Annotated in this window: 55 protein-coding genes and 4 pseudogenes (1 of these 59 running past the window's edge); 24 read left to right on the forward strand and 35 right to left on the reverse strand. The window is 58.2% G+C overall.

Annotated elements, in window-relative coordinates; genetic code table 11:
- Positions 1-441: 441 nt before the first annotated feature.
- The gene (locus H7847_RS15355; RefSeq protein WP_227270366.1) at positions 442-609 is read right to left on the reverse strand and encodes a hypothetical protein; all 168 of its coding nucleotides are present in this window, start codon (positions 607-609) and stop codon (positions 442-444) included.
- 173 nt (positions 610-782) lie between these two features.
- Here H7847_RS15355 and H7847_RS15360 point away from each other — a divergent pair.
- A pseudogene (locus H7847_RS15360) lies at positions 783-908 on the forward strand (transposase); the annotation flags it as partial.
- 581 nt (positions 909-1,489) lie between these two features.
- Positions 1,490-2,719, forward strand: coding sequence for an alpha/beta hydrolase family protein (locus tag H7847_RS15365; RefSeq protein WP_227270367.1), 1,230 nt, complete (start codon positions 1,490-1,492; stop codon positions 2,717-2,719).
- Between the two features lie 398 nt (positions 2,720-3,117).
- On the opposite strand, the gene H7847_RS15370 is transcribed toward H7847_RS15365, so the two are convergent.
- The 10 genes from H7847_RS15370 to H7847_RS15415 form a co-directional block, all read right to left on the reverse strand.
- Positions 3,118-4,737 carry an FGGY-family carbohydrate kinase gene (locus tag H7847_RS15370; RefSeq protein WP_227270368.1) on the reverse strand — a complete coding sequence of 540 codons (1,620 nt, stop codon included), beginning with the start codon at positions 4,735-4,737 and terminating at the stop codon, positions 3,118-3,120.
- Entirely contained in the window at positions 4,734-5,459 is a 726-nt protein-coding gene (locus tag H7847_RS15375; RefSeq protein WP_227270369.1) for an SDR family oxidoreductase, read from the reverse strand. Before H7847_RS15375 ends, H7847_RS15370 begins: the two co-directional genes overlap by 4 nt.
- A 13-nt stretch (positions 5,460-5,472) precedes the next feature.
- Positions 5,473-5,952, reverse strand: a complete 480-nt coding sequence (locus H7847_RS15380; RefSeq protein ID WP_227270370.1) for a hypothetical protein — start codon at positions 5,950-5,952, stop codon at positions 5,473-5,475.
- A gap of 5 nt (positions 5,953-5,957) precedes the next feature.
- A complete protein-coding gene (locus tag H7847_RS15385; RefSeq protein ID WP_227270371.1) occupies positions 5,958-6,725 on the reverse strand; it encodes an SDR family NAD(P)-dependent oxidoreductase in 768 nt (255 codons plus the stop codon).
- Between the two features lie 3 nt (positions 6,726-6,728).
- Positions 6,729-7,295, reverse strand: coding sequence for an SIS domain-containing protein (locus H7847_RS15390; protein WP_227270372.1), 567 nt, complete (start codon positions 7,293-7,295; stop codon positions 6,729-6,731).
- Positions 7,292-8,335: an NAD(P)-dependent alcohol dehydrogenase gene (locus H7847_RS15395; RefSeq protein ID WP_227270373.1), complete on the reverse strand. Its 1,044-nt coding sequence runs from the start codon at positions 8,333-8,335 to the stop codon at positions 7,292-7,294. The genes H7847_RS15390 and H7847_RS15395 overlap by 4 nt, the downstream gene beginning before the upstream one ends.
- Before the next feature lie 25 nt (positions 8,336-8,360).
- Entirely contained in the window at positions 8,361-9,332 is a 972-nt protein-coding gene (locus tag H7847_RS15400) for a sugar-binding transcriptional regulator (RefSeq protein WP_227270374.1), read from the reverse strand.
- 63 nt (positions 9,333-9,395) lie between these two features.
- Positions 9,396-10,214 (reverse strand): carbohydrate ABC transporter permease, encoded by an 819-nt coding sequence (locus H7847_RS15405; RefSeq protein WP_227270375.1) that lies wholly within the window; start codon positions 10,212-10,214, stop codon positions 9,396-9,398.
- A gap of 3 nt (positions 10,215-10,217) precedes the next feature.
- Positions 10,218-11,084 carry a carbohydrate ABC transporter permease gene (locus H7847_RS15410; protein ID WP_227270376.1) on the reverse strand — a complete coding sequence of 289 codons (867 nt, stop codon included), beginning with the start codon at positions 11,082-11,084 and terminating at the stop codon, positions 10,218-10,220.
- Between the two features lie 81 nt (positions 11,085-11,165).
- Positions 11,166-12,509, reverse strand: coding sequence for an ABC transporter substrate-binding protein (locus H7847_RS15415; protein ID WP_227270377.1), 1,344 nt, complete (start codon positions 12,507-12,509; stop codon positions 11,166-11,168).
- 171 nt (positions 12,510-12,680) lie between these two features.
- Here H7847_RS15415 and H7847_RS15420 point away from each other — a divergent pair, with 171 nt between their 5' ends.
- Both H7847_RS15420 and H7847_RS15425 read left to right on the forward strand, forming a co-directional pair.
- Positions 12,681-13,700, forward strand: coding sequence for an ABC transporter ATP-binding protein (locus H7847_RS15420; protein ID WP_227270378.1), 1,020 nt, complete (start codon positions 12,681-12,683; stop codon positions 13,698-13,700).
- A 7-nt stretch (positions 13,701-13,707) separates the two neighbouring features.
- Entirely contained in the window at positions 13,708-14,481 is a 774-nt protein-coding gene (locus H7847_RS15425) for an HAD family hydrolase (RefSeq protein ID WP_227270379.1), read from the forward strand.
- Positions 14,482-14,927: 446 nt separating this feature from the next.
- Here H7847_RS15425 and H7847_RS15430 read toward each other — a convergent pair whose 3' ends face one another.
- Positions 14,928-15,707 (reverse strand): LytTR family DNA-binding domain-containing protein, encoded by a 780-nt coding sequence (locus tag H7847_RS15430; protein ID WP_227270380.1) that lies wholly within the window; start codon positions 15,705-15,707, stop codon positions 14,928-14,930.
- 236 nt (positions 15,708-15,943) lie between these two features.
- Here H7847_RS15430 and H7847_RS15435 point away from each other — a divergent pair, with 236 nt between their 5' ends.
- Positions 15,944-16,279: a DMT family transporter gene (locus H7847_RS15435; RefSeq protein WP_227270381.1), complete on the forward strand. Its 336-nt coding sequence runs from the start codon at positions 15,944-15,946 to the stop codon at positions 16,277-16,279.
- A 222-nt stretch (positions 16,280-16,501) separates the two neighbouring features.
- On the opposite strand, the gene H7847_RS15440 is transcribed toward H7847_RS15435, so the two are convergent.
- Complete coding sequence (locus tag H7847_RS15440; protein WP_227270382.1) at positions 16,502-17,149, reverse strand: GntR family transcriptional regulator; 648 nt, start codon at positions 17,147-17,149, stop codon at positions 16,502-16,504.
- A 141-nt stretch (positions 17,150-17,290) separates the two neighbouring features.
- Between H7847_RS15440 and dctP the strand changes: the two genes are divergently transcribed.
- The 5 genes from dctP to H7847_RS15465 all read left to right on the forward strand — a co-directional run bounded on the left by dctP (position 17,291) and on the right by H7847_RS15465 (position 22,984).
- Positions 17,291-18,280 (forward strand): TRAP transporter substrate-binding protein DctP, encoded by a 990-nt coding sequence (gene dctP, locus H7847_RS15445; protein WP_227270480.1) that lies wholly within the window; start codon positions 17,291-17,293, stop codon positions 18,278-18,280.
- Positions 18,281-18,356: 76 nt separating this feature from the next.
- On the forward strand, positions 18,357-18,905 hold the full coding sequence (locus H7847_RS15450) for a TRAP transporter small permease (protein WP_227270383.1): 549 nt from the start codon (positions 18,357-18,359) through the stop codon (positions 18,903-18,905).
- Positions 18,905-20,221: a TRAP transporter large permease gene (locus H7847_RS15455; RefSeq protein WP_227270384.1), complete on the forward strand. Its 1,317-nt coding sequence runs from the start codon at positions 18,905-18,907 to the stop codon at positions 20,219-20,221. Before H7847_RS15450 ends, H7847_RS15455 begins: the two co-directional genes overlap by 1 nt.
- Positions 20,218-21,456, forward strand: coding sequence for a malonyl-CoA decarboxylase (locus H7847_RS15460; protein ID WP_227270385.1), 1,239 nt, complete (start codon positions 20,218-20,220; stop codon positions 21,454-21,456). Before H7847_RS15455 ends, H7847_RS15460 begins: the two co-directional genes overlap by 4 nt.
- A gap of 10 nt (positions 21,457-21,466) precedes the next feature.
- Complete coding sequence (locus H7847_RS15465) at positions 21,467-22,984, forward strand: malonate--CoA ligase (RefSeq protein ID WP_227270386.1); 1,518 nt, start codon at positions 21,467-21,469, stop codon at positions 22,982-22,984.
- 415 nt (positions 22,985-23,399) lie between these two features.
- Here H7847_RS15465 and H7847_RS27185 read toward each other — a convergent pair whose 3' ends face one another.
- The 5 genes from H7847_RS27185 to H7847_RS15490 form a co-directional block, all read right to left on the reverse strand.
- Positions 23,400-23,681: a hypothetical protein gene (locus H7847_RS27185; RefSeq protein WP_227270481.1), complete on the reverse strand. Its 282-nt coding sequence runs from the start codon at positions 23,679-23,681 to the stop codon at positions 23,400-23,402.
- 246 nt (positions 23,682-23,927) lie between these two features.
- A complete protein-coding gene (locus H7847_RS15475) occupies positions 23,928-24,869 on the reverse strand; it encodes a hypothetical protein (RefSeq protein WP_227270387.1) in 942 nt (313 codons plus the stop codon).
- 621 nt (positions 24,870-25,490) lie between these two features.
- A complete protein-coding gene (locus H7847_RS15480; RefSeq protein ID WP_227270388.1) occupies positions 25,491-26,135 on the reverse strand; it encodes a CDP-alcohol phosphatidyltransferase family protein in 645 nt (214 codons plus the stop codon).
- Between the two features lie 359 nt (positions 26,136-26,494).
- Complete coding sequence (locus tag H7847_RS15485) at positions 26,495-27,430, reverse strand: phosphatidate cytidylyltransferase (protein ID WP_227270389.1); 936 nt, start codon at positions 27,428-27,430, stop codon at positions 26,495-26,497.
- Positions 27,427-28,077, reverse strand: a complete 651-nt coding sequence (locus H7847_RS15490) for a lysophospholipid acyltransferase family protein (protein WP_227270390.1) — start codon at positions 28,075-28,077, stop codon at positions 27,427-27,429. Before H7847_RS15490 ends, H7847_RS15485 begins: the two co-directional genes overlap by 4 nt.
- Positions 28,078-28,123: 46 nt before the next feature.
- Here H7847_RS15490 and H7847_RS15495 point away from each other — a divergent pair.
- The 7 genes and pseudogenes from H7847_RS15495 to H7847_RS15525 form a co-directional block, all read left to right on the forward strand.
- Positions 28,124-28,390: pseudogene (locus tag H7847_RS15495) on the forward strand (IS110 family transposase); the annotation flags it as partial.
- 519 nt (positions 28,391-28,909) lie between these two features.
- A complete protein-coding gene (locus H7847_RS15500; RefSeq protein WP_227270391.1) occupies positions 28,910-29,977 on the forward strand; it encodes a LacI family DNA-binding transcriptional regulator in 1,068 nt (355 codons plus the stop codon).
- 34 nt (positions 29,978-30,011) lie between these two features.
- Positions 30,012-31,364: an ABC transporter substrate-binding protein gene (locus H7847_RS15505; protein ID WP_227270392.1), complete on the forward strand. Its 1,353-nt coding sequence runs from the start codon at positions 30,012-30,014 to the stop codon at positions 31,362-31,364.
- A gap of 86 nt (positions 31,365-31,450) precedes the next feature.
- Positions 31,451-32,695, forward strand: a complete 1,245-nt coding sequence (locus H7847_RS15510) for a carbohydrate ABC transporter permease (RefSeq protein ID WP_227270393.1) — start codon at positions 31,451-31,453, stop codon at positions 32,693-32,695.
- Positions 32,692-33,900: a carbohydrate ABC transporter permease gene (locus H7847_RS15515; RefSeq protein WP_227270394.1), complete on the forward strand. Its 1,209-nt coding sequence runs from the start codon at positions 32,692-32,694 to the stop codon at positions 33,898-33,900. Before H7847_RS15510 ends, H7847_RS15515 begins: the two co-directional genes overlap by 4 nt.
- Before the next feature lie 2 nt (positions 33,901-33,902).
- Positions 33,903-35,159: an MGH1-like glycoside hydrolase domain-containing protein gene (locus tag H7847_RS15520; RefSeq protein ID WP_319799774.1), complete on the forward strand. Its 1,257-nt coding sequence runs from the start codon at positions 33,903-33,905 to the stop codon at positions 35,157-35,159.
- Positions 35,159-36,187 carry an ABC transporter ATP-binding protein gene (locus H7847_RS15525; RefSeq protein WP_227270396.1) on the forward strand — a complete coding sequence of 343 codons (1,029 nt, stop codon included), beginning with the start codon at positions 35,159-35,161 and terminating at the stop codon, positions 36,185-36,187. The genes H7847_RS15520 and H7847_RS15525 overlap by 1 nt, the downstream gene beginning before the upstream one ends.
- Before the next feature lie 524 nt (positions 36,188-36,711).
- Here the strand turns inward: H7847_RS15525 and H7847_RS15530 are convergent.
- The 7 genes and pseudogenes from H7847_RS15530 to H7847_RS15560 form a co-directional block, all read right to left on the reverse strand.
- Entirely contained in the window at positions 36,712-38,946 is a 2,235-nt protein-coding gene (locus H7847_RS15530) for a methyl-accepting chemotaxis protein (protein WP_227270397.1), read from the reverse strand.
- Positions 38,947-39,019: 73 nt separating this feature from the next.
- Positions 39,020-39,559, reverse strand: a pseudogene (locus H7847_RS15535) (MBL fold metallo-hydrolase); the annotation flags it as partial.
- Positions 39,560-39,589: 30 nt separating this feature from the next.
- Positions 39,590-40,021 carry a DUF6691 family protein gene (locus H7847_RS15540; RefSeq protein WP_227270398.1) on the reverse strand — a complete coding sequence of 144 codons (432 nt, stop codon included), beginning with the start codon at positions 40,019-40,021 and terminating at the stop codon, positions 39,590-39,592.
- A gap of 3 nt (positions 40,022-40,024) precedes the next feature.
- Complete coding sequence (locus H7847_RS15545) at positions 40,025-40,456, reverse strand: YeeE/YedE family protein (protein ID WP_227270399.1); 432 nt, start codon at positions 40,454-40,456, stop codon at positions 40,025-40,027.
- A gap of 3 nt (positions 40,457-40,459) precedes the next feature.
- The gene (locus H7847_RS15550) at positions 40,460-40,672 is read right to left on the reverse strand and encodes a YgaP family membrane protein (protein ID WP_227270400.1); all 213 of its coding nucleotides are present in this window, start codon (positions 40,670-40,672) and stop codon (positions 40,460-40,462) included.
- Between the two features lie 97 nt (positions 40,673-40,769).
- Positions 40,770-41,435, reverse strand: a complete 666-nt coding sequence (locus tag H7847_RS15555; RefSeq protein WP_227270401.1) for a Crp/Fnr family transcriptional regulator — start codon at positions 41,433-41,435, stop codon at positions 40,770-40,772.
- On the reverse strand, positions 41,432-41,902 hold the full coding sequence (locus H7847_RS15560) for an Rrf2 family transcriptional regulator (RefSeq protein WP_227270402.1): 471 nt from the start codon (positions 41,900-41,902) through the stop codon (positions 41,432-41,434). Before H7847_RS15560 ends, H7847_RS15555 begins: the two co-directional genes overlap by 4 nt.
- Positions 41,903-42,026: 124 nt before the next feature.
- On the opposite strand from H7847_RS15560, the gene H7847_RS15565 reads away from it, so the two are divergent.
- From H7847_RS15565 to H7847_RS15580, 4 genes are all read left to right on the forward strand, one after another.
- Positions 42,027-42,662 (forward strand): peroxiredoxin, encoded by a 636-nt coding sequence (locus tag H7847_RS15565; RefSeq protein ID WP_227270403.1) that lies wholly within the window; start codon positions 42,027-42,029, stop codon positions 42,660-42,662.
- A 69-nt stretch (positions 42,663-42,731) separates the two neighbouring features.
- Positions 42,732-44,141: a cytochrome ubiquinol oxidase subunit I gene (locus H7847_RS15570; protein WP_227270404.1), complete on the forward strand. Its 1,410-nt coding sequence runs from the start codon at positions 42,732-42,734 to the stop codon at positions 44,139-44,141.
- A 12-nt stretch (positions 44,142-44,153) separates the two neighbouring features.
- Positions 44,154-45,158, forward strand: a complete 1,005-nt coding sequence (gene cydB / locus H7847_RS15575; RefSeq protein WP_227270405.1) for a cytochrome d ubiquinol oxidase subunit II — start codon at positions 44,154-44,156, stop codon at positions 45,156-45,158.
- Positions 45,159-45,281: 123 nt separating this feature from the next.
- Positions 45,282-45,713, forward strand: a complete 432-nt coding sequence (locus H7847_RS15580) for a hypothetical protein (protein ID WP_227270406.1) — start codon at positions 45,282-45,284, stop codon at positions 45,711-45,713.
- 218 nt (positions 45,714-45,931) lie between these two features.
- Here the strand turns inward: H7847_RS15580 and H7847_RS15585 are convergent, their stop codons facing one another.
- The 8 genes from H7847_RS15585 to H7847_RS15620 all read right to left on the reverse strand — a co-directional run bounded on the left by H7847_RS15585 (position 45,932) and on the right by H7847_RS15620 (position 53,452).
- Complete coding sequence (locus H7847_RS15585; RefSeq protein ID WP_406676009.1) at positions 45,932-46,408, reverse strand: TRAP transporter large permease subunit; 477 nt, start codon at positions 46,406-46,408, stop codon at positions 45,932-45,934.
- An 83-nt stretch (positions 46,409-46,491) separates the two neighbouring features.
- The gene (locus H7847_RS15590) at positions 46,492-47,421 is read right to left on the reverse strand and encodes an agmatinase (RefSeq protein ID WP_227270408.1); all 930 of its coding nucleotides are present in this window, start codon (positions 47,419-47,421) and stop codon (positions 46,492-46,494) included.
- A 98-nt stretch (positions 47,422-47,519) separates the two neighbouring features.
- Positions 47,520-48,335 carry an ABC transporter permease gene (locus tag H7847_RS15595; protein WP_227270409.1) on the reverse strand — a complete coding sequence of 272 codons (816 nt, stop codon included), beginning with the start codon at positions 48,333-48,335 and terminating at the stop codon, positions 47,520-47,522.
- Positions 48,332-49,153: an ABC transporter permease gene (locus H7847_RS15600; protein WP_227270410.1), complete on the reverse strand. Its 822-nt coding sequence runs from the start codon at positions 49,151-49,153 to the stop codon at positions 48,332-48,334. The genes H7847_RS15595 and H7847_RS15600 overlap by 4 nt, the downstream gene beginning before the upstream one ends.
- 38 nt (positions 49,154-49,191) lie before the next feature.
- Positions 49,192-50,307 (reverse strand): ABC transporter substrate-binding protein, encoded by a 1,116-nt coding sequence (locus H7847_RS15605; RefSeq protein ID WP_227270411.1) that lies wholly within the window; start codon positions 50,305-50,307, stop codon positions 49,192-49,194.
- Positions 50,308-50,368: 61 nt separating this feature from the next.
- On the reverse strand, positions 50,369-51,286 hold the full coding sequence (locus H7847_RS15610) for an ABC transporter ATP-binding protein (protein ID WP_406676012.1): 918 nt from the start codon (positions 51,284-51,286) through the stop codon (positions 50,369-50,371).
- A gap of 217 nt (positions 51,287-51,503) precedes the next feature.
- Positions 51,504-52,346 carry a sugar phosphate isomerase/epimerase family protein gene (locus tag H7847_RS15615; protein ID WP_227270413.1) on the reverse strand — a complete coding sequence of 281 codons (843 nt, stop codon included), beginning with the start codon at positions 52,344-52,346 and terminating at the stop codon, positions 51,504-51,506.
- Positions 52,343-53,452, reverse strand: coding sequence for a fatty acid desaturase (locus tag H7847_RS15620; protein WP_227270414.1), 1,110 nt, complete (start codon positions 53,450-53,452; stop codon positions 52,343-52,345). The genes H7847_RS15615 and H7847_RS15620 overlap by 4 nt, the downstream gene beginning before the upstream one ends.
- 35 nt (positions 53,453-53,487) lie before the next feature.
- Between H7847_RS15620 and H7847_RS27190 the strand changes: the two are divergent.
- Positions 53,488-53,562 (forward strand): annotated as a pseudogene (locus H7847_RS27190) (LysR family transcriptional regulator); the annotation flags it as partial.
- Between the two features lie 39 nt (positions 53,563-53,601).
- Positions 53,602-54,324: a LysR substrate-binding domain-containing protein gene (locus H7847_RS15625; protein WP_319799775.1), complete on the forward strand. Its 723-nt coding sequence runs from the start codon at positions 53,602-53,604 to the stop codon at positions 54,322-54,324.
- 393 nt (positions 54,325-54,717) lie between these two features.
- On the opposite strand, the gene H7847_RS15630 is transcribed toward H7847_RS15625, so the two are convergent.
- Positions 54,718-55,509, reverse strand: a complete 792-nt coding sequence (locus H7847_RS15630; RefSeq protein ID WP_227270416.1) for a crotonase/enoyl-CoA hydratase family protein — start codon at positions 55,507-55,509, stop codon at positions 54,718-54,720.
- 76 nt (positions 55,510-55,585) lie between these two features.
- Between H7847_RS15630 and H7847_RS15635 the strand changes: the two genes are divergently transcribed.
- Entirely contained in the window at positions 55,586-56,158 is a 573-nt protein-coding gene (locus H7847_RS15635) for a TetR/AcrR family transcriptional regulator (RefSeq protein ID WP_227270417.1), read from the forward strand.
- Between the two features lie 252 nt (positions 56,159-56,410).
- On the opposite strand, the gene H7847_RS15640 is transcribed toward H7847_RS15635, so the two are convergent.
- A protein-coding gene (locus H7847_RS15640; protein WP_227270418.1) for a sensor histidine kinase crosses the window boundary here: on the reverse strand, positions 56,411-57,179 show its 3' portion. Its footprint extends 593 nt past the window's final position; 769 of the gene's 1,362 nt are visible here — the last part of the coding sequence; the start codon falls outside the window, past its right edge; its stop codon occupies positions 56,411-56,413.

Genomic DNA, 57,179 nt, shown 5'->3' on the forward strand with positions numbered 1-57,179 from the left:
CAACTCCCCAAATCACAGCGACTTCTTCAATAAAATAAGCTCATATCCGGCATTCGCCGCAGGCGTCCCGAACGGCTGCTGCATGGTCTAGGCCGGAAATGCTTGACGTTTGGGGTCAGACTTCACACTGGAATCTGGTGGTTTTCTCAGAGTTTTCACGTCGAAAGAGCCAAAGGTCTGTGACGTTCCACACGCACTTGTTGAAAATCAGTACAAGTTGCTTTGTGGCTGCACTTTTTCCCTTTTGTTGGATTATAGTGATCTGCTGGCCGGGCCATGCAGCGGGTTCGTCCCGTCAGAGTACGACAACCGCGGGTGATGGCTGCGTTTATTCGGTCCAAAGCCTGCGTCATCGGGCTGACCCTTATCTGAGGTCGAGCTCCCGTTGGGCTCGAAGAGTATCTGTGAGCAAGGGAAAGAGAAGATGGAGTATTTGCTGGGCTAGATGTGCTGTTGCGGGCTTTTGCACTTTGCAGTGTTGATGGCAAAGGCACTGCCGTTCTTGAGGGCGAGACAGCTTGCGCTGTTGACGAGATCAGCGCGTTTTTGTCCCGCTTCCCGCATCCAGCCGTTCGGATTGAGTTTGAAGCGGGCATCATGCGCCAGCATCTGTTTTTATGGGTTAACAAACAGCGGATTGGACGTGGTCTGTAGGGGGGCACGACAGGTCAGTGCCGCACCTCCAGGGATGCGCAACAAGACAGTCAAAAACGATGCCCGAGGGATCGCCTAAATTCTTCGGTCTGCGCTTGCCCAAGACTGTCCAACATGGCAGCTTCGGTGATCCCGCCCGCTTCACAAGCTCCCGTACTGTTGGCGCGCATTTTGGCCTCACGCCAAGACGATACCAGTCTGGCGAGCGGGATGCCCCAGATCGAATATCCCGAGCGGGAGACCGGGATGTCCGCGCAACGAGAAGCGCGTCCCAGAGCGAGGTTCTCCACTGCCAATCCGACAAATGCAGGCGACGTTGTCATCACGGCATCGGTCAGACTGCGAAGAGAAGCTTTACCCGGATGACGGACAACGACCGCTGTGGCATCGACATCCTCCGCGACGGTCGCTGGTTCGGTGTGTCCGAGCGCTTCATGTGCAAGTTGATGAAGAAACAGCAAGAGCAACGAGGTCTTGACGCGGAGTTCGAGATTTTGAGCATCGTCGCCACGCAATATGCCTGCCACCGACCCGCGCGAGTGCAAGGTGGCATAAGCATCGAACAGCCCAACTTGGCTGGCACACATCATGGCATCGACCGGTGTCAGGTTCCCAAACTCGGGAGGCTTCCGATCAAACGCGGCAAGTTTTGGGCAGATGGACGAGAGCGCCGTTCGAAAAATGGATCTGATCGAGGCACCCGCGGCAAGCCATGATCGTCTGGTTCATCGGACGTCCATCGATTGAGCAGTATCTCGCCCACTCGAACAATGATACCTCCAACTTAAACCAATCGGCACTGGAACGAAGAACCTATAGAAAGTAGCATTCGCCGATGTTGCAATCTCTGGCTCGTTTGTCTGCGGTTTTGATCTTCTTCGCTGGAGGGGCCAGCGCTCAAGAAGCGATTTTCGTCGGCGACGTCCCACTGCCCGGAGACGCGGGTACTTTGGCACCCGGGGAAGCGGCCTTCTCTGGAACCTGGGCCGGACGGTGGGGCAATCGGCGGAACCATATTCTCATTGTTGAAGGTTTGGGTAACGATGGGTTGGCGAACGTTATATATGCGGTCGGCGGCGACATGAATGGTCCGGGCCGGTGGTTCAGGCGGAAGGCAAGGATTGAGGACAAAACACTCGTTTTTGCCGATGACGGTTTTCCCGCCCGGTATTCACTTTCTGCCTCTGGCCGCATGCGTGGCGTTTTTGCCGACAACAAAGGTTTTGCGATATTGGAACGCCAAGAGCTTTCGGAACTGATATCTTCTCCGGCGGAAGATTGGTTTGCTCTTGGCGATGTTGAACGCCTCGAGACCGAGCTTGTGGAAGATGGACGCGACATCGAGCTTTCTGTCGTTGTCTATCGCCCAGAAGGGGAAGGTCCGTTTCCCCTCGCGATAATTCACCACGGATCAACCGGTCATGGGAAGCACGCGTCAGACTTCGATCAGATTTGGGCCAATGACTGGCTCGCCGACCTCTTGAACGAGAGCGGCTGGCTCGTTGCCTTCCCCCAAAGACGGGGTCGTGGCCTGTCGGATGGGCTTTATGATGAAGGGTTTGCTGAAGTTCGATCGCAAGGATATTCACCAAAGGCTGCGCTGTCCTTGCCTGGAGCCGAGAGAGCGTTGACCGATGCAAATGCCGCGTTAGCGGCACTGAAAAAACGTCCAGATGTTGCCTCTGGGCCAGTTCTCCTAGGCGGACAGTCACGCGGGGGCGTTGTCGCGATCATGCAAGCTGGGCATAATCCGAACGAGGTCTCCGGCGTGATAAACTTTGTCGGAGGTTGGGTCAGTGAGAAATGGGGAGATTCTGCAATCAATCCGACCCTGTTTAGACGGATTGGATCCTTTGGTGGTCCGGTCCTGTCGATCTACGGCACGCAAGACCCTTTCTACAGCGTTGAACATTCAAAATCGAATCTGGCCGAAATGGAGCCTTTTGAAGTTAAAAGCCATTTGCATATGGTCAAACTCCCTGGATACGGAAACGGGCACTGGGCAATCGCCATGCCAGTCTTCTGGGAAGACGTCCTCGGTGAATTTCTTGAATCAATCGACTAATCTATTGGGTCAGCTGACGGACAAAACGCGGGCCAGTTCAAGGCTGCTTTGCGGAGTATGGGTTTACCTCCACGTCAACTGACGGCTCTGAATGGATATTGGCCGAATGATTGGTTGCCGCCTCGCAGCTTCCAAACAACGGACATTCATCGGTAGCTCAGTATTCTGAGCATGCAGAAAGCGGGATGGCACGACAAGATGGCATTGGCCGAGATCGCTGAGAGAAGACATACTGCAGGCACGGTTTCCACCGTTATTCCACATGATCCTGGCAGAGGAGAAGCGCACCGGCTTGGTCGTCCCGAAGCCATTAATGACGGGAATGAATATGCACCATTAACGCGCCCGGCATCGCAAAAACTGAGGCTCGGGATTGCCCGTCTGCGACCCGGCTTTTGTCAGCTTGTCATAGATATAGCCGACAGAGAACCACGCATGGTATGCTCGACCTGTTGCAAAGCCTGAAACGCGTCGAAACGTACCTGATGGATCTTGGCAATCGGGCCAGGTGCCGGGGTGAACCGCGTCTTGATCGACGACATCGCCGCCATCGCGTCTTTAGAAGAGGCGTACTCTCCGCCCGCCACCGCGCCCAGCATCGCAGCGCCCAGTAGGACCGGCTCGGGGGACTGTGTCGCCAGCACCGGAAAGCCACTTGCATCCGCAATCAATTGCTTGATTGTCGCGCTTTCCCCTGCGCCACCACTCACCACGATGGTCTCGGGGCAAACGCCATACGCGGCCTGCACCTCCATGATCTGACGCAGGCTGTAGCCGATCCCCAGCACGCCGGCGACATAGGTGGCAATTAAATCATCAAGGTCTTGCGCCAGCGTCAGCCCCGAGATCACGGCGGTTGCGTCGGGATCAGCATAGGGCGCGCGGTTGCCGTGAAAATCAGGCACGATCACCCGCGGGCCTGCCAGTGTCACTGCCTGGCTGACCTGAGGTATCCGGCGTTCGACCTCTTGCAGCAGGTAGGCCTGCAAGGAAAGTCCCGCCTTCACAGCTGCCGCGTTTGCCTGTTCGCGTGCGGGGTGAATGGCGCACAGATGTGCAATCGCCTCGCCCGCCGCGGATTGGCCGCCCTCCGATAGCCACATGCCGGGAACCATCGCAGAAAAGTAAGGGCCCCAGACACCGGGCACTTTATGCGGCTTGGCCGAGGTCGCCATCGTGCAGGCGGATGTGCCAAACACATAGGCCATCGTCGCGGCAGGGTCTGCCCCCACAGTGGCGATGCCGCCCGCATGCGCGTCGATCAGCCCTGCGCCAACCGGCGTTCCGGGGTGCAAGCCCATCTGCAAGGCGGCCGCCTCCGTCAACCCGCCAGCGAGGGCTCTTCCGGGGGGCACGATCTGTTGACCGATCCGCGCATAACCCTCGGAAGGCAGCTCTGACAGGCCGATCTGGTCGAAATAGCTGTCGTCCCAGCGATCCTCATGTGCAAGGTAGGTCCATTTGCAGGTCACCGTGCAGGCGGACCGGGTCAGCGCGCCTGTCGCTGCCCATGTCAGGAAATCCGGCAGATCAAAGAACTGACCGGTGGCGACAAACGTATCCGGCCTGTTCTCCTTGATCCAAAGCAGCTTTGGTGTCTGCATTTCCGGCGAAATCCGACCACCGACATAGTCGAGCACCGGGTGGCCTTGGGCGTTGATCCGCTCTGCCTGTGGCGTTGCGCGGTGGTCCATCCAGACGATCACATTGCGCTCCGGCTCCTCTGAAGCGCTGATGCAGAGCGGGCGCATCTGCCGGTCCAGCACCACCATGGAACAGGCCGCATCAAAACCGATCCCACCGATCTCGTTCGGGTCGATATCGGCCTTTGTGATGGCGTCGCGGACGCTGGCGCAGACAGCCTGCCAGATATCGTCCGATGATTGCTCGGCGATACCGCCTGCTGTGCGCCACATCTGGATGTCTTGCTTTTGGCTGGCCAGTAGAGCGCCACCGGCATCAAAGACCCCCGCCCGTGCACTGCCCGTGCCGACATCGACGCCGATGAAAAAGCTCACAGATCCACGGCGTTTGGCAACAGCACCAAATCCCGGATTGTGACATTCGGTGGGCGCGTGATCATGAAAACGACGCAGTCGGCGACCTCTTTGGGCTGCATCAGACTGCCTTCGGCCAGGGCTTGCTCCATCTTTGCCTTGGGCCAGTCGTCCAGAAGGGCGGTGACCACCGGCCCCGGCAGAACCGCGCCCACACGCACCCCATGCTTGGACATCTGTCGTCGCGCCGTGTGAGTGAAGGCCTGCACGGCATGTTTGGAGGCTGTGTAGATCGGCTCCCAGACGACCGGAATGACACCCGCGATTGAACTGGTCAGAACCACATCGCCAGAGCCTTGCCTGGCCAGATGCGCCAGCACCGCGTGGACGGATCGGAACGCGGCATTGATGTTGAGGTTGAGCACGTGATCCCAAGCATCCGGGTCGCCTTCGACGATGTCGCCGCCGATGTAAGCCCCGGCATTTGCGTGAAACACATCCAGCCGCCCGCAATGGTCGAGGATCTGGGGTAACATCTCCGCCACGCTGTCCTTGTCGAGCAGATTGGTAACGACAGGCACCGCGTCGGCACCCAGATCAAAGCAGACTGCTTTCAGCGCGTCCGCATCCCGGTCGATCAGCGCCACTTTGGCACCTGCCTCGAGGCACGCCTGCGCACAAGCCAGCCCAATGCCAGAGGCGGCACCTGTGATCGCAACGACCTTGCCCGATAAATTGCTCATGCTGACCTCTCCCTCAGATCAATCCGTATTGTGCAGCCTTGCCGCGCAAGAAAGGTAAGCCCGGTCCAAGGGTCTCATCGGCGCTGCCCGCGCCCTTTTGCTCAGTGGTCATGTGGTCGGTATCAAGGTGCGGGAACATGTCCCCCGCGCTGATCCGTTCGATCACCGCGACGTCTTGGGCGGCGGTTTTCATCAGAGGCGTCTCGTCGTGGTTGATCGGCTCGATCCCGAAGGCAACACCATGAGCGGTCTTTTCAAGCGCGACGACCCCGTCGGGACCGCGCGATGCCCGAACAGGCCCCGGTAATCCCAGCGAACATACCGCAAGCGCTGCGTCTTCCGGCAAGCAACGCCCACGAATCGCATCCGTGGAGGGCGGGTCGAGCAAGGCAATCTCGACAACGCCCATGCCCGAAGCCTTTGCCGCGACGACCGCGTGCCGGGCCCCGTCTGCATCCCAAGACATGGTGCACATGCCGGTGTGAACGCCCATGCCCTTCATATGCTCGAATACCCCCCTTCGATCATCAGGATCGCTCCATTCACCAGATCCGATGCCGGTGAGGCAAGATAGAGCGCCATATCCGCGATCTCGACCGGCTCGCCGAAACGGCCCAACGGCGTGCGCGCGATGAACGGGTCTTTCTTTTCGGAGGCTGACCAGAGCTCCTGGCCCATCTCGGTCAGCACGACCGTCGGGCAGATGGCATTGACCTGCACGTTATGGGGTGCGGCCTCGGTCATCAGCGATTTGGTGAGCGCGTTCAGCCCGCCTTTCGAGGTTGCATAGGCCGCGTGATCCTGCAGCGCGATCACGCCGGTTTGCGATGAGATGTTGATGATCTTGCCCTGCTTGCGTTGCATCATTCCGGGCAGAAGCGCTTTTGACAGGATAAACGGAGCGGTCAGGTTCACCGCCAGCGTGCGCTGCCAATCGGCAAGGTCATAATCCACTGCAGGTCCGGTGAGCGCGACCCCGGCAGAGTTTACCAGAATGTCGATCTGCCCGAATGCCTCCAGCGCTTGTGTTGCGACGGCCTCCGTTTCGGTGGGACCAGTCAGATCGCCCGTGACCGCGGCAAACCCGCGCCCGGTGCTTTGAATGCGTTCGCCCAAGGCATTCAGCCGATCCGCGTCACGCCCATGCCCTGCAATATCCGCCCCCGCATCGGCAAACACCTCGGCAATGGCGGTTCCGATGCCGGAAGAGGCGCCTGTCACAAGAGCGGTTTTACCCGCAAGGCTGAACCGTGTCTGCCACGTCATCGGCTACTCCAGATTGGTGTGATTGACGCGCATGGCGTCTGGAGCCACCCCCAGACGGTCGCGCAGATCAAGGACCAGCACTTCGAAAAACAGATACATCAGCGCCTCGTAAAGCGAGCCCATGGGCAGGATCGACGTCGCCGCATCACCCTGATCGGCGGCCATGGTCTGGGCTGGCAGATGCAGGCACATATCCGCTGCTTGCGGCACCGAGCCATCCGGTTCAGCGGTGATGCAAATCACCCGCGCACCGCTGGTTTTCGCCACATCCGCAAGGGCCGCGACGGTCGAGAATTGCCCCGGACCCGCGCTGACAAAAAACACATCGCCCGCACCTACGGGTGGTGCTGTCATATCGCCCACCACGTGGGCATCGAGCCCAAGATGGAAGAGCCGCATGGCAAGTGCCTTCATCATCAGCCCTTCGCGACCCACACCGTAACACAGAATGCGGCCCGCTTTGGCAAGCGTTTCCGACAGGGGCGCGATCTGTTCCAGCACATCGCCGGAAAGCCCCGGGCGCAGTTCCTCAAGGATCCGATCGGCCACTGTGTCGAGCGGCAACCTCATGCCTTCCCCAGCCTGATCTGGATTTTCACATCGCTCGGGCGCGCTTCGACCGCGCGGTCAAAGGCGGCGACGCTGTCGTCAAAGGCAAAGGTTTCCGAGATCAGCGGTTTCAGATCGACCTTGCCGGACCCCAAAAGCGCAATTGCGCGATCATACATGTTGGCATAGCGGAACACGGTCTCCATCTGCAACTCCTTGGATTGCGCCAGCACGATATCGACCGGCACGGGGTCCACGGGCATGCCCACCCAGACGACGCACCCCGCAGGGGCAGCCGCTTCAAGCGCGCTCTGGATCGATGCTGCGGCACCGGCGCATTCAAAGACAACGTTCGCCCCCCAGCCTTCTGTCGCGTCGCGCAGAAGCTGACCCGGATCATCGCGCGGGATCAGTACCGGTTCGATATTGTCGTATTGCGCGGCAACGGCCAGCTTTTCCGCCATCAGATCCGAGATGTAGACCTTGGCGCAACCGCCTGCCAAAGCGGCAAGCGCGACCATGATCCCGATGGGGCCTGCGCCGGTCACCAGCGCCACATCGCCCGGCTTGATCCGCGCCTTGGCGGCGGCCTGCAGGCCGATGGCAAAGGGTTCGACCATGGCGCCTTCGGCAAAGCTGACGTGATCCGGCAGTCTGAAGGTAAAGGCGGCGGGATGCACGACCGAGGGCGTCAGGCACCCGTGGACCGGCGGCGTGGCCCAGAACCGCACCGACGGATCGACGTTGTATACCCCGAGCTTGGCCGGTTTGGAGCGCGTATTGGGGATGCCCGGCTCCATGCAGACACGGTCGCCCACCGCCAGGTCTGTCACCGCCGCGCCGATTTCTGTCACGGTCCCGGCGGCTTCATGGCCCAGAACCATCGGGGCGTTGACGACAAAGGGGCCGATCTTGCCGTGGGTATAGTAGTGCACATCGCTGCCGCAAACGCCGACCGTATGAATGGCGATGCGCACGTCTTCCGGGCCCAGATCGGCGGGCAGGTCGATTTCGCGCAAGGACAGTTCGTTTGCCTTTTCCAATACAAGTGCCTTGGCCATATGTGTCCTCATATCTTCCACGGGATTAGGCCGCCGCGCGCTTCAAGAGCGCTGTTGCGGTGTTTTCATCGGTGACAAGCGTGTCGACAAAGCCGCGTTTCAACGAGGCCGCGATCACAGGCACCTTGTGCAGGCCGCCGGCTGCGAGAATGACGTTGTCGATACTGGCCATATCGTCCAGCGACATGCCGATTACGCGCCGGTTCACGGGATGGTCGATCAGATCACCCTCCGCGTTCAGGATATGGCCGGTGATATCGCCAACGCCACCAAGGGCCGCCAGTTCCTGCGGATCAATATCTCCGGGCAGCGCGTCGCGCACCAGAAGCGAGCTTTCCAGATCGCCCGTCGCCAGCGCAATCGCACCGCAGGAGCGGATTTTCTCAAGCATCGTCTTGATAACGTCCTGCTCAAGAAACAGCGCCTGACTTTCAGCGCTGCCTGCATAGAGCGGCGCGGTGAAGAAGCTGTGCTCGGCGTTGCAAAGATCGGCGAGCCGCGTCGTAATCTCGTAGCCGTTCACGTCCGATCCACGCGATACGCCACCCATGATCGACACAACCTCAAGATCAGAGCGTTCCAGCGGCTGCATATGTCGCGTGGCCAGGTTCAGCGTGTTACCCCAGGACATGCCAAAGCGGGTCAGGGTCTTGCTTTGCAGCAATTCGCCAAGATGCGCGCCGAGCCCGGCGCTGACCAAGGGCGTGACCGACACGCCATCGGCGGGGGAGGGGACGACGACCGCCCGCAAAAGGCGGAACCGGCGCTCCAGCTGCCATTCCAGATCGGCGGCCGCAGCAAAAACGGAATCGACGCTGACGCGCAGGATGCCGCGGCGGCGTGCTTCACTCAGGGACTTGTTGACCCGCAACCGGGTGACGCCGAACCGCTTGGCGGCATCGGCCTGCGTCATGCCTTCAATCTCGCAAGCCCAGGCCAGCCGCACCAGGAGCTGCTCTTCGGGGTCGATCTGGTCAAGTTTGATGGTGCGCGACACGGGGTGGCGGGTCCTTTCAGAGGGGCACGCAGAGATGCGGCATGGAGTGTTCCGGCAGCAGGATCATTTCACAGCCCCCATCGTCAAGCCGCGCACCAGTTGTTTTGACGCGATCAGCGCAAAGATCAGGACCGGGATCACGATCAGCGTCGAGGTCGCCATGATCTTGCCGTAGGGCAGGTTGTAGCCCTCCATGAAGGATACCGCCATTGCGGGCGCGGTCTTGGCCTCGCTGCGGGTCAGAACAAGGCCGAACATCAGCTCGTTCCAAGAGAAGATGAACGAAAAGATCGCCGAGACCGCCACACCGGGCATCGCCAGCGGCAGGCAGATCTTGCGCATGATCGTGAATTGCGACGCCCCTTCCAGACGGGCGGCTTCGTCCAGATCGTAAGGAATGCCCCGGAACTGGTCGGTCACGATCCAGATCACGATGGGCAGGTTGAACGTCAGGTAGATCAGGATCAGCGTGATATGCTTGTCCAGCACACCAAGATTCCGCGCGATCAGGAAGAACGGCAGCGCGAGCACGATGGGCGACACCATGCGGTTAGTGATGAACCAGAACCACAGGTCTTTCTTACCACGAAACTCGAACCGGGCCAGCGCAAAGGCCGCAGGAACCCCCAGCACAAGCGCCAGCGCCGTGGTGCAGACTGCGATAATCAACGAGTTGATGAGCGTACGCAGCACACCGTCTTCGAAGAGCGCGGCGCGGTAATTGTCCAGCGTCGGCTCAAACAGCCAGACGGGTGGCGCCTCAAGGGCGACGACCTGCGTTTTCAACGATGTGGTCACCATCCAGTAGAACGGAAACACACAAAGCGAGATAATAACGACCAGCAGTGCGATCTGCGACCAGAGGGAGCGGGTGGATGTCATCGCTCAGACCTCCTTATAGAAGACGCGGATGTAGATCTGCGCCAAGACGATGGTGATGATGAGCAAGATGATCGCCTGTGCCGAGGCCAGACCCTGATCGAAGGCGCGAAAGCCCACGCGCTGGATCAGGAGCGATATGAACTCGGTCGAGGCCCCCGGCCCGCCGCGTGTCAGTGTAAAGACCATGTCAAACAGTTTGAGTGTATCGGCGGTCCGCAAGATCAGAACCGCAACAAGCCCCGGCAACAGGAACGGCAATTGCACATAGCGCAAGATCGTCCATTTCGACTTCGTCTCGAGGCGGGCCGCTTCCTCGATCTCACCGGGAACCATCGTGAGGCCGGCCAGCAACACCAGCGCCACGAAAGGTGTCCACTGCCAGACGTCCCAGAAGATAATCATGATGAACGCGTTTTGCGGATCACCGATCCAATTGATATCCGCGCCGCCCAGCAGTTGGTTCACCACACCGAATTTCTGGTTGAACATGACCTGTCCCAGCAGACCGACCACCGCATAGGTCGTGGCCATCGGCAGCACGAGGCTCAACCGCGCCAGCGTCTTGAGAAGGGTCAGACCGGGTTGGTGCAGTACAAGGGCGATGCCAAGACCGAGGGCGATTTGCAGCGGCAACGCCGTGCCCAGCAGGAATAACGTGCGCCACATCGCCTGCCAGAACGATTCGTCCGTCAGCACGTTCCAGTAGTTCTGAAGGCCGATAAACTCGACCCGCCGCAACTGCGTCAGATTATAGAAATGCAGTGACGTCCAGATCGCGTAAAGCAGTGGCGCGATGCCAACGATGGCAAGCCCAAGGACCGCCGGGCCGATAAAGGAAAAGATGGTTTTACGGGGAACCTGACCGCGCATGTTGTCCTCCGGACTTTGCGTCTTCTTGTGGAAACCGGAGACGCCTTTACAGCATCTCCGGTCAGGTTTTTCGGCGCCCGCTTATTGCGCCAGAGGCTTGTCGCCCGAATAATACCCGGCAGCCTCAAGCACCTCTTCCATGCGCGTGCCGATCTCGGTCGCACCTTCTTCGGTGGTAACCTCGCCCAGCATCATCTTGGTGCCCCATTCCTGCACGATCTCTGTAATCTCGGGCCATTCCGCGAAACGGGGGCGGAATTCAGGCACACCGTCCTGCCAGCTTTCGACCAGTGCGGGCACGAACTTGAACTCTTCCAGACCGTCCTGCTGATAGACGGACTGGCGGGCGGGCACGCCGCCACGCTCAAGATACTCGCGCGCGTTGGCCTTTGACGTGGCCCACTGGATGAACAGGTAAGCCGCGGCCTGCTCGGCCTCATCTGCCTGCGAGGCCACGGCCATCGAGAACCCGCCAAGTGCGGGTTTGCGGCCTGCGGGGCCTTTCGGTTCGGGCGCGATCTCGACGCAATCGGCCACTTTCGATGTCTCGGGCGAGACGACCGACGAGTAGAAGGCCGACCATTCGGTAATCATCGCAACATCGCCTTGGGCGAACGCGTTGACCGTCTCGGCGTGGTCATAGGCGACGATGCCATCGGGCATGTACTGCATCAGGTCCTGACGGAATTGCAGACCGGCCTGGCTTTCGGCGCTGCTCAGGTTGGAGCGGAAGTTCTCGTCCAGGAACGATCCGCCAAACGGCCAGAGCACGCGCGCAAAGCTGTCGGCTGACTGCGTCTCGTTGCGCTTGGATTGCAGCGCAAAGGCGTATTTACCGTCCTTGGTCAGCGCGGGACCGTATTCGTCCTTCAACTGCATCCATGTCTCGGGTGGGCCGTCAAAGCCGGCCTCTTCCAACATGCAGCGGTTATAGAACATCAGGCCGGAATAGTTGTCGACCGGCAGGCCGTAGATCGTGTCGTTCCAGCCGCCAAAAGCGTTCAGAACCAAAGGGAAAAAGTCATCGATATCCAGATCGGGATCAACGGTTTCGGGGAATTTCGCCTGCACGTCCGCCAAGGGCAGCACCCATTCGTTCTCGGCAAAGTTACCCATCCAGACCAGATCGATCAGCGCCACATCCAGATCCCCACCGGCCACGAAATCGCGAACCTGTTCACCAAGAGCGTTCTCGTAGGGGTGCTTGATGATGTTGACCTTGATACCGGTCTCTTCCTCGAAAGCGGGTAGCATCGCCTCGATCGCCTCATAGCCAGGGCGCAGCAGGAACACGACATCCACGGTCGTGCCGGCATAAGGTTCAGCCGCTTTTTTCAGGCTCCACCCGTGCCCATCGGCCACCGCACCGGTGGCGACAATACTTGCCAACGCGGCGGTGCCGTAAAGATTACGCAGTTTTCTCATGACAAAAAGTCCTCCCTCTTTTGTTTGGATCAAAATCCAATACAAATGCATGATGAATAATACAAAAGTTATAAATCACTTGAAAGTCAACACATATGTTTCTAACAAATAACATAAGTACGAAGGGCGGGCGCAGCTACAGGCGCGGCCCGAAACGCAGGGAGGCACGGCTTGGCTGGCATCAGGATCAACGGATTGAACAAGTTTTATGGCGATACGCAGGCGCTCTTTGATGTCAGTCTGGATATCGCTGATGGTGAATTCGTCGTCTTTGTCGGCCCTTCGGGCTGCGGGAAGTCAACGCTCCTGCGCTGTCTGGCGGGGCTCGAGGCTGCGGATGCAGGCGCCATTAGTATTGACGGGCGCGATGTGACCCATGCCGAACCGGTGGACCGCGATCTGGCCATGGTGTTTCAGTCCTACGCGCTTTATCCGCACATGAGCGTGCGCGCCAACATGGATTTCGGCATGAAGGTGAACGGCCTCGCCGCCGATGCGCGCGAAAAGCGTATCGTTGAAGCGGCCCGCATTCTCCAGCTGGAAGACTACCTCGACCGCAAACCCTCGCAGTTGTCCGGCGGTCAGCGCCAGCGCGTCGCCATTGGCCGCGCCATCGTCAAGGACCCCAAGGTGTTCCTGTTTGACGAGCCGTTGTCGAACCTTGACGCCAAGCTCCGCGTGCAGATGCGGGTTGAGCTTGAGGGCCTGCATAAACAGCTTGCCGCCACCATGATCTACGTCACCCACGACCAGGTCGAAGCGATGACCATGGCCGACAAGATCGTCGTGCTGAACGGGGGGCGCGTGGAACAGGTCGGCACCCCGATGGAGCTCTATCACACCCCTAACTCCCGTTTTGTGGCCGAGTTCATCGGCTCGCCCGCAATGAACGTCTTTGTTCCTGGCGCGGGGCTTGGCGATCTGGTCCTTGATCCCGCAGCCGCCTTCATCGGCTGCCGTCCCGAGCATTTTGAACTGGTCGCGCGGGGGACGGGTCACGCGGATGCCACCGTAAAGGTCAAGGAACAACTGGGCGGTGAAAGCCTGCTTTATCTGGGCATGGATGGCGGTACTGATGTGGTCGCCCGTGTGGATGGAGACGACGTGACAGACGTCGGTCAGAACATCGGCCTGCGCATTCCCGAAAACCGCCTGCACCAGTTCGATACGTCAGGCCGTGCGCTGCAATGAGCCTGCGATGACGTCACCCCCTACCTCCAAGGACACCGCGCCGGGCCTGCTTGACAGCATAGATCTTGTCATCTTCGACTTTGACGGGGTGATTGCCGACAGTGAGGTGATCTCCCTATCCACGCTGCATCGCGCGCTGGCCGATTTCGGGATCTACATGAGCCTGAGCGCGGTGCGCGAGAGGTTTCTGGGCACCTCGATGAGGACGATCCTCAGGCAGGTCAGAATCCTGAATCCGGCCTGCTCCACAGCGGAGTTCGCTGATCGTTGGCAAAACATGCTGTTTGAGCAGTTTCGGCGCGATCTTGCACCGGTCCCGGGGATCGTGCCTCTTATCGACAGGCTGCAGGACGCGCAAATCCGCTATTGCATCGGCTCCAGCAGTTCGTTCGAACGCCTCGGCATTGCCCTTGATGCGATGGCGCTGACCAGCCGCTTCCGCCATGTCTTCAACGCCGAACAGGTCGTTCGGGGCAAGCCCGCCCCCGATCTTTTTCTGCATGCCGCCCAGCAGTTGGGCACCGCCCCAACGCGCTGCCTGGTGATCGAGGATTCCCCCTTTGGCGTGCGGGCCGCAAAAGCCGCAGGGATGCGCTGCGCCGGGTTTGTCGGCGGTGTCCATATGGCTGGGATCCGCGATGATCATGCGGCCAGACTCAGGGCCGCAGGCGCTGATCTGATCCTCGACAGCTTTGCGCCCGTCGCGCCAGAAACCCTTGCACATGGGCAGGTGCTGGGAAATCCTGTTTCCGGCGAGACTGAGGAACGTGCCACCCGATGAGCTACCTTGGAATTGATCCCGGCACAGCCGGTTCGCGGGTCTTTCTTGCTGTCGAAACGGGCAAAGTGATCGGTTTGATCGAGTAGAGTTTTGCCACGCCCAGGCAGGGGAGGCTGACTTCACCGCCACCCGCCAGGCCCTCGCCGCAGCAATTGAAGGTCGCTGACCTGATGCTTTCCGGAACCGGCAGCGAGACGATCATAGTCGATGGACCGGGTCAATGACGCTCCAGGGTGTTTGGCTGGCGATACTGTTCAGGAGGGTTTCGCTCGCGCACCGGCGGCGGACAGAGGTTACACGGATCAAGGCTTGAGCTATCGGGTCCGCCGGTTCCACAAGTTCGACCAAAGCCGACCGTCAACGCATGTCTTTCAGGTGTCGGTCATGCGGGGTCGAAACAGACCATCTGCGCGTGCAATTACATTTCCGCTTGTTGCAAAGGGCGGTCATCGGAGTGCCTCTTTCACGGACCGGCGATACGTTCGACCGATGGGAAGTTCACGTCCGTCCAGCAAGACAACAACAGGCGCCCCGTTGCGGTACCGAAAAGCCGCTACGGCAGCCCGAGCCACCCACCATGAGCGGTGAATCCGAACCCCGTAGTCGCCAAGATCATCCGCCGCGTCATGAAGCGTTGTTCTCAGCAGTGTTTGGCCGAGTTCTGTTTCGGCCCTGACATAGTGATCCTGCGCGTGCAGCAAGATCAGGTCTCTGCCCAGGTGACCCGGCAGCTGATCGAGCCAGGCAGGCTCCGGGATCGGCGTGGCGCGCGACACCGGCCCCACTTCGCGTGTGGCGACGGCCTCGGACAGGGCGGCAACAGCGAAACAGATCACCGCCACATAAGGCAGAAGTTCCAGCGCATCCGTCCAGAACGGTGTCGCGAAAACGGCCACATGAAAGCCTGCGAGCCAAGCCGTCACCGGAAGACTCGCGGCTGCGGCGCCGATCCCCAGGCTCACGGGCGCGCTGATGCCGTAGCCTTCCGCACCTGTGGTGACTGTAAAGGAAACCAGATAGCCAAGCCAGAAAGTCGTGCCGACGGCGAACATCCAGTAGGCGGTGCGCGCCAACATCGGCAGCGTGTCATAGGTGCCGAATGGACCTGTCAGGCCGATCACGAAACCCGCGCCCAAGAGCCCTGCCCAGAACCGTCTGTGCCGTGCCAGAACCTGCGCTTCGGCTATGGTTTCTGCGACAACCGTGTCGTTCGCGACCTTTCCCATGTCGTTGACGCCAGACCCATTTCCTTCGCTCTCTCCGAAAGCTAGCAGGTCGACAGACCACCAGCAACGCGAGGAGCCAAAAATGCCGCTTACCCTCAAAGACAAAACAGGAACCGTTCACCATCGTGCATCGCGCCACTAGGCCTTTCAGCATCGCCGATCCCCGTATGGGGCCATCTCACCACAATTTCAGATGACACCTCGTTGCGGCTAAATCACCAATCAAGGAGACCATCTTGCCCGCTCATTACCTTTACCTCATCGCTTCTGTCATCGCCGAAGCCATCGGGTATTCCGCGTTGAATGCCAGCGCGCAGTTCACGAAGTTCTGGCCCTCACTGCTGGTGATCGCGGGGCTTGGGGGCTCTTTCTACTTCCTGACACTGGCGCTGAAATACATGCCGCTTGGCATCACATACGCGCTGGCGTCCGGCCTTGGCATCATTGTGGTCGCCCTGGCGGGCATCGTCATCTTCGGACAGCGGCTGGACTTGGCTGCGGGCATCGGACTTGGGCTCATCATCGCTGGAATAGTCGTCATAAATGCCTTGTCGGATTTTGCTGTGCACTAGGAATGATCTCCATGCGCAGTGTCGGGGCACAGAGCCTTGATCGGTGGCGGTGCGGAAAACCCTTTCCTTTTTGATCGTTCATAGCGCTCCGCCTGTGCGATTGGTCCTGAACCTTGGTCCGCAAACCGGCCACTTGGCGAAGGCGGGGAGGGATGCAATTCGACAGGGGCGGCGGCCTGCAGGCGCAACCTGACGCACGACCGGGTCCAATTGGATTGCTCTCTAATTCTTCAGACCGGCTATCAACTGCTGGAATTTTTCGCCCTGCACTGTGACGTGACCGCGAAGAGCACTCGCCGCAAGCTCGGCATCGCCGACTCGGAGTGCCTGAATGATCGTTTCGTGTTCAGCGAGCGATTGTGCCATACGCCCTCGAAAGCGCAACTGAACGCGGCGATAGGGCTTCAGCCGATTCTGGAGGCGCAAGGCTTCGTTCTGCAAGTAGGAGTTGGTTGCACCGCGATAAATCTCCCGGTGGAAAGTTTCGTTTTCCACGTAGTATTCTCCCGCGTCTTCGTTTTGGATCGCGATTTTACACCGTTCGTTTGCGGCCGCGAGCCGTTCCAGACCGGCGTCAGTCATCCGTGCGGCTGCAAAGCGACCACACGCAGCCTCCAGTTCCGCCATGGTTTCGAACATTTCAAGCAATTCCACCGGTCCAGGTTGTCGCACGAAAACGCCGCGGCGCGGTATCTGTTTGGCCATTCCAGACAAGACAAGCCTTTGTAGAGCCTCTCGAATTGGGGTTCGAGAAACGTTGAAATGCTCTGCCAGCTTGATCTCATCAAGTCGCTGGCCGTCCACATATTCCCCTTGGAATACAAGTTGCTCCAGCGTGTCGGCGATTTGTTCTGCGCGCTTCAGTTCCATGCAAGTATGGATACTATGGAGCTTTATAAAAACGCAAGATTTAATATCTTGTATACAAAAATATTGACTATGGATGCAGTGAAGGTAAGTATGGCGTATTGCCGCACCAGAGAAGAGGCGGCGCACAAATGGGAGGAAACCATGAAAACAAAGTTTCTAACGACCGTCGCAATGGTCGCGACACTGGGCCTGGCATCTGCCGCAACCGCCACAGAGCTTCGCCTGTCGCATCAGTGGTCGAACCAGGACATCCGCCATCAGGTCGCTCAAATCGTGGCAGATGGTGTTGCCGAAGCAGACGTTGATCTGGAGATCAAGATTTTTGCCTCGAAATCTCTCTTTAAACCGCGCGAGCAGTACCGCCCGCTCAGCCGTGGTCAGTTGGATATGACCGTTCTGCCGCTCAGCTATGCAGGTGGCCAGCAACCAGCATTCAACCTCACCCTGATGCCGGGCCTGGTAAAGAACCATGACCACGCAGCGCGGCTGAGCAACTCACCCTACATGCAAGCGCTTGAAGAGAAGATGGCCGAAGACGACGTGATGGTGCTTGTTCATGGCTATCTGGCCGGCGGATTTGTCGGCAAAGACAAATGTATCACAAAGCCCGAAGATGTTGCGGGCTTGCAGACCCGCGCTGCCGGTAAAGCGTTCGAGCAGATGTTGGCCGGCGCTGATGCGTCCATCACATCGATGGCGTCGTCAGAAATCTACAACGCGATGCAAACCGGGATTCTGAACGCTGCGAACACGTCCTCGTCTTCCTTCGTATCATATCGCATCTACGAACAGGTGTCTTGCTACACACCTGCGACCGAAGACGTGGCGCTGTGGTTCATGTACCAGCCGCTACTCATGAACAAGTCGACGTTCGAAGGGCTGACAGCCGAGCAGCAAGAGGCACTCCTGGCCGCATCTGAAAAGGCCGAGGCATATTACCTTGCAGAAGCAAAGAAGCAGGACGCCGCTTCCGTTGCCGTGTTCGAAGAAGCGGGTGTCGAGATTGCGCAAATGTCTCCTGAAGACTTTGCAAAGTGGCGCGCGCTGGCCCAAGACACGTCCTACAAATTGTTCGTGGAGGACGTGCCGGACGGCCAGGCATTGCTGGATATGGCGCTGGCAGTCGAATAATCGCTGCGGGGCGGCTGCCGAAGGTGCAGCCGCCCACCTCTCCCAAATGAATCAAGACCTTGGAAGGAAAGCTGACATGGCTGGCCAAAGCTCAGCTGTTGCGTCGCGCACGGGAAACAATCTCTTTTTGCGCGGTGTTGCGGCACTCTCAACGCTCGCCGGATGGTGCTCCGCGGCCATGATCGTCGCTGCCGTTGCAATCACCTGCCAAATGATCTTTGTGCGGTTTGTTCTGAATCAATCCACAATCTGGCAGACCGAAGCGGTGGTCTATCTTGCGATCGCGGCAACCCTGGTCGGACTGCCTTATGTGCAAAGGCTGCGGGGGCATGTCAATGTGGATCTTATCCCGCTGTCCCTGCCCAAAAAGGCGCGATATTACATGTGCCTTCTGACGCTTTCGCTGTCGATTGCGATGGTCGCGGTGCTGCTTTTCTACGGCTATGAGCATTGGCATCTGACATATGAGCGCAACTGGAAATCTGACACGGTCTGGGGCGTTCGGCTGTGGATCCCCTATCTCGCACTCCCGGTTGGGTTTGGGCTTTTTCTGTTGCAACTGGTTGCTGACCTGGTCGCCGTTATCCTGAAAGTCGACGCCCCCTTTGGCCTGGAGGATGTGTAATGGATCCGTTGCTGCTAGGCGCAATCGTCGCTGTTGCCACCATACTTGTTCTGTTTTCGGGCGTGTCAGTTGCGTTAGGGCTGATGATCGTCTCGACGGGGTTCCTGCTGATCTTTGACGGCATGCGTTCGCTTGAGCTGTTGCCTGAAATTCTTTTCGGCAAGCTCGACAACTTCGCGCTGCTTTCGATCCCCATGTTCATCATCATGGGCGCGTCCATCGCGTCGACCCGGGCGGGCGCTGACCTTTACGAGGCGTTGGAGCGGTGGTTGACGCGGGTGCCTGGGGGCCTGGTGATCTCCAATCTGGGGGCCTGTGCGCTGTTCTCGGCCATGTCCGGGTCAAGTCCCGCAACCTGTGCAGCCATCGGCAAGATGGGTATTCCCGAAATGCGCAAACGCGGATACCCCGATGGGGTTGCAGCAGGCTCCATCGCCGCGGGCGGCACATTGGGCATTCTCATCCCGCCGTCGGTGACGATGATCGTTTACGGCATCGCGACAGAGACCTCGATCGGTCGGCTGTTCCTGGCGGGTGTGATCCCGGGCCTGCTCTTGGTCGGGCTGTTTATGGTTTGGTCGCTCTATTCCACCTGGAAATCCGGCGATCAGAACTTGCTGTCATCGCGGGTCTATAGCTGGAAGGAAAAATTCGAAATCCTGCCCCGCGTCCTGCCGTTCATCGCCATTATCATCGGTGTGCTTTACGCCATGTATGGCGGTATCGCGACACCGTCCGAGACAGCCGCTGTCGGTGCGCTTTTGTGTCTGTTGATCGCGGTCATCATCTACAGGCTCTGGAACCCGAAAGATCTCTGGATGGTGCTGCGCGACAGCACAAAAGAGAGCGTGATGATCCTGTTCATCATTGGCGCTGCAGGTGTGTTCTCCTACATGCTGTCGAGCCTTTTCATCACGCAGGCCATTGCCGAATGGATCGGCACGCTGGATGTGAACCGCTGGGTGCTCATGGGCTTTGTCATGTTGTTCCTGCTGGTTGCCGGTTTCTTTCTGCCCCCTGTTGCGGTGATCCTGATGGCCGCGCCGATCCTGCTGCCGATCATAACGACGGCCGGGTTTGATCCGATCTGGTTTGCCGTCGTCCTGACGATCAACATGGAAATTGGTTTGATTTCACCGCCCGTGGGTTTGAACCTCTACGTGATCAATGGTATTGCGCCGGACATATCGCTCAAGACGATCCTCAAGGGCTCACTGCCATTTGTCGCCTGTATGGTCATTGCAATCATCCTGCTTTGCTTCTTTCCTGGTCTGGCGACCTGGTTGCCGGACGCTGTCATGGGGGAGGCGATATGAGCTACTTCGGTGAACTGATCTCGACCGTATTCGAGCGCCGCTATCGCAAGGCGTTGTCGGATGAAGTCGACGGCAGAACAACGTCGGACCTGTGCGAAGCTCTCTTGAGCAGCCACGGCGAAGTGTCCGGGGGCACCCTGGCACGCAACATCCTGGATCGCTATGCCGGCATGGATGCGGAGGAGAAGACGGCGTTCTTCGAATTTATGACGCACGAGCTGGAAATCGATCCGGATGTCGTCCTTACAACACTCCAGGCCTACCGGGACAACCCCGGCAAAGCTTCGTACCGCGCATTCGCCGCTGCCTGTGAGCCGCGACGCCAGGAGCTCGCCCGACGTCTGAACCAAGTGCCCGGTGCGACCGGACAGCTTGTATCGATGCGCAAGGATCTCTTGGGCAAAATGAAAGAACGACCGGACCTTGAACCGCTGGATGTGGATTTTAAACACCTGTTCTCATCCTGGTTCAATCGTGGCTTTTTGGTCTTGCGTCCCATCAACTGGGAAAGCCCTGCAGATATCCTCGAAAAGATCATTGCCTATGAGGCGGTGCACGCCATCGACAGCTGGGATGACCTCAGGCGGCGTCTGAAGCCAGGTGACCGGCGGTGCTTTGGCTTTTTTCATCCGGCAATGGCTGACGAGCCGCTGATCTTCGTTGAAGTCGCCTTGACCCAAGGCATCCCGACTTCGGTACAAGGCCTGCTGGCAGATGATCGCAGGGCCATCGAGGCCGAAGAGGCCGACACTGCCGTGTTCTATTCGATCTCCAACTGCCAAGCCGGGTTGGCCGGGATGTCATTCGGTAATTCGCTTATAAAGCAAGTTGTGTCAGATCTGTCGAAAGATCTGCCGGGGCTCGAGACCTTCGTGACATTGTCGCCGATCCCGGGTCTCAACCGCTGGCTTGATGGAACCGGGCCCGAGGCTTTGAAATCCGCGGACGATCAGGCCTTAGCGGCGCATTACCTTTTGGAGGCAAAGCGGTCAGATGGTATGCCCTATGATCCCGTTGCGCGGTTTCATCTTGGCAACGGGGCCCTGGTTCACGCGGTCCACACGGACGCGGATGTATCGGAGAACGGGCGCAGGCAATCCAACGGAACGATGGTCAACTATCTCTATGACCTGACCCAGATTTCGCAAAATCACGAACGTTTTGTGGGCGAAAAGACGGTCGTCGCATCAGACGCGGTTAAGGCTCTCAGCGCGTCGGTGCTGCAAAACGCCTAGGAGTTTGAAGATGCCAAATCCTCTTTACGATACCCTCTTTGGTCAACATAAAGGCAAGACGACGCCGTTCCTGCAAATGGCAGATGGTTCGGTTGTGACCCATGACACCTATCTTCAAATGTCAGCGCAATATGCGCATCTGTTCACCGAATGGGGTGTGAGACCCGGAGATCGCGTTGCGGTCCAAATCGAAAAGTCGCCCCAGGCCCTGGCGGTCTATGCCGCATGCGTGCAGGCGGGCTTTGTTTTTTTGCCATTGAACACGGCCTACACCGCGGACGAAGTTTCATATTTCGCTGAAAACAGCGGGGCCCGCGTGATCCTGTGCGATGCCAAGCGTTCTGATGCGCTGGCCCCGGTTGCCGCCGCCTGTGGCGCGAGGCTTGAGACCTTAAACGCAGATGGTAGTGGCAGTTTTGCCATGCAGGCCGATAAAATGCCCGCTGCGTTTCCCACGGTTGACCGCAGCGTAGATGATCTGGCCGCCTTTCTTTACACGTCTGGAACAACAGGGCGCTCCAAGGGGGCGATGCTGACCCAGGGCAATCTTCTGTCAAACTGCCTGACCTTGACAGAGGAATGGCGGTTCACGGCCGACGATGCGCTTTTGCACGCGCTGCCCATCTTCCATACACACGGTCTGTTCGTTGCGACAAACATCGCGCTTCTGGCAGGCAGCAAGATCTTGTTCCTACCCCGGTTTGATCTGGATGTGATGCTGGAACTCATGGCGCAGGCCACCACGATGATGGGCGTGCCCACGTTCTACACGCGGCTTCTGGGGGACGCGCGCTTTACGAAACAATTGACCCGGCACATGCGTCTGTTTGTGTCCGGCAGCGCGCCGCTGCTTGCTGAAACGCATCTCCAGTTCGAAGAGCGTACCGGCCACCGCATCCTTGAACGTTACGGCATGACAGAAACCAACATGAACACCTCGAACCCCTATGACGGAGAACGCCGTGCCGGCACGGTGGGCTTTCCGTTGCCGGGCGTCGAAATCAAGATCACCGACAGCCGAACCGGAGAAAGCCTGCCTCAGGGCGAGATTGGTGAGATCGAGGTCAGGGGTCCCAATGTCTTCAAGGGCTACTGGCAGATGCCGGAAAAGACGGCCGAGGAATTGCGGGAGAACGGGTTCTTCATCACCGGAGATCTTGGGCAGATTGACGAAGATGGCTACCTCAGTATCGTCGGGCGGAACAAGGATCTTATCATTTCAGGGGGCTACAACATCTACCCCAAGGAAATCGAGCTGCTGCTTGATGCGCAGCCGGGCGTTTTGGAAAGCGCGGTCATTGGCGTGCCACATCCGGACTTTGGCGAAACCGTTCTCGGCATATTAGTCGCGGAGCGGCAGGCCATCCTCGATCTGGATGCGATCAAGGCAAATATCGGTGGGTCACTGGCAAAGTTCAAGCATCCCCAAAGGCTCGTTGTTCTGCCTGAACTGCCGCGAAACACGATGGGCAAGGTTCAAAAGAAGGAACTTCGTGAACACTACAAAGACATGTTTCTGCACGCTTAGCGTGCGATCCTTGCCACGTTGCCGGTGATAGATGGTGTGGAGCAAATCCCAAGCTGACCCTGACCGAAAAGGGTCACGCTTTCCTGTCAAACGAGATCACGCACGATCCCAGTTCCCAACCCGAAGACCAGCCCGCTTTGCGCAATGAACACGACCAACCCATCGAGTTCTGGTCGTTCAGCAACGATAAAGACGACGCAGGCCATGACAATGCTGCGACGTCAGACAGGGAGGAAGACAAATGATGAAAACCGCAAAATAGTTCAGGATCTTCGCTCACTATACCTACCAAGGCCTGAAAAACGAAAGGAACTGTTGCATCACCCCTCGTGAACACGAGATGTGGTATGGCACTCTGGCAATTCCATTCCGGAGAGGGCAGCTGGAAAACGCAACGCAACAGTCCCTGCTAACCTCACGGCTTGTGCCGAGCATCGAGAGTTCTGCGTAGATCGAGGCCCTTTTCGCGACGATTGGCGACTGCCGCGATGATCCCTTTGGTAATTGCTATTGTTGATGTTGCTGTAGTTGGAACAGATTTCCTCGTGGCATTTGCGTAGAACACTACATTGGAAAACGTCGTCAGCGAACCGGTAGGTCGATCCGTGATGCAACGGATCTGAGGCCCTCTTTGATGGGCAAGTTCCGCTACTTCGAGCGTGGCTTCAGAGTCGTTGGGCATCGAGCAAGAGATCAGAAACGTCGTTCTCGTTGCCGCGCACGATTGTCCTTATCGCGGCATCTTGTTTCCCCAGCAGTCGGGCCCAGGGCCGTAAAGCAGTACGCCGATGACATTCACTCTGCAGCGAAGGTCAACTCGTGCCAGACCAGACCTTCGCAAAAAGCGCGGCGCATGCTGAGAAAGAGCCCATTTTTACCGATCCTAAGTTTTGTGCGGGTGTTCGCTTCGACTGTCGAACGAACCCTCCTGGGAGCGCATACTTCAGGAGGTCGCGTCTTTCAGGTATTCCTCAGCATAATCGCCAAGCCTGTCCAAGAACTGCGATCCCCCGATCCCGGTAAGCGACCTTTCCATTGATGCTTTCCGTGCTTCACTGAACTCCCAGGCTTTATCAAAAGTAACGGCATTCTGAGCATTCACGCTGGTATCTCCGGTGCCTAGATCAAGAGTTTTATAGATCTTGTCATAATTGAAAGCGTGCACGCTGGCGAAAACCTGAAGGTTCAGCTCGATTTCTCCGCGATTATACGCATCCGTCCACTTGGCCAGCAGATCGCTGCGCATGGTTTCCACCTCTTCATCGGTCATTTTCGCGACAGGACCCGTGGGCTTTTTCGTGCCATCAGATAGCTTTGCAAACTCATCACTCTGCGACATTTCGATTGCCCGTTGTGTCGACTTCACCTGACCCTCGACTAGGTTGTTGATGGCGTATTCCGCAAGCTCCGCATCCGTCATCTCAAGGAACTTCTCACCGATCAGGAACGAACTGCCTTTCAGGTTGGACGGGTCCAGGGTGGCAAACTCTGACCGAACAGCAAAGCTGGTTTTAAAATTTTCAGCGCTCCGTGTTTCCTTGGAAAGGCTCATCCTTTCCCCGATCGTGAAATCGCTGTGCTTGACGCTCTGCGGCAGCGGGCGCCCGATGTCCTCTTCGGCCATCTGACGGTAGGTTGTGTTGATGGTTTTCAACTCATTGCCGATAAGAGATCGGATATTGTCGAGAATTCTCTGAGTGGACTCCGACAACGCCACTGGAGCGGCCTGCGCCATGCGCGGGTCAGAATAGGTGCCGATCATATCCGTCTGTGTCGCAGGTGTAAAATAGCTGGCGGGCCTGGCGGGAAAAGCAGATTGGTGAGCTTTGGCCGCCCCTTGGAAAAGCGACACCGCATAAGAATTTACTGACTGATTAACCTGCATAACACACCTCTTATGATGGTCGGCTTTTGAAAACCGGACTGCACCCCTATGGAAGGTAGCCGAGCAAGTACTAAGAATGAATGAACCCCTCTACTTCAAGATCTTTCTGTTGTTCGCTTTTTCAAGAGACACGACCAAAGCTGATCGGCATTTTTCGAATTCACGAGGTTGATGCGACGCGGTCGTTGGCATAGCCGCAGCGAAGTAGCGCTTTGCCCTGTTCTGCCGCTTTTATACATCCCGCGATGATGAGCCGGTCTGGGTCAGAAACGCCTGACGTTTGGGCCAGTATTGACTGACAGACACGCGCGGCTGGATTCAGAAAAAAAACCGCTGCGCCGAGGCAAATGTACGCAACGTTCCACAAAGGAGAAGATCAATCCGTTCAAATAGATAAGAGCCGATTTGCCCTCACTTCGCCGCCTAACTTTGATCCGGTCCCAGAAAACGTCCTTGTTCCCGGTCAGCGTTTTCCGTTAGTTTTTTCGGCTGGAAAGGGGCGGAAACGCATGAAAACATCAAAGTTCACGAGCACATACAAAGCCTTCATCCTCCAAGCAGGTCGAAGAAGGGGCGACAGGGTCGGGAGCATCGGAATCTAAAGTCCGACGAGATCACGGTTCAGCTTCCGCGCAGCAGTCTCGTGTAAATCCGCCATGCGCGGCGAAAAACGGTAAGAATTTCGCCGAGGATAACGACCCAAAGCGTCAAATGCAGGATCAACATCGCGTCAACCCACACCGATAGAACCGCACCGGTGACAGCAGCGAAGGTGACGGCTGCCATGCGATGCTGCTTGGCCATGGGTCCTGCATAGTCGGCGTTCTGGCCGAGTGACACCCCAAAGGCCCGCAGATAGGCGATAAATACCGCCAGAACAGCAGCAGCCCAGCCCACCGTGGGCGCACCCGCTCCAATGCCAACGCCGACCAAAATCAGAATATCAGCCGGCCGATCCGGCACTTCGTTCCAGAACGGGCCAGTGGCGGTTGCCTGACCTGCTTCCACTGCGACCATGCCGTCGAAAAGATTGCACAACAACCGCAGCTGGACGAAGAGACCGGCAGCAACAAGAAAGGCGATGCGCAGCGCCCCCTCCGACCAGGCGACACCGGCAAAACACAGTCCCGATAGTGCAGCGAAGACGACGCTCGCCGCCGAGATCTGGTTGGGTGTGACATTCGCGTCTGCCAGCCGACGTGTGATGACCTGCGCCCACCCTGTACTGCGACTGTTGAGGGGGCGGCGGTTTTTGAGCTCAACCATCAGAAGACCTCTGTCTGAGATAGCAGTAGGTGAAGATGTAGACCCTCGACACCAGAAGGGGAACGGCCACCGTTGCGGTGCGCTCCGGCGTACCAGCCGCTGCATGTATCACAACCAAGACCGTGGCGGAAAACAAAAGCGACGCGCCGGCTGCCAGCGCCCAGTGTGGCAGGCTTCTGCGCAGGCGGTCTGCGATCGTCTTGAGCAGGCTGTCAGAATGCCCGACAGCAGCCCTTGCAGCACGCCGGCCTGCAAGCTTTCCGCCATCGGGTGTGCACGGTTCGCGAAGATGGCCCAACTGCCCATCAGTGCCGCTCCCATGGCAACATGAGGCCAGGTCTGCGCGGCCAGAAGGCGGATCATGTCCACCAGTATCGCGTCAGGTGAAAGAAGATCGGCGCGGAGAACACGACGGAATCGAGCCGGTCGATAAAGCCTCCATGCCCGGCAATCGCATGCCCCCAATCCTTCACCCCCCGGTCGCGCTTGATTGCTGACATCACAAGGCCACCGAGAAAACCCATAAGCGCGATCACAAGGGCCATGATCCCCGCCTGCACCGGCGTAAAGGGGGTGATCCAGTAGAGCGACGCCCCGATCAGCGTGGCCGATGCCACGCCACCGACAAACCCTTCAACCGTTTTAGACGGCGACAGGCGCGGCGCGATCTTGTGTCGCCCGATCAGTTTGCCCCAGACGTATTGCAACACATCCGAAAGCTGCACAACGACGATCAGGAAGGCGATCAGCAGCACACCGCGGCCTTCAAAGCCATCAATTTCCAGGGTCAGGAGTGCCGGGACGTGGCTGGCGCAGAAGACGCAGATCATGAGGGCCCATTGCACCTCGGCCACCCGTATCAGGAAATCCTCGGCCTCACCGCGCAAGGCGGAGATGATTGGCGCCAGTAGGAAACAGTAAACCGGTATGAAGATCGAGTAGATCCCGTATTCCCCGGCCCAAACCAGCCAGTACTGGAACGGGATCGCGACGAAAAAGCTGAGGACGAGGGTCCAGTGATCCGCCCGGCGCGCATTAGTCAGGGTGACGAATTCCCGCAGGGCGGCAAAGCTGCACAGCGCAAAAAGGATCACGACACCGGTGCGGCCCGCCAGAAACGCGATGCTGATCAGGATCACCATGCCCCACCATGCGCGGATGCGGGCCGTCAGGTTCTCGATCGCCGCGTTTTCGCCGTTCGGGGAATACGCCCTCTCCAGAAGGCTACCAATCAGGCTCGCCGCAACCAGCAATGCCACGATCCCGAGGAGAAGAGTGACCAGATCCGGGATCATACATCGTCTCGCGACAATTCGAGAAGCGCGTTGCGTGTCCGATCCAGAAAGGCGTCTTTGGCATCCCCGTCAAGCCGCTGTGGCGCCCCGAAGGTCACCTTGCACAGAAGCGGCACAGGTACCACTTCGCCCTTGGGCATCACACGATTGAGGTTCTCGATCCAGACAGGCACAAAATCGACCTCGGGACGCGCGCGTGCCAAATGGTAGAGCCCCGTCTTGAAGGGCAAAAGCCTCTCATCGGTCAGGTTGCGCGTACCTTCCGGAAAGATGATAAGCGACGATCCCTCGTCGAGCGCCTCGGCCATCTGTGCCACCGGAGCTTCCTTCGGGCTACTACCAGTGCGGTCGATCAGTACAGCGTTGAAGACATGTCGACCGATGAAGCTCTTGAGCTTGGTTGCCAGCCAGTAATCAGCCCCTGCCACAGGTCGCACACGATCCCGCAGGCGGCGTGGCAAAACGGCCCAGATCAGGACAAAATCGCCGTTGCTGGCATGATTGGCATAGTAGACCCGCTGCCCGGGCACCGGTTCCACACCTTGCCACTCGGCGCGGACAGCGGTGATGAGACGCGCGAATAGTTCGATTGAGCTGGCCAGAAAGCGCGCCGCAACGCGGGTCGGAAAGGGAGTGCCAGACGTCATGGTGCCTATGCTAACTACGTGGTGCGGCGAAGAAAAGGCTTCCACCAAACAAACCTCGGCGGATGGCAAAGAGCGCATCGGGCGCACATCGAAGATGGGCCAGCGTGACCTGCGACGCCTTCTTATCATTGGTGCAGCGTCTGTCGCACGCTGGGCTATTCGGCAGGGCACGGATCAGGACGGTTGGCTCGGGCAGATGCTGGCCCGCAAACCAAGGATGCTCGTAGCCGTAGCTTTGGCCAACAAGATGGCTCGAACCGCCTGGGCTTTGATGACGAAGAACGAGAACTACAAGAATCCGGCACTTGTCTGACCCCTCGGGGTGGCTTTTGCCGGTCATGTGAGAAGGACAGAGGTAAAGTAGGGACAAACGGTCAACGAGACGGGATCGGGAAAACCAGGCTGCAGGCCGTGCGCCTTTGAGCGCGCGTATCCGAGTTGGACCTGATCCGCGCATCTCCATACGGGCCCGTGGCGTGTTTGAGCCACATTCAGAGGCCCAACACACGACAGCACCTGACCACATGCTCATACACGCCAAAAACTTCTTGCATTCACCGGGGCGTCCACACACGGCCTGTTGGCTGACCGCGGGTCGTGGCCTTGCTGGGGTTACGCTCGCGGTGCGTAAATCAGCGGCAAGGTCAAGGAGGACCGAATGGGCCGTGCAGGCCAAGTCAAACCCGTTGGAACCGGCATCAGCAACAACTTCTGTTGTGCTGGAACAGCACAGGCACTTGGCAAGTGCCCGATACCAACTGGAAGACTGCAGTGAAATTAGGTCTTGCCAAAACCGGTTTCGGTCATCAGCGTAAGGCTTAGGGAGAGACTCTTGACTGCAAATGCTGAACCATTATCGAATGATCGGGTCGCGATGCGGGTTACGATTTGCGACATGGCTGACGCGTTGGGATTAACCAAATCCACAGTTTCGCGCGCGCTGAACGGCTATCCGGACATCTCTGCGGCGACGCGGCTTCGCGTCAAACGGATGGCAGAGAAACTCAACTACCAACCGCTCAGTCATGCCCAGGCAATCAAGACGGGGCGCACGCGGTCGCTTGGACTTGTCCTGCAACTTTCAGACCATGATGCGCAACGACCTTTTCTGGCGGAATTTCTTGCAGGTCTGTCTGCAGGCGCCAGCATGGAGAACCACACGCTAACAGTTGCCTCGGCGGATAACGACACACACCTGATTGAAACGTTCCGGAATCTGTTGCGGGACGGGAAAGCTGACGGTTTCGTACTGCCAAGGGTGATGGTGGACGATCTGCGGGTTAACATGTTCCGCGACGCCAACGTCCCCTTCGTTTTGTATGGGCGACAGGACAACGCTGCCGGATGTGCCTGGTTTGATGTCCGCGGTGAAGATGCAATGCGTGACGCTGTGCTGCACCTTGCAGGCCTTGGGCATCGTCGTATCGGGTTTATCAATGGCGGGCTGATCTACAGTTATGCCGGATTGCGGCGCAAAGGTTTTATGCGGGGCATGGCAAAGGCAGGCTTAGCTGTCGCACCGGAGCTGGTTCTCGAAAATGCCGTGACCTTTGATTATGGGGTCTTTAAGGGCGCACAGCTTCTTGATTTGGCAAATCCGCCCACGGCAATTGTTTGTGCCGTCGACCGGGTCGCCTTGGGCGTTTACCGGGTTGCGGCTGACCGGGGCCTGCAAATCGGGTCCGATCTTTCTGTGATCGCCTATGACGGCAGTCAGGAGGGGGCGCATGCCCGACCGCCTCTGACGACTTTTTCAGTGGATAACCGTGAGGCGGGTGTCAGGCTCGCCACTCTGCTTATCCGCCGTGTTCGCGGCGAACCGGCAGAGGCGCTCCGAGAAACCGCTGCAGCGACCTTCTCGGAGCGTGGGTCAACGGGGCCCGCAAGACACACGCAATGAACGCAGGATCACAAGTTAAAGTGGGAGTAAGACAATGAAAGTAAATGTAAAAAAACTCATGCGGACAAGCGTGGCTATGGCGCTTGCCCTGTCAGCATCGGTGGTTTCAGCGGAAGAGCTGCGGTTCTGGACAACGGAAGAGCAGCCCGAGCGCCTTGCGCGCCAAGAAGCCATGGCGGCTGATTTCGCGGCTGCGACGGGTCACACGGTGGAGGTGATCCCGGTCTCTGAGAACGATCTTGGCACCCGTGCCACGGCCGCTTTCGCTGCGGGCGATTTGCCGGATGTCATCTATCATACGCTTCAGTATGCAGCGCCTTGGGCCGAAGCAGGTATTCTTGATACCGACGCCGCCACAGACGTTGTTGAGGCGCTGGGCGCTGACACCTTCGCGCCGGGCGCCCTTGCCATGGCGGCCACGGCAGACGGCTATGCGTCGGTGCCCGTGGATGGCTGGACCCAGATGCTTGTCTACCGCGCCGATCTCTTTGCGGAGAAAGGGTTGGAGCCCCCCAATTCCTACGCGAATGTTCTTGCCGCTGTGGAAGCGCTGCACAACCCGCCTGAAATGTATGGGTTCGTTGCAGCGACCAAGATTGACGAGAATTTCATGAGCCAGGTTCTGGAGCATGTGTTCCTCGCGAACGGTGTCTCGCCCGTTGGGCCTGATGGCGTGCAAGAACTGGATGAAGCGGCAACCGTCGAAGTGCTTGAATTCTACAAAGCGATTGCGGAGGCCTCGCCACCGGGTGATTTGTACTGGGATCAGTCTCGCACGCTTTACTTCAGCGGTAATGCGGCGATGATCATCTGGTCGCCTTTCATCCTCGATGAATTGGCTGGTCTGCGGGACAGCGCCCCGCCCACAATCAACGATGATCCGACCTCAACAGATTTGGCGGCTGCGACAGGTATCGTGACCAATTTCGCAGGCCCATCCAACCCGGATGGGGCGGCATGGGGAGACGTCCGCTACTTCGGGATCACGTCTGACGCGGCGACAGATGCGGCGATGGAGTTTGTCGAGTACTCGCTGAACGAAGGCTATGCATCCACACTGGCGATTGCGCCCGAAGGCAAGTTTCCCGTGCGGCGCGGAACGGCGGATAACCCGACAGAGTTTGCAGATCTATGGGCCACGCTGGACGTGGGCGTCGACCGCAAAGCGCCGCTGGGCGATTTGTATGACGCTGCCATGATCGATGAAATCGTGGGCGGGCTCGATGTGGCGAAACGCTGGGGCGTCGCCGAAGGTCAGCTGTCGGCCGCTTCCGCAATCATCAACAGCCAGGTGATCAACCGTCTGGTCCGCGAGTTTATTGACGGGGAGCGGGATGCCTCTGCAACCGTCGCGGAACTCAACAGTGCCATCGCTGCTGTCCAGTAGGTCCTGATAACCAAAGGGGTGTCTGACGCGGGCACCCCTTTCTGCGCAACAACGCCAGTAGAAACCACCATTGCAGGAGGGGCCCCATGGCAGAGCTTCGGCCACCTGTCGGAACCGGACCTTTGGCCAAACGCGAAGCGCGACTGGCCTGGGGTTTGCTGTTTCCCACCCTTGCAGCGGTTGCAATGGTCGTGATCCTGCCATTGCTCGCGATCTTCTGGATCTCTTTCAAACCTGTAGAACTTGGCGATTTGCGCGCGCCCGAGGTCGTGCTGCGCGAGGACATTCGCGGCGATGCCGCAGCCGTGGGGGACATTCCGACGATCCGCTACCGCCTGCGCAATTCCTCTCAGGAACAACCGATCACAGGCGTTACAATGTCAGACATCATCCCCGAGGGGCTTGTCGTTCTGGAACTTGATGAACGCTGTGTGCAATCGGGCCGGGCCCTGGACTGCGATCTGGGGGATTGGGCGCCCGGAACGCGAGAGACATTGACCATCCCTGTCGAGGTCGAGAAAGCCTATCTCGACAACGGTTTGCGCCCTCAAGACAGCCCGGCCACGACGACTGGAACTTCGTCAAATGTGCTGACCAACAGCACCTTCACGCTGGACAACTTTGCCCGGATCTTCAACGGTGACGAATTCATGGAGGTGCTCTGGGTTACGCTGTTCTACACGGTTTTTGGCACCATCGGCGCGCTGCTTGTCGGTCTCTTCGCGGCCCTGCTGCTCAATAAATCCTTCAAGGGGCAGGGCATCCTGCGTGGCCTCTACCTCTTCCCCTATGTCGCCCCGGTAATTGCGGTGGCCTTTGCCTGGCTGATCCTTTTTGATCCGTTCTCCGGATCTGCCAATGCGCTGCTCATCCAGATGGGCGTCACCCAGCAAGCCATCAACTTTTTCGGTGAACGGCCACTGGCCCTTATTATGGTCACCGTCTTTGAGATCTGGCGTTACTTCCCGCTGTCCTTCCTCTTTATCCTCGCGCGCATGCAAAGCATTGATGGCGACATGTATGAGGCGGCGGATATGGATGGGGCCTCCCCATTTCAGCAATTCTGGTATCTCAGTGTGCCGCAACTGTTGGGCATCCTCAGCGTCCTGTTCCTGCTGCGCTTCATTTGGACGTTCAACAAATTCGACGACATCTTCCTGCTGACAGGCGGCAATGCGGGCACGCGGACACTGACAGTCAATGTCTATGAACAGGCCTTTGCAATCTCGAACATCGGCGCAGGTGCCGCTGTTGCGGTTGTCATCTTCGGATGTCTCCTGACGTTTTCTATCTTCTTCCTGAAATACATCAGCCAGGAGGAAGGTTTATGATCCGACGGGGATATCTCACCGGCCCGGTTCTCGGGGCCTTGTGGATGGTCGTTCTGTCCGTGACAGTTGCGGTGTGCATGTCGTTTGCCACCGGTGATCCGTTTCGCCCCGGTATTCTTTTGTCGCTTGCCTGGGGAGCACTGGCCGGAGGGGCGATGGTGTTCGCCGGCGGCGTCAAGCTGGTGCAAATCGGCATCGCTGTGCTGGTCGCTGTCTTGGGGCTTGCAGGTATCGGACCGATGCTGTCGGGCAGCGACGCAGGCTTGGCAGCGCGTCTTTTCGGGGCGGTTGCACTTGCCGCCGCGTTTGCGATGTCGCTTGCACCCATTCTGGATGAGGTCGTACCCGGTGTGCTGACGCGCCATGAATTTGAAGGCGCTGTGATCCGGTTCCTGACCGGGTTTGGCTATATCTTCTTCACTGCGATCGTGCTGATCCCGTTTTATGTGATGGTGATGACCAGCTTGAAGAACCAGTCAGAATTGATGCAGAACCCGCTCGACTTCTCCGTCGATGTCGGGCGTGGGGCAGAGCTCTTCCGATCCTACAATGAGTTGTTCACCCAGTTTAATTTCGGCACTTACCTGCTCAACTCGTTCTTCATATCAGTGCTGACCGTCTTTATCACACTCGTCTTCGCGATCCCGGGGGCCTATGCCATCGCGCGCCTGCGTTTCCGGGGGCAAGCGGCATTCTCCCGGTCGATCCTGTTGATTTACATGGTGCCGATGATCGTGCTGGCCCTGCCGATCTACATCGCGTTTTCGATGACCGGATTGCGGAATTCGTTCTGGGGCATCGTGATGATCTATCCGGTCACGACAATCCCGGTGGCGCTCTACATGCTGCAAGGCTATTTTCGCGGCTTACCTGGCGAAGTCGAAGAGGCCGGATTGATGGACGGGCTGTCTCGGCTGGCGGTGATCTGGAAGATCACTTTGCCCTTGTCGCTTCCAGCGTTGGCCTCGGTCTCGCTCTATGTCTTTATGATCGCGTGGAACGAGTTCCTCCTGGCCTTCATGCTGCTCGACGACCCGGCGAAATTCACACTCACGCGCGGCATTGCCGCGCTCAACTCCTCAGAAATCCCCAGACAACACCTGATGGCAGGTTCTGTGATCGCGACGGTGCCGATCATGGCGTTGTTCCTGGGACTGGAACGTTTCATGACAAAGGGCCTGACCGCCGGATCAGTGAAGGGATGAAGATGGATCTGAACGAAAGGGCGCGCCAGATCCTGCGCCAGAATGACAAGGGTGGCTATACGCTGCCGACACACGGGCTTTATCCCTATCAATGGAATTGGGACAGCGCTTTTGCGGCATGGGGCTTCGCGACGTTCGATATCCCGCGGGCGTGGGACGAGTTTGATACCCTGCTGGCCAGCCAATGGGAGACCGGCATGGTGCCTCACATCATCTTTCACGAACCCGACCCAAGTTACTTTCCGGGCCCCGACGTCTGGTCGACCGGGCAAAGCCCCGCAACCTCGGGCATTTCGCAACCTCCCGTGGCTGCGACCATGGCACGGTTGGTCTGGGAGTTGGACAAGGAGGCGGGCCGCGAAAGGCTGGCTGCGATCTATCCCAAGCTCGTTGCATGGCACAGGTGGTGGCATGAGGTAAGATGTGTGTACGGGCCCGCGGCGATTATCCATCCATGGGAAAGCGGCCGCGACAACTGCCCGGACTGGGATATCGGCATGCAGGGGGTCGATGGGTCCAAGGTCGGATCTTATACGCGGCGGGATACCGGCCATGTCGATCCCGCGATGCGGCCCCGAAAGGAGCAATACGATCGCTACATTGCGATGGTCCAGTTTGGCGTAAGCGTCGGCTGGGATCAAAAGCGGATCGTCTCGGAGGGCCCCTTCCTGATGGCGGATCCGGGGATCACCTTTATCCTGTTGCGGGCACATGAAGACCTGATCGTTCTGGGTCGGGCCCTCGGTGAAGACACCGGCGAGATTGTGGCTTGGGCGGAAACCCTGCGCGCTGCCTTGCCGGAGATATGGAACCCCGCCCTCGGCGCTTATGATGCACGCAACCTGCGCGACGGAGCCTTCGCGGGGGTTTTGGGGTCCGGCGCGCTCCTGGCATATCTGGCCGATGCCGGGACGCCGGCGTTGGACGCGCACCTGATGCGTGTGTGGGATGCTGTGACGTACGGGATACCCTCTGCGGATCCGCAAGCCGATATCTTTGACGCCCGCCGCTATTGGCGCGGTCCATCGTGGCCGTTCCTGAACGCGCTGATCGCGGTCGGATTTCGCGACATGGGCCGCCACGACCTTGATGCGCGTTTGCGCCGCGAAACGGCTGAGGCCATCGCCAAAGGCGGGTTTGCAGAATACTTCGACCCGCATGATGCAACACCCTGCGGCGGCAGCGATTTCACCTGGACAGCCGCCATCTGGCTGACCTGGGCGGGTCGTGATGCAAGAGAAGTCCGGGGGGCCGCCTGATGCCGTCAATTACGCTCAAGGCCGTCGAAAAATGGTTTGGCGACGCTCAGGTCATCAAGGGCGTGGATCTTGCCATTGAAGAGGGCGAATTCGTCATTTTTGTCGGCCCGTCCGGCTGCGGCAAATCCACATTGTTGCGGATGATTGCAGGTCTGGAGGAGACCTCTCGTGGGCAGATCCTCATCGGAGACCGCGATGCAACTGCGGAACCGCCCAGCAAACGTGGGCTTGCGATGGTGTTCCAGTCCTACGCGCTCTACCCGCATATGTCTGTCCGCGACAATGTCGGCTTTCCTCTGAAGTCGGCCGGACTTCCGAAGACGGAGATTGACGCCAAGGTCGGCGAAGCCGCACGTGTGCTGAAACTCGATGCCTATATGGATCGTCGCCCCAAGGACCTCTCCGGCGGCCAGCGCCAGCGTGTCGCCATCGGGCGGTCGATTGTGCGTGATCCAACGGCGTTCCTTTTTGATGAACCGCTCTCGAACCTGGACGCGGCATTGCGGGTAGAAATGCGTTATGAAATCGCCAAGCTGCATCAAACCCTCAAATCGACGATGATCTATGTGACCCACGATCAGGTCGAGGCCATGACGCTTGCGGACCGCATCGTCGTGTTGGAATTCGGCAAGGTCGCGCAGGTTGGCAGCCCGAGGCAGCTTTATGAGAAGCCTGCAAACCTATTTGTCGCCCAGTTCATCGGGTCGCCTCGTATGAATGTCGTTGACGCCGCAGCCGCGCCGCAGGTTGATTTGCCGCCAAGGGCATCAGCCTTCGGGGTCCGCCCGGAACATATCACCTTGGTCGATGCCGGTACGGGCAGGATTGATGGTATTGTCGATGTCTTGGAATACCTCGGCGCCGATACCTTTGTCATCGTGTCTTGTGGCGCGATAGGACAGTTAACGGTACGCGTCAGCGGAAGCACGTCCCTGAGACCCGGCGATGCGGTTGGTCTCCGCTTTGAAGACGAGCACATGCATGTTTTTGATGCCAAGGGGCTTTCCCTCAGCGTTCACTCCAGTTGACCGGTTGAGCTGCGTAGGGACAGTCATTCCCGGTTGCACGAGGGGTGCCCTGAAAGCAATGATTGCGCCCGGGCGAAAGGCGCTTTTTTGGCGCTACCATTTCGATGGCACTTCTGTTCGTTTGGCAAAAAAAGGCGTATGGAAAAGCTGCATCATGGCAACCCGATGCGACGCCAAAGTGAACTATGGGCGGCAAGCCTCATATCACTCCGTTTTTGTTGAACGCGCCCTTTGTGGGAATGGCGCGATTCTACCCTACCGGATATCTCCTCTTCGGGTACGCAAGCGTAGTTTTCCGCCCGCAGTCGTAAGCGACACCTAGATGTCTGGACCGCCCCAAATTCTGTTGTGGAAATCCCGCCGCAGCACAGTCATTGCACAGCAAATTCGAAGCTATGATGCCTGCACGTTGCAGGCCCTGTTCCGCTATCGGTTGCCTGACAGCTCCTGGTCTCCCTACAACTCGATTAAAACAGTGCTCTCGGCTCAATGCGACAGCCTGGGCTAAGCTGAGCAGAACAGCATCACGCAGCCTGTGCTTTCTGAGTGGCCTCGCCGGAGTGGTTCGGGATTTGGAAACTGCCTATGTCTGAATTGAGGCTGATTGCTGCTTGTGCAAGTACAGTGCTCGCCGCGAACATCTCTTCGAACATGGCCGCGTTCTGTTGGGTCGCCTGATCGATCTGTGAGATTGCCGTATTTATCTCACTAATGCCGCTGGACTGTTCATTCGCGGATAGTGCTATTTCACTCATTTGCGAAGATATCTCACTGATCTGCGTTAAAATCGAAGTCAGTGCTTCTCCGGTATCACCAACAAGGCTTACGCCACGTTTTACATGATCTCCGGACGCGGATATCAGTGTATTGATTTCAGACGCAGCTTCTGAAGATCTTTGCGCCAAAGCGCGTACTTCTGATGCGACAACAGAAAAGCCCTGACCTGCTGCGCCCGCTCTTGCCGCCTCCACACCGGCATTAAGCGCCAGAAGGTTTGTTTGAAAAGCAATGTCCTCAATCACTTTCGTGATGCTTGAAATCTTGGAGGAAAATTCATCAATCAAATCCATGGCTGCGACAGTTTCTTCAACAACTTTGGAACTCGCTTCGGCGTTTGATTTTGTAGTGCGAGCAATGTCATCGACTTTTCGTGCACCCTCAGCCGCTGACGTGACTGAAACCGTCAGCTCATTTAGCGCCGCAGCAGTTTCCTCAAGGGTTGCTGCAGTCTTTTCCGTCCGGCTGGAGAGGCTGTTTGCCGAATTCGCAATCTCTTCTGACCCACCTGCAATGGTTTCACTTGTCCCCGCAATGGAGCGCATCGAGGCAGCAAGCTTCCGGGCCGTCTCATTGAAGTCCTTCCGAAGCTGTTCATATCCCTCGCTAAAGGTTTCGTCTATGGTGGTACGCAGATCGCCTGAAGCCAGCAATTTGAGGCCATTCGCCAGAGAGCTAACAACGCGGTTTTGATCTTCTTCACGTGCCGCACTTTCTTCATCGGCTTTGCGGCGCATCTCTTCACGCTCGGCGATCTCAGCACGTTCACGATCCCGTTCTTTTTTCTCGCGCTCTTCGGCCTCAACTCTACGACGCTCTTCAGCTTTTCTCTGCTCCCGCTCTTGCTCTTCTGCGGCCAAACGCGCCGCGGCTTCCTCCTCTTCCAAACGTTTCTTGTCGATCAGGCCCTCCCGAAAGACCTCCAAAGCCTGCGCCATCTCACCGATTTCACCTTTTGAAGCTCCTGCAGTGATGAAATCGACATCAACATCACCATTGGCCATGTTGCGCATCTTTTTCACCAGATCCTCCAGCGCCCGTGAGATACGTCCACCAAACAGCCAGGCTGCGACCGCGCCCAGTAGAAGCGCCACCGCTCCTGCAAGCATCGCCATGGTATTCATGCGGGTCGACAACTGATTGTATCCGATAAGAGGAACCATGATATGCGCGACACCGACCTGATTTCCCGCAAAGTCGTTGATGACTGCGATGGATGTCCTGTAAGTCGCGCCGCCAATTTCCACATCTGTCGGGCGATACGCCTTCTGAGCAGCCTGAACGACGTTCTCCGCTGACAACAGCGGGTCGCTTTCAAATGTTGACGCGACACGCTGAATGCTGTCGTCATCTGCTGAAAATGCTCCAATTCCAAGATCAGGCAGCGTGTAAAACTCTACCTGCCTGTCAGAGCCTTCAACGAGGGACTGGAATACCGGCTCGTCCAACCGCAACCCGATCTCCACCGTCCCGACATGCGCACCATCATGGGAAACGGCACTTATTCCCCGGATGCCCAAGCCGGCCCTGCCGCGTTCGATGCCAGCAACAGACGTTTGCGTGCGATTTGCTTCAACCACGGTGTTTCGGAAATCGGAAAGATCGTCCCCGAACTTCTCTGGCCTGTGGACGCGGAACGCGGAGAGCGCCTCCGGGGTGTGAAATTGAAACTGCGCAATGCCATGCTTGGCTTTCATGTTCGCAAAACCGGGAACGAACAAGCTGTCCAAAGTCGCACGATCGTTTGCGGCCAGTGCTGCGGCCGCTTCCGGGATACCGGCAATCATTGCGGCCAAGCTGCTTGCCCGGTCAATTCTGGCTTCGATGACCCGACTAAGCTCGTTTTCGAATTGTGCCAGCTCTCTATCGCTGCCTTCAGAGACGAGATCTCTACTCCCGATCAGCATTGGTGCGACAGCAACAATGGCCGCAAATCCGGAAGCCATCACGATGGCCAAGATGATCTTCAATTTCAGGGACATTTCACTTAAACCTCAAGCTTCTTTGGCAGCATAACCCAGGCTATCTTATAGTTCCCTGTCTTAATTTACTGTTAGAGCCGCCATCGGGCATGAAGAGCGTATCGCCGACGAAAGCCGCGTCGCCCATCACATGGACCATGCAGGCTGGCGTGTAACCGGGCGTGTAGATGGCAAAGGCTGAAATATTCCCGATCTGATAGATGTCACCATCCTAAAACAGCGCATCGAACTGGCTGCCGTCACGCTGGAATTCGGTGCCTTCGTTGAAGACCTTTCCGAAGGTATCCTGCACCACCATGATCCTGGACCCGATGCCGATCCTGCCCCCCAGCTTTTGCTGGATATAGGGCGCGGCACTGAGGTGGTCGGCGTGGACGTGGGTCTCGATAATCCACTCCAGTGTCAGATCCTGCGTCTCGATCTGGCGGATCAGTTCATCCGCATGGTCATAGGTGATACGGCCTGCGGCATAGTCGATATCCATAACGCTATCGACAATGGCACAGGCGTCGGAGGCCGGATCTTTCACAAGATAGCTGATCGTGTTTGTCACCTCATCGAAGAAGGCCTGCACATCCGGTTTGATGTCCATGTTCACGGGATAGGCTGTCATGTTTTACTCCATTTCCTGGGTCCGCATGTATCAGGCTGCGGCACCTGCGCGACTGATTTTGGCCAAAAGGCGGCGCAGAACGAAACCGACAACGACAGCGACGATGAACAACACCACCTCCCACCGGCCGGTCCCCAAGGCCGGCAAGGCCGCACCGGGGCAGAACCCCGCGATGCCCCATCCAATGCCAAACAGGGCGGAACCGCCAATGAGGCTTCCGTCGATCTTTGTTGAGGTCGGGACTTGGAACCGGTCACCGAACAGCGGTGCATTCCTGCGCCAGACAAGCCGATAACCGACGAAGGTGATGACCAAGGCACCCCCCATCACAAAGGCAAGGCTTGGATCCCAGGTCCCTGCGACGTCAAAGAAGTTCAGCACCTTGGCCGGGTTCATCATGCCAGACAGGGCGATACCGATGCCAAAGATCAGTCCGGTGAAAAGCGCATAGACAAGTTTCATAGGCTACCCTCCGAAGACATGACGGATCAGGAAAACGGTGAGTGCGGCCGTGACCATAAACGTCGGCACAGCGGCCAGCGACCGAACCGACAGGCGCGACAAACCGCATACCCCATGGCCGGAGGTACAACCTGATCCGAGGCTGGCACCAAAGCCCACGATCACGCCGCCGATGACGATCATCGTGGGGCTGACCGGCACATCTACCGCGGGCATCGTGCCGGTGAGACCAAAGATCAGGCCCGGAGCCATGACCATGCCAACCACCATCGCCAGACGCCAAGCCGCTTCTTCCTTGTTGTCCGCGAAAACAAGGCCGGACATGATGCCTGTCGCGCCGAGGATGCGGCCAAGGCCCAGCATCAGAAAGACGGCCCCCAGTCCGATCACCAAGCCACCGCCGAAAGAGGCAAAGGGTGTGAAATCTGTTTCCATGGATCAGGTCCGGCAGGTCTTGAAACCAAGGATCGCATAGATCGGACAGACGCGGGTGGCGGCAACGACCAGCATCACGACCCCAACGAGGGCCGCACCGTATTTCAGCATCGCGCCCTCGAACGCAGGCAGGCCGCTGAGAAAGGCAAGATATAGGAGACCCAGCCCAAGGGCCGCACGCAAGACCCGGTCAAGTGTTCCAACATTGGTCGACATGATACCCTCCAGTCATTAAAGCTAGAGGTTAGATATAAGTTTGACTTGGCGCTTTCAGTGACATTGTCACCGAAGTCGAAAAATCCGAATAGATTTGTCAGTCGCTGGTTGCGAGATCCATCAATGCGGGCTTGTTCAGCAGCGCAATACGACCGCGCGACTGCGCAATCATCTCGCGCTTCTGGAAATCCTGCAAAACCCGCGAAATGACTTCACGGGCCGTGCCCAGCTCGCAGGCCAATTGCTGATGCGTCGCTGAGATCTCCTGGTCGTCTCCCGCCAGAGCCAAAAGCCGCTCTGTCAGGCGCACGTCAATCCGGCCAAACGCGACATCATCAACAACACGCAGCAGGTCGATCAAACGGCGTGAATAGGCCGCAAAGACAAAGTTGCGGAAAGCATCTTCTTCTGCGGCAAGCTGATCAAAAGCAGGCTTGGGCAGAACAACTACCTTGATGTCGGTTTCCGCAATGCCTTCGGCGTTGTAAGCTTCTTCGGCCAGCATGCAGGCTGTTGTGAGCACACAGCTTTCCCCGGCATCGACGCGGTAAAGCACGATTTCACGACCGTTGTCTGATGTTTGCGACACGCGTATCCGGCCATCGTAAAGAAAGAAGAGGCTATCGGGGATATTCGTCGGGCCGAAGACCTGCGCTCCCTTCTTCAGATGGATCACGCGGGCGACCTGGATCAGCCGGTCACGCACTGCGCGTGGCAGCGCGCGTGTGCCCTCGAACCGCTCTGTCCAGTCGAAGGTCTTCATCGCGCCTTGCGCATCGGTGCGACAATGCCCTCCTCCAGTGGCGTGATCCGCGCCAGAAGCTCACCCCTGTTCGCTGCAATATCTGCGAGCGTCAGATCATCCAGAACCGCCATGAAAGCACGCGCCGCCTTCTGCAACGCGCGCGACAACTTGCAGATCCCGATCAAGGGACAGGTGTTCACCTTGGGGTTGAAGCACTCAACCAGGTCAAGCGGCCCTTCGGTCAGCCTGACCACGTCCCCGACCACGATATCAGCGGCTGGTCTTGCCAGTCGAAATCCACCGCCACGCCCGCGCTGCGTTTCCAGATAACCCGCGCGCCCAAGCTCATGCACGATCTTCACGATATGCGGTCGTGCGACGCCATGTACCTGTACGACGTCGTCCACGCGGATCAGATCGGGAGCCTTCAGGGCGGCCAATTGCAGCGATCTGAGCGCATAATTCGAATACGATGTCAGCTTCATAGATCACCTCTTCCTTAAATATCTATCAAATTTATAACTTTTGACAAGTTAAGTGACATTGTCACTGAATGTGCAAATTTCCCGTCATAGGTCTTCCGTGAAAGACCAGACAGAGGAGATTGCGATGACTTTGCTTCTTGGAGATACGGTTCCCGACTTTTCTGCTGACACAACGCTTGGCCCAATCACGTTCCACGACTGGATCGGCGAGAAATGGGCTTTCTTTTTCAGCCATCCGGTTGATTTCACGCCCGTCTGCACCACCGAAATGGGCCGTACAGCGCAGCTGGCTGAAGAATTCGCCGAACGCTGTGTAAAGCCGATTGGGTTGTCGACCGATGACGTGGGCGAGCACCTCAAGTGGGGTGAGGATGTGAACGACACCCGGAGCACAACGCTGCGTTTTCCCATTGTCGCTGATCCGGATTGCCGGATCGCGAAACTCTACGAGATGATCCACCCCGGCGAATCCGTGACTGCCGCAGTGCGCGCGGTCTTCATCATAGACAGCGACAAGAAGCTGCGCCTGTCGATGACCTATCCGATGACTGTCGGTCGCAACTTTGACGAGATCCTGCGGGTCATCGATGCGCTTCAGATCAGCGCCCGAAAGAGGGTCGCGCTGCCCGCGGACTGGCGGCCCGGAGACCGCGCAATCATTCCGCCATCGGTGTCGGACGCCGATGCGGCCGCGCAGTTCCCGAAAGGGTTCGAGACGACCCGCCCTTACCTGCGCACCGTCGATATCGACGCCGCCTGAATCATCAGACCCGCCCCGGCCACTGCCGGTGTCCGGGGCGTCTTGCCGACCGACAGAGGGACCAAGAGCATGTTAGAAAGCTTTTCCGCCGAGACGCTGGCCCGCATCCAGTTTGCGTTTACGGTGTCATTTCACATCATCTTTCCGGCGTTCTCCATCGGGCTGGCCAGTTATCTGGCCGTACTCAACGGTTTGTGGATGAAGACGCGCGACGAAACCTATCTGACACTGTTCAGGTATTGGAAGAAGATCTTCGCCGTCGCCTTCGGCATGGGTGTCGTCTCGGGCATCGTGATGTCCTACCAGTTCGGGACGAACTGGTCGGTGTTCTCCGATAAGGCAGGGCCGGTGGTGGGTCCTTTGATGGCCTATGAGGTCCTGTCCGCATTCTTCCTCGAGGCTGGTTTTCTTGGGATCATGTTGTTCGGGCGCGAACGCGTCGGAGAGAAGCTGCACATGTTTGCCACGGTCATGGTGGCCTTTGGCACCTTGATGTCGGCAACCTGGATCCTCAGTGTGAACAGTTGGATGCAGACGCCGGCGGGCTACAGCCTCAACGCGGTTGGCCAATTCGTCCCCGAGAATTGGTGGGAGATCGTTTTCAACCCATCATTCCCTTATCGCCTGGTGCACATGGTGCTTGCGGCCTACCTGACCACGTCGCTTGTCGTGGGCGCCGTTGGTGCGATCCATCTGCTGCGCGACAGGACCGACAAGGAAGCCCGCCGCATGTTCTCCATGGCGATGTGGATGGCCGTGATCGTGACGCCGATACAGATTTATGCCGGTGACGTGCACGGGTTGAACACTCTGGAACATCAGCCTGTCAAAGTCATGGCCATGGAAGGGCACTATGACAGCCACCCGCAGGGCGCGCCCCTCATTCTGTTCGGCATCCCGAACGAAGAGGAAAAGCGCATCGATTATGCGATTGAAATCCCCTATCTCAGCTCGCTGATCCTGAAACACAAATGGGATGCACCGCTGGAAGGGCTCGATACCATCCCGGATGACGAAGAGCCGCCCGTGGCAATCGTCTTCTACAGCTTCCGCATCATGGTGGGTTTGGGATTTGCAATGCTCGGCTTGGGGCTGTGGTCGCTATGGTCGCGCTGGCGCGGGACCATATATGAGGCACCTTGGTTGCACCGCGCGGCCGTCCTGATGGGCCCCACCGGCTTTGTTGCCGTGCTGGCGGGCTGGATCACGACCGAAGTTGGGCGCCAGCCCTATACCGTCTATGGCGCTCTGCGCACCAGCGACAGCCTGGCCCCTGTGGATGCACCTGCCGTGGCAACCTCGCTTGTGGCTTTCATCGTGGTGTACTTCTTCGTGTTTGGCGCGGGCACGTTCTACATCCTTCGGATGATGAACAAACGCCCCGCAACGCCCAAGCTGGGACTGCGAGATGGGCCAATCCGGACAGCGGGCATTACGCCCGCCCCGCAAGTCGACCCAGACTTCATCCCCGGCGAATAAGGAGAGCCCGACATGGTTTTTGATCTTGCGTTCATCTGGGCTGGGCTGATTGCCTTTGCCGTACTCACCTATGTGGTCCTTGATGGGTTCGATCTGGGGATCGGGATCCTTTTCCCCTTCGGCAAATCCGAGCAGGATCGGGATTTGATGATGAACTCAGTGGCGCCCGTTTGGGATGGGAACGAAACATGGCTCGTCTTGGGCGGTGGCGGTCTCTTTGCGGTCTTCCCTCTGGCCTATGCGATTGTCATGCCTGCGCTTTACATGCCCATAACGCTCATGCTGCTGGCGCTGGTCTTTCGGGGCGTATCATTCGAGTATCGCTGGCGCACGACCCGCTGGAAGGGCATATGGGATGCGGCCTTCTTCGGCGGTTCCTTTATCGCAGCACTCTGCCAAGGCCTTGCGCTGGGAGCCCTGGTGCAGGGGATCGAGGTGGACGGCCGCGCCTATGCCGGTGGTTGGTTTGACTGGCTGACGCCTTTTTCCGTGCTGACAGGGTTCGGTGTCGTGATTGGCTATGCCCTTCTGGGTGCCACGTGGCTGGTCCTGAAAACCGAAGATGACATCCAGGTCCAGATGCGGGGCTACGCATGGTGGCTTGGTGCTGCGACCCTGTGTGTCATCGGGCTCATCAGCATTGTGACCCCGTTCCAGGATCCGGTGTATTTCGACCGTTGGTTCAACCTTCCCGGCAGCCTCTGGTCCATGAGTGTGCCGCTGGTGATGGTGGGGCTGGTCTGGTCGTTCTTCACGGGGTTGAATGACCAAAGCGATCTGCGCCCCTTCCTGTCGGCGCTCGGTTTTTTCGTGGTGAGTTTTGTCGGGATCGGCATCAGCTTTTACCCGATGATGGTCCCACCGTCTCTGACGATCTGGGAAGCAGCCGCGCCCGACAGCAGTTTGGCGTTTGCCCTGGTCGGTGCGGTGGTGCTGATCCCGATCATCCTTGGCTACACGGGTTATGCCTATTGGGTCTTCCGCGGAAAAGTGGATCCAGCCGGGGGGTATCACTGATGACCCAGGACCGCAGCACCGCAAAGAGATGGCTTTGGTTCATCGGTCTCTGGCTGGCCAGCGTCACCACACTCGCCCTCGTCGCATTTCTAATCAAGCTTACTCTCTAGAAAGGAAAACACCATGAAACGTGCTCTACCTGGCCTTTGTGCCGCCCTCACGCTTGCAACCACCGCCGCAGCAGAGGAGACGCCGGATCTCGTGACGGTCCTCACCTCAGCCGAGCCGCAAACCCAACTGATGAGCATGGTTCTGACCATGCAGTCCATCCAGCAGGGGGCCAGCGCGCATATTCTGCTATGTGGTCCAGCCGGCGATCTGGCGCTGAAGGACGCGCCGGCGTCGGCGACCGCACCCCAGAAGCCTCGCGACATGAGTCCGCAAGGCTTGATGCAAAGCATCATGGAGACCGGCGCGTCCGTCGAAGTCTGCGCTATCTATCTTCCGAATAAGGGGGTGGGTGCTGACGCTTTGCTCGACGGTGTGACGCCCGCGCAACCTCCGGCAATGGCCGCGCGCCTGCTCGCTCCGAACGCGCGCATTATGTCTTTCTGAGATGGCACCGCACGCGATCTTGAACCTCCTGATAAAGATATTTTTTGCCTTGACGCAGGACGCTTGTAGATTCATCGAGGCACGGACCTTGTCGGTTACCACCGGTCGTCGGGCCTCTCGCTCGACGACCGGAACACGCTTCAGAAAAAGGTATTTTGCCGCTTGTCCGTCAGATCTCTCAGGCTTTGCGCTGGAAGAGAATTCAAGACAGGGCCGCTCTAAATCGGGGCGAAGACGACCCCAAACCCGCACGCGCAAAGGGCCAGTGTACTCAGCGGGGCCCGTGCGGCAATCAATCCGTATGAGATGAGGCTCGACCCCACAGCCATACGCACAAACGCAATCAGCGCCATCTCCGGCGCCTGAAGCAGACGGATCAAATCAGGGTTGGCGATCATCCCAAGGGGGATCACGTAAAGCCCCACCCCCAGCGCCATTGCCGTGATCGCGACGCGGAGCCAATTCTCTTGCATCATCCCTGAGGAGATGAAAACGGCACCGCAGACAGGCGGGGTGATTGTCGACAAAAGCGCGTACCAAAACACGAACAAATGCGCCTGCAAAGGCTCTAGCCCCAACTTAATGAGCGCAGGACCAGCCACCGAGACGCAAATGACATAGGCCACCGTTGCGGGCATCTCCATCCCCAGCACCAGACATGCCAGTGCGGTCGGCAGCCGCGCAGGCCAAAGCATGCCGCCCGCACCGGACAAGATCAAAGAGGTGATCTTTACCCGAGTGAAAATGGCCGATGTTCTTCAAGCCCGTGGCTTCTTCGTCACGACTTTATGGCTTCAGCGAGAATGCACATCATCTCGAACATCAGCGAGATGCCAAGCCATGCCGTGCCGCCCACTGGGTCAAAGGGCGGTGCCACTTCGACCAGATCAGCGCCGACAAGGTTCAGACCCGCCATCGCACGAATGAGCTGCTGTGATTGATAGCTGTTTGGTCCCCCGATTTCCGGCGTTCCTGTACCGGGCGCGAACGCCGGATCGACAAAATCAATGTCAAAGCTGCAATAGCTTGGCTGCGTTCCCAGAATATCGCGCGCCTCGGCCATGACGTCCTCGACGCCGCGATCAAAAAGCTCTTCGATGCGAATGATCCGAACACCTTGTGACAGTCCCCATGCGATGTCGTCGGTATTGTATGCCGTGCCCCTTATGCCAATCTGAACAAAGCGTTTGGGGTCCACTAGCCCCTCTTCGATGGCACGGCGGAACGGCGTCCCGTGGGTGAACCTGTGCCCGGCGAAGTAAGTGTCAAAAAGATCTGTGTGGCTGTCGAACTGGAGAAGACCCAAGGGCGCGTCGGCCCCCAGCGCCCTGAGGATCGGCAAGGTGATCAGGTGATCTCCCCCTGCTGTCATGGGCGTGATCGCGCGCGCCTTGAGGTCCGAATAAAACGCAGTGATCCGATTGAGGTTGTCGTGAATATCCACCGGGTTTGGCGCCACATCGCCCAAATCGGCACAATTGACGGTGGTGAAGGGGTTGACGCCGGTGACCGGATTGAGCGCCCGGATCATCGTGGAATGGTCACGCAACTGCCGCGGGCCATGGCGCGCACCCGGACGGTTCGTTGTGCCGCCATCCCAGGGGACGCCGACCAGCCCCAACTGTACCTCGGCGTATCTTGGATGATCCGGCGTCAGAGCCGGCAGACGCATGAATGTCGGAACCCCCGCGAAGCGGGCCAATTCCATTGCCGATACCGGCTGAAAAAAAGCGTTTTCCCGTGGTGTCATATTGCGAGATGCCCTTTTCGTTTCTTGGCTGGATAGCTGCGCTGGCGTGGGCCTCATCAAGTCTTCTTGCGGCGACGGTTGCCCATTGCCAAGATAAGGGCGCGTGTCAGGATGACCATGACGACGATACAAATCAGCACGACCGAGACCGCCGCGATGGCCGGATCGATATTGTCGCGCAGCCCCATCCACATCAATCGCGGGAGGGTGACAACATTAACCGAGGTGATGAAGATCGTGACACCGATCTCCTCCCATGACAGCACGAAGCTGAGAAAAAATGCCGTCAGAACACCAAAACGGATGTTGGGCAGCAGCACGGAGTTGATGCGGCGCGCGAGCCCAGCCCCCATGGCACGTGCAGCAAGGTCGATGCGTCTGTCCACCTGCGCCAGGGATACACTGATCAGAACGACCGCAAAGGGGACGACCATAACTGTGTGCGCCAGAACGACACCGAGCCAGCTGTCATAGCCAATCAGTGCATTGAGCTTTCCGGCGGAGACGAGGAAAAAATAAAGCGTCAAGGCGGACACAACGGGTGGGGCCACCATCGGCAAAAGAGCCAGACCGATCAACAGCCCCGCAAATCGCGGGCGCAGCATCCAGATCCCAAGGCTGAACGCCAAGGCCAGCGCCGTCGCCAGAAGCCCGGAGAACAGGGCAATCTGCACTGAGAGCACTGTGGCCTCCCACCATTGGGGTGTCTCAACCAGTGTCTTGTAATGCCGGAGGGACAACGCGCCGTCCGGCAATGACAAAAACCGTTTCGGCGTAAAGGATACCGGGATAACCGCGATCAGCGGCATCAGCAGAAATAGCCCCACAAAGGCCGCGCCGATAACGGCAATATGGCTCAGACGCTGGGTCATCGATCCGTCCGCGGCGCGATGCTTTTGAGGAGCGCGACGAGAAACATGCCGACGCCTGTCATCAGCAGGACACTGATCGCGGCAGCCAGCCCCCAGTTCGGACTTTGGAATATCCGCAGGTAGATCAGCTCCGCCAACATGACGCTACGCCCCCCTCCCAGAATGGCGGGGGTCACGAAAAAGCCCAGCGCAAAGACAAATACGATGAGGGCCGCACCGATGATGCCGGGACCGGTCATAGGCACGAAAACCTGCCAGAACACGCGGGAGCGCCGCGCGCCCATCCCCCGCGCGGCCAGAAGCGCCCGTTCGTCAACATTGCGCATGGCGGCAGCCAGCGGAAAGACTGCGAAGGGGATCAGGAAATGCGCCATGCCGACAATGACGCCGAACTCGTTGCGCACCAGCGTCAGCGGCGCGCTGATAATGCCGATGGCCTGTAGCCACTCGTTGATGAGACCACGGTTCGACAGGAGGGCAAGCCAGCCAAAGGCGCGGGTGAGCACCGAGATCCAGAAAGGGATCAGGATGCACAGCTCAACGAGCAACCTCTGAATCGGCGTGCCGCGCACCCAGACCAGCGCTATGACATAGGCCGCCACAACCGACACCAGCGTCACCGCCAGGCAAATCCGCAGCGTACGCAACACCACGGAATGGACCAGCGGATCGCTGAGCGCGGAGTGATACTGCGTCAGGCCCGGCTCGGGCAATGTGACGCTCCAACCGACAATGCCCAGAAACGGCAGGAAATAGCAGACCCCCAGAAAAAGGAGCAAGGGCCCGATCAGGAGGCTGGTTCGGAGAGCGTAGGACATCGGGATTATGCCCCGGGGCCGACCCCAGGGCCGGGTCTTCAAGCCGACGCGATGCCGAGATAGGCATCAAGGGCGGCACCGTAGTTTTCCTCGTACCAAGCTATATCTAGCGGTATCTGCTTGCCAAAGTTCGCCGGATCGACGGGGTTGAAGCGTTTGAGCTCGTCGGGCACGAGGGCGTCCGCTGCCGGGTTGCCGGGCCCCTGCGCCATAAGCTCGAACATCACCAGCTGCTTTTCCGGAGCCTGCGCTTCGGCGATGAATTTCATGGCGGCGTCCTTGCCGCCGGGATTGTCTTTCAGCACGGCCATCGACCCCGGCGAGAGAAGCCCGTCATCCCAGATGAATTTGATATCACCCTCGGAATCCTCCTCGAGGATCTTGGCGCGGGTGGACCAGATCAGCGCCATCGAGGCATCTCCGTTCAACAGCAAGGACTGGCTTTCTGCCCCGCCGCCCCAGAAGGCCACGATGTTTTCCTTGAAGCCGGCAAGTTTCGCGTGCGCGCGCTCCAGATCGAGCGGATAGAGATCGTCGCGCGCAACGCCGTCCGCCAGCAGCAGCGCTTCCCACATGCCAACACCCCATTTATACATCGCGCGTTTGCCGGGGAATGCCTCGACGTCGAAAAAGTCGGCAATTCCGGAGGGCGGGGTGTCGCCGAATTGCGTACTGTCATAAGCAAGGACATAGGAGAAGAAATATGTCGATGCGGCATACTCCCATCCGAAGCCCTCGCGGGTTTTCGCGGGATCGACAACGGTATAGTCAATGGGCTCCATCAGTCCCTGCTTGCCGAGCGCCTGCGCCGAAAACGGGTCGGCGTCTACAATATCCCAACTCGGGCTGCCGCTTTCGGCCTGCGCCTGGATGGCCCCTTCGGTCGGGCCGGAGCCGTCCTGCTTGACAGTGATACCTGTGGCCGCTTTGAAAGGCGCACCGAACGCAGTGTCATAGGCGGTCATGGCGTCGCCGCCCCAGTTCACGAAAACCAGTTGCCCATCGGCCGCCAGCACCGGTGTACCCTGCGTTGCCAGCGCCGTGGTGCCCAGAAAACCAGCGGCCAGCTGGGTGAACTGTCTGCGCGAGATATGGCCCGCGCGTGCCTTGTTCGCCAGAATTTCGATGACGTCTTTTTCAAAAGGTGTCTTCATGTGATCTCTCCATTGGTTTGTCTGAATGCCGGTTTTCCGGTCTGTTCTTTCTGTTTGTTCTTTAAAGAAAAACACCGCGTTCCTCCGGCCATGTCACCCAGAGCGACGCGTTGTCCGTGATGTGTCCCGAAACCTGCGCCGTCGCCACATTCAGGGTTAATGCCTGCCCTCCGGGGGTTTCGAGCAGCAGTTGAGTTTCTGCGCCCATGTAGATGTGATCGACAACACGCGCCTGAATGGCGTTTCCCGCAGCGGGCTTTTCTCTCGCGATCCGCATATGTTCGGGCCGGATTGCCAGTTTTCCTCCGGGCGCGCCCGCCGTTGCCGCCACACGCAGAAGACTCGCCTCGAACCGGGCTGTGACATGGCCGCCGTCTTGCCGTGCGTCCAGCACGGGCAGGATGTTGATGTCTCCCAGAAACTCCGCAACGAACTGGTTGCGCGGGTGTTCATAGACATCCCGGGGGGTGGCAACTTGCTGAAGCCGCCCGGATTCAAAAATCGCGATCCTGCTGGACAAGGCGAGAGCTTCGGTCTGATCATGGGTGACGAACACAAAGGTCGTGCCGGTTTCGCGGTGCAAACGGCGCATTTCGTCCTGCATCTGCCCGCGCAGGTTCCGGTCGAGCGCTGAAAAAGGTTCGTCCAAAAGCAGCACCGGCGGCGCGTAGGCAAGCGCCCGTGCCAGGGCCACGCGTTGTTGCTGACCGCCCGAGAGCGCTGCTGGACGCTTGTGCCCGTGCCCCTCCAGCCCCACCATTTCGATCATCTGGGCCACGCGCTGCTTGATGTCTGCGCCTGAGCGGCGCTGCACCTTCAAGGGGAAGGCGATGTTCTGCGCAACAGTCATGTGGGGAAACAGCGCATAGCCCTGAAACATCATGCCAAATCCACGCGTCTCCGCGGGTTGGCCGGTGACATCGCGGCCGTCCAGAAACAAGCGCCCTGCGCTCACGGGCTCAAATCCACCGAGGATCATCAACAAAGTGGTTTTCCCCGATCCTGACGGACCCAGCAGGGTCACGAATTAACCGCGTCCAATTGTCAGCGAAATGTCCGAAAGGGCCACGAAGCTGCCAAAGGATTTGCCAACACCTTCTGCTCGTATTTCCGCAGCGCGGCCACTGCTTGTCATCACGTTGTCCCGAGTCAAAGCGTTCATACTCAGGTACGATAGGGTGAGAGGACGGGCCGCGTCACCCATCGCCGCCCAAGTCCGACCATATGCGTTCTGCCATCGCCTTTATTTTCAGCGCTTCTGTCCAGCGGTCGGACAATTCCCGCCCGTCGGCCCCTGTCATGGCATATTCCGGCGGTCCCAATTCGCAAAGAAATACCAGATCGCCTGCGTCGTTGCGGGCGCGCCAATCTGCGAGCCCCTCTTTCCAGAGGCTCTGAAACAGGGCCACCCACTTGGCGTGCTGTGGAAAGTCGATCTGCACCTGGATTTGCTGGCGGCTTGCCACGCGGCCCTGAAAACTGTCCGCGCGCGCGAAACACCGCGCCAGCAATTGCCGTTCCCAAGCGGCCAGGGGGAGCTTGAATTCGCGGTCAACGATGTAATGTGACAGGTCGGCGGCAAGGCGCATCTCCGGGATGGCGTCCAGCAGAGAGACGGTCGAGAACAGGTCGTTGGTGATGCAGTTGCGGTGGGTTTCGAAATGCACCGGGATGCCAACCTCATCCGACATCTCGATCCAGCGGCGGATCACCGGGATGGCCCCCGCAACCGTCAGCGGAAAAACCTGCCCCACGACATTGACGTAGGGTGCGCCGAAATCCTGCGCCATCTTCAGCGTGTCGCGCAAGCTTTCGACAGTGGGGGGGAAGGCCACGATCAGAGGCGTCAACCCTTCCCGTTGCAGATGCGGGCGCACAGCATGGGCCATCTCAATATCCGCCGCACCAAGATCGATTGCGAGCCCGGCGTAGCCGGCATCAGCGACCATGCCGGCAATTCTGTCCAGTGCGAGCAGCTCACCCGACGCGTCATGCGGCTGCATGGACCATAGCGATTGAAAGACCCTCAGGCGCTTCACGCAGCCTCAATACGTTGTGTACTGCCGTCACCGCGCGGAACAATCCAGACCTCGTCATAAGGATATTCCGCCTCCGACTTTGAGGACAGTTTGCGAAGCACTTCGATCTGAAATTCGATCCAGCCCATCTGGTGCGGTTTTGCCCCGCTCTGACGCATTTCGGCGTCCAGGCTCGACAATTGCCAGAAAGGTACGCTGGGAAAAGTGTGGTGCGCCGTGTGATAAGGCATCTGCCAGCGCATCAGCGCATTCGTCTTCGTGGAACGGGTGTTCTCAAGAATGTCATCTTTATGACTAAGCCCCAGGTGTTCGATCGTGTTCTGCAATTGGTGCACGGGCTTCATGATCACCATAGGTGCGAGCCATAGGATCACGGCTGCCCAGGACCCGGTTGCGACCGAGATCAATGCAATCGCGAGGTACAGGGCCGCGTGAATACGCGCCTCGCGGATCACTTTGCCATGCTCGGCCTCCCGGATGTAGGGTTCGATCACGATACCGCGGCACAAGCGCAGGATACGTGTAACGCGGCTGTGCCAATAGGTTGGTCCCCAGAACCACAGCAAGTAGCTGCGCAGCGTGTAAGGCTCGCGTACCAACTCGCCGTCTTTTTCCCAATTCTGCGTGTGTTGATGATGCGCCCAGTGCTGTATCTTGTCGAAGTCGCGCGGGAAGATCATCAAGAAGCCGATCAGCCTGCCAAGCCATTCGTTAAGCCACTTTGTACTGAAGACCGTGCCGTGGCTCAGCTCGTGTTGCGCGGCATAGAGAAAATTGATCAGCACACCGTGTACCATAAAGATGGGAACGACCCACCACGTCCCCCAGAGCATCCAAAGCGCTGTTCCGGACAGGGCAATGGCCCCTGCATGACTTCCGAACTGCAAGGCACCTTGCAGATCAGACCGTTGCATCAGTTCACGCATCCGTTCGGGCGAGACAAGCCGACGGCGAGAAAAACTTGCATTCATGGTCAGACCTCCTGAGCGTGTTTGGTCGATGTTGATGGCGAATTCATTTTGTGTAAACTGATATTTTTTTGTATGTTCCATGAAATGGATTTGTTGAAATGCGCATCGGATCGAAACATCTGCCGCTAAAATCATTGCAAGGATTTGAAGCGACGGGGCGCCTTCTGAACATGAGGCATGCTGCAGAAGAGTTGAACCTCACCCAAAGTGCTATCAGCCACCAGGTTCGGTCCCTGGAAAGGGCTTTGGGGCGGCCCCTCTTTGCAGAGAACAGGCGGCGGCTTGTGTTAACCCCTGACGGTGAACGCCTGTTAGGTGCTGTCCAACAAGGTCTTGAACTCATCGCGGCGGCTGCCGCACAGGTCCGCGAGGACACTTTTTCTTCCAGCCTTTCGGTTTCGGCTCCGCCGGCCTTTGCGTCACAATGGCTCGTGCCAAGGTTGCCACGTTTTCTTGATCTCTTTCCTGATTTGACCTATTCGCTGATCCCGACGTCAGGCAATTCTCTGAAAGACTTGCCGCGCGTGGATGCATCTATCGTTTTCAATAGCGCACAGTTTCCGGGCATGCGGGTAGAGGCACTGACGCAGCTCGATATGTTTCCCGTCTGTGCTCCGAACAGTGTTCTGGGCACCGCGCCGATGGCCCCCGAAGATCTGCGCAGGGTCACGCTGATCCACGAGGACCAGGGGGAGATCTGGGCAAGATGGTTCGCAGCTGTCGGCGCGGACCAGACAGAGCCGCGGCGAAACATTTTCGTTTCGGGAACGCAGGCAGCACTTGCGCTTGCTGTTGCCGGTGTCGGGTATGCCATTGACGATGGCATTATGGGGGCAAAAGCGCTGGCGGACCGTTCACTTGTCAGACCCTTTGGCCAGAGGACATTTGCGTTCGGATCGTATTCGATCGTAACCCCGCCTTTGGAGCGCGTCACGCCTGCGGCACTCGCGTTCACCGACTGGGTGCGTCAAGAAATATCCGAAACAATTCGGGTGCGTTCGTCCTGATGTCTTCTCGTTCCACGTTCCGAAGCGCGTAGAAATGCGCGCGGCGAGATCATTGGATATCAAGTGCCAACTGTCGACGGTAGGCTCCGCGACGTGATCTCTTGCATGAAACATGCGCCACAACAGCGGAACGGGTTGGGTCACGACTTCACACTTGGCGGGGTTCCGGCACCATTTGCACCGGTAAATGAACGGCTGCTTTGAGTGGCGGACGAGACCAGATCCGAAGCACCAGCGGACACCCATCCATTGATCGTGGATATGGTCGAACAGGTGAAGAGTGCCTATTCGCGCGCGGCATCAAGTGATCATGGTATAATGGCATATGGGTCAGCCCTGAAGCGTTTCCTTCTGTCTTTCGAGAAGCTGATGTGTAACTGGCATCCTTCCAAGCTATGTTCCCGTGTATTCCGGTCTCCGCCGTGCAATCCACGCACTCAAACCTTCATGAACGTCATCGGTCGCCGACATCCGCGCAAACTGTTCGCGCTCTATCAGCAACCCTTCGTCGATGGTTGTGTTCATCCCTCTGGTGACGGCGGTGATAATCCGTGACGCTGCGAGGGGTGAATGCCGGATAATGCGCTCTGCCAAATCAAAGGCGGTGGGCAGCAGCTTGTCATGCGGGACAACTTTGTTCACCAGCCCCATCTCATACGCCCTTTTGGGGGAGAAGGTGTCCCCTGTCAGCAGCAACTCCAGCGCGCGCTTTCGTCCTGCAAGACGCGGCAGCCGCTGGGTTCCGCCAAACGTGGGAGGTATCCCGATGTTGATCTCTGGTTTCGCAAACAGGGCTTTTTCGCTTGCGACGGCCAGATGAACGGCCTCTGTGATCTCGCATCCACCTCCGAAAGCAATTCCGTTGACGGCAGCGATGATTGGTTTTGGAAAGGTTTCCAGCCGGGCGGTCATGGTCTGGCCACGTTTGCAAAAGTCTCTGACGGCAATGTCGATGCCTGCTTTGACACTCTGGGTAAACTCGTGAATGTCCCCACCCGCCGAAAACGCGCGCTCGCCAGCACCGGTGAGAACGACGGCCCGTATGGACGAATCCGTTTCGATAGAGTCGAGCAACGCGCGCAAGCGGTCGTTTGTGGCGTAGTTGAGCGCATTCAACTTCTCAGGCCGGTTCAAGGTGAGAAGGGCGATAGCCCCTTTTTTTTCGAATGTTATCAGGTGTGGCATGGGGATCTCCGTTTGATTCCAAAGATCATACCGAGACTTGGATTTAAGGTATACTCACTGTATAGTATACGTTGTCATGACGTCAGAAAACCTCTCTGCCAAAGACCGTATCCTGGATGCGGCAAACCGCTTGTTTTATAGCGAGGGCATTCGTGCTGTGAGCGTGGATGCCATTGCTGCAAAAGCCGGCATCACAAAGAAGACGCTCTACTACCATTTCAAGAGCAAGGACGATCTGATCGCGGCCTATCTGGCGTCGCGCGACCAGCCTAACCTGGCACTTTTCAGAAAATGGTTCGACGAGGCCGATGGGGAGCTTGCCGATAAGGTTGAGGCCATTTTCTCAAAACTGGCGCAATCTGCCCGTCATCCGAATTGGAAAGGCTGCGGCTTCTTGCGAACGGCAGCGGAATTGGCAAACATGCCGGGCCATCCGGCAATGAGGGTCGGGGCCGCGCACAAGAAGAAGTTCGAAGCATGGCTCTTTCACGTCTTTGAGGATTGCCAAACGGAAAATCCGCACGAATTAGCCCGACATGTCGTCCTGCTGATGGATGGTGCGTTCTCAACCGTTCTCGTACATCATGACGCGGAGTATCTCGTGTCCGCCGGACGCGCTGCAAGAGCTCTGGTTGCGAATGCCTCTTGATGGAGGCGTCGCGCGAGACCGCGCGCTGCCGTGAGGCGGTCATTCGCACAGGTGCAACGAAAGGGCGTGTTGTCCCGCGGCGCGGGCCCTGCCGGATGGTGTTGCCAACCGCAGCTTTATCTCAGTTGTCGACACGCGCGCCGCCAAGAAACGGTTTTCAGCCTCGCTCGGAGCGGGCATTTCTGCGGTGCGCGACATTTCTGCCGTTTCAAGCTCTGCAGTGTGGACAGATCCGACCTGACCAATTTCAAGTTATGTGCAAGGCAAGATCAAAGCCGCCGTGAAGCGCTGGCCGGTGTTTGTCAGTTCGATGTGACCGGAAAAGCTCTCGGCCACGACCTTTGCGATAGGCAGGCCGAGCCCTGATCCCGCGCTTGGGCCAACCTGGCTGAAACGTCCCAGCGCCCGATCAAAATCCTTTGGCGCAATGCCTTTCCCATCATCGGACACAGCGATCTCAAAGGTGTCGCCGATGTCGCGGGCTGTCAAATCAACGCGTGTCAGCGAGGGCCCGGCATGAAGCATCGCGTTGTCGATTAGGTTCAACACTGCTTGTTCGAACATCACCGGGTCGCCGCAAAGCCCAACTGCCTGATCTGTCACGCTCGCTGCAAATTGGAGCCCTCGGCCTTGAGCGGAGCGGTCTGCCTTCAGAGCAATTTCTTCCAATATCGGCTTGGGATCAAATGGATGATGCTCGCCATATGGCGGGGCGCCGCGGGCCTTTTCCAGCGTCAAAAGATTGTTGGCAAGCTGGCCCGCATCCCGTGCGGCCTCCAGCAAATCTTGTGATCGCTCTTTGGCATCTTCAAGAGATTTCGCGTTTGCCACTGACTCTGCGAGGCTCAACACCCCCGTGATGGGATTGCGTAACTGGTGTGCCGCATCCGAGATGAAGGCGTTCTTTGCGTCGAAGCTCCGGGACACCTCGTCCAACAGCTTGTTGAAACGCCCGACAATTCCGCTGACTTCCTGCGGGATGCGCCGCTGGATCGGAGATAGGTCTGATGCTGAACGTCTG

This window comes from Roseobacter weihaiensis, from assembly GCF_020622345.1.
GTDB lineage: Bacteria > Pseudomonadota > Alphaproteobacteria > Rhodobacterales > Rhodobacteraceae > Roseobacter > Roseobacter weihaiensis.

Bases quoted from the DNA above. Each gene is read 5' to 3' on its own strand.
- H7847_RS15475 (WP_227270387.1), bottom strand. From the start codon at position 24,869: ATGCAGGTTAATCAGTCAGTAAATTCTTATGCGGTGTCGCTTTTCCAA.
- H7847_RS15565 (WP_227270403.1), top strand. From the start codon at position 42,027: ATGACTTTGCTTCTTGGAGATACGGTTCCCGACTTTTCTGCTGACACA.
- H7847_RS15450 (WP_227270383.1), top strand. From the start codon at position 18,357: ATGGCTGGCCAAAGCTCAGCTGTTGCGTCGCGCACGGGAAACAATCTC.
- H7847_RS15455 (WP_227270384.1), top strand. From the start codon at position 18,905: ATGGATCCGTTGCTGCTAGGCGCAATCGTCGCTGTTGCCACCATACTT.
- H7847_RS15635 (WP_227270417.1), top strand. From the start codon at position 55,586: ATGACGTCAGAAAACCTCTCTGCCAAAGACCGTATCCTGGATGCGGCA.
- H7847_RS15600 (WP_227270410.1), bottom strand. From the start codon at position 49,153: ATGTCCTACGCTCTCCGAACCAGCCTCCTGATCGGGCCCTTGCTCCTT.
- H7847_RS15385 (WP_227270371.1), bottom strand. From the start codon at position 6,725: ATGACGTGGCAGACACGGTTCAGCCTTGCGGGTAAAACCGCTCTTGTG.
- H7847_RS15465 (WP_227270386.1), top strand. From the start codon at position 21,467: ATGCCAAATCCTCTTTACGATACCCTCTTTGGTCAACATAAAGGCAAG.
- H7847_RS15560 (WP_227270402.1), bottom strand. From the start codon at position 41,902: ATGAAGCTGACATCGTATTCGAATTATGCGCTCAGATCGCTGCAATTG.
- H7847_RS15365 (WP_227270367.1), top strand. From the start codon at position 1,490: ATGTTGCAATCTCTGGCTCGTTTGTCTGCGGTTTTGATCTTCTTCGCT.
- H7847_RS15505 (WP_227270392.1), top strand. From the start codon at position 30,012: ATGAAAGTAAATGTAAAAAAACTCATGCGGACAAGCGTGGCTATGGCG.
- dctP (WP_227270480.1), top strand. From the start codon at position 17,291: ATGAAAACAAAGTTTCTAACGACCGTCGCAATGGTCGCGACACTGGGC.
- H7847_RS15410 (WP_227270376.1), bottom strand. From the start codon at position 11,084: ATGCGCGGTCAGGTTCCCCGTAAAACCATCTTTTCCTTTATCGGCCCG.
- H7847_RS15395 (WP_227270373.1), bottom strand. From the start codon at position 8,335: ATGGCCAAGGCACTTGTATTGGAAAAGGCAAACGAACTGTCCTTGCGC.
- H7847_RS15550 (WP_227270400.1), bottom strand. From the start codon at position 40,672: ATGTCGACCAATGTTGGAACACTTGACCGGGTCTTGCGTGCGGCCCTT.
- H7847_RS15380 (WP_227270370.1), bottom strand. From the start codon at position 5,952: ATGGGCGTTCACACCGGCATGTGCACCATGTCTTGGGATGCAGACGGG.
- H7847_RS15430 (WP_227270380.1), bottom strand. From the start codon at position 15,707: ATGGGAAAGGTCGCGAACGACACGGTTGTCGCAGAAACCATAGCCGAA.
- H7847_RS15425 (WP_227270379.1), top strand. From the start codon at position 13,708: ATGACGTCACCCCCTACCTCCAAGGACACCGCGCCGGGCCTGCTTGAC.
- cydB (WP_227270405.1), top strand. From the start codon at position 44,154: ATGGTTTTTGATCTTGCGTTCATCTGGGCTGGGCTGATTGCCTTTGCC.
- H7847_RS15515 (WP_227270394.1), top strand. From the start codon at position 32,692: ATGATCCGACGGGGATATCTCACCGGCCCGGTTCTCGGGGCCTTGTGG.
- H7847_RS15545 (WP_227270399.1), bottom strand. From the start codon at position 40,456: ATGGAAACAGATTTCACACCCTTTGCCTCTTTCGGCGGTGGCTTGGTG.
- H7847_RS15510 (WP_227270393.1), top strand. From the start codon at position 31,451: ATGGCAGAGCTTCGGCCACCTGTCGGAACCGGACCTTTGGCCAAACGC.
- H7847_RS15525 (WP_227270396.1), top strand. From the start codon at position 35,159: ATGCCGTCAATTACGCTCAAGGCCGTCGAAAAATGGTTTGGCGACGCT.
- H7847_RS15460 (WP_227270385.1), top strand. From the start codon at position 20,218: ATGAGCTACTTCGGTGAACTGATCTCGACCGTATTCGAGCGCCGCTAT.
- H7847_RS15595 (WP_227270409.1), bottom strand. From the start codon at position 48,335: ATGACCCAGCGTCTGAGCCATATTGCCGTTATCGGCGCGGCCTTTGTG.
- H7847_RS15620 (WP_227270414.1), bottom strand. From the start codon at position 53,452: ATGATTTTAGCGGCAGATGTTTCGATCCGATGCGCATTTCAACAAATC.
- H7847_RS15390 (WP_227270372.1), bottom strand. From the start codon at position 7,295: ATGAGGTTGCCGCTCGACACAGTGGCCGATCGGATCCTTGAGGAACTG.
- H7847_RS15415 (WP_227270377.1), bottom strand. From the start codon at position 12,509: ATGAGAAAACTGCGTAATCTTTACGGCACCGCCGCGTTGGCAAGTATT.
- H7847_RS15375 (WP_227270369.1), bottom strand. From the start codon at position 5,459: ATGAGCAATTTATCGGGCAAGGTCGTTGCGATCACAGGTGCCGCCTCT.
- H7847_RS15570 (WP_227270404.1), top strand. From the start codon at position 42,732: ATGTTAGAAAGCTTTTCCGCCGAGACGCTGGCCCGCATCCAGTTTGCG.
- H7847_RS15580 (WP_227270406.1), top strand. From the start codon at position 45,282: ATGAAACGTGCTCTACCTGGCCTTTGTGCCGCCCTCACGCTTGCAACC.
- H7847_RS15630 (WP_227270416.1), bottom strand. From the start codon at position 55,509: ATGCCACACCTGATAACATTCGAAAAAAAAGGGGCTATCGCCCTTCTC.
- H7847_RS15530 (WP_227270397.1), bottom strand. From the start codon at position 38,946: ATGTCCCTGAAATTGAAGATCATCTTGGCCATCGTGATGGCTTCCGGA.
- H7847_RS15490 (WP_227270390.1), bottom strand. From the start codon at position 28,077: ATGACGTCTGGCACTCCCTTTCCGACCCGCGTTGCGGCGCGCTTTCTG.
- H7847_RS15590 (WP_227270408.1), bottom strand. From the start codon at position 47,421: ATGGAATTGGCCCGCTTCGCGGGGGTTCCGACATTCATGCGTCTGCCG.
- H7847_RS15555 (WP_227270401.1), bottom strand. From the start codon at position 41,435: ATGAAGACCTTCGACTGGACAGAGCGGTTCGAGGGCACACGCGCGCTG.
- H7847_RS15610 (WP_406676012.1), bottom strand. From the start codon at position 51,286: ATGATCCTCGGTGGATTTGAGCCCGTGAGCGCAGGGCGCTTGTTTCTG.
- H7847_RS15485 (WP_227270389.1), bottom strand. From the start codon at position 27,430: ATGATCCCGGATCTGGTCACTCTTCTCCTCGGGATCGTGGCATTGCTG.
- H7847_RS15540 (WP_227270398.1), bottom strand. From the start codon at position 40,021: ATGAAACTTGTCTATGCGCTTTTCACCGGACTGATCTTTGGCATCGGT.
- H7847_RS15355 (WP_227270366.1), bottom strand. From the start codon at position 609: ATGCTGGCGCATGATGCCCGCTTCAAACTCAATCCGAACGGCTGGATG.
- H7847_RS15405 (WP_227270375.1), bottom strand. From the start codon at position 10,214: ATGACATCCACCCGCTCCCTCTGGTCGCAGATCGCACTGCTGGTCGTT.
- H7847_RS15440 (WP_227270382.1), bottom strand. From the start codon at position 17,149: ATGGAACTGAAGCGCGCAGAACAAATCGCCGACACGCTGGAGCAACTT.
- H7847_RS15585 (WP_406676009.1), bottom strand. From the start codon at position 46,408: ATGCTTTGGCCTGCGCGGCTGCCGACCGCACTGGCATGTCTGGTGCTG.
- H7847_RS15520 (WP_319799774.1), top strand. From the start codon at position 33,903: ATGGATCTGAACGAAAGGGCGCGCCAGATCCTGCGCCAGAATGACAAG.
- H7847_RS15605 (WP_227270411.1), bottom strand. From the start codon at position 50,307: ATGAAGACACCTTTTGAAAAAGACGTCATCGAAATTCTGGCGAACAAG.
- H7847_RS15480 (WP_227270388.1), bottom strand. From the start codon at position 26,135: ATGGTTGAGCTCAAAAACCGCCGCCCCCTCAACAGTCGCAGTACAGGG.